Raw genomic sequence first — 55,654 nt, 5'->3', positions numbered from 1 at the left:
TGCGCTGACCAGCAGCAGGCCGACGGTTCGCATCGCCACCGTCACGGTCACCGCGGCCATCACCGCGATCAGCAGGTTGAGCAGTTGGACGCGCAGCCCGGTGACTCGCGCGAACTCCTCGTCCTGGCAGACCGCGAACAGTTGCGGGCCGAGGCCGATGGCGATGACCAGGACGGTCACGGCCAGCCCGACCACGACGTACAGGTCACTGGGGGAGACGGTGGTGAGCGAGCCGAACAGATAGGTATTCAGTGTGGCGGCGCCTTGACCGGCTAGGCCGATCAGCAACACGCCACCCGCGATTCCGCCATAAAAGAGAAGGGCGAGCGCGACATCGCCGGACGCCTTCCCGCGGGCCCGGACGAACTCGATCGCGGTCGCGCCGATGATCGACACGATGATCGCGGTCAGCACCGGCGCGGTCCCGGTGAGCAGACCGAGCGCGACCCCGGTGATCGCGATGTGCCCGATACCGTCGCCCATCAGCGACAACCGCCGCTGCACCAGGTACGTACCGATCGCCGGCGCGGACAGCCCGGTCAGCAGCCCCGCGATCAACGCGCGCTGCATGAACTCCAGCTGAAACAGGGTCATGAGGTGAGCCAGCCTGAGTCGTCAGAAGGATCGTGGGAATGGTGGACGTGCGCGTGGGTCTGCGAGGCGTGCGGAGGACCGTCGTACACGATGCGGCCGCGGCGCAGAATGATCGAGCGATCGATCAGCGCGTCCATCGGGCCGAGGTCATGGCTGACCATCACCACGGTGGTGCCGCGCTCCACCCGCTCGCGGATCGCGTCCGCGAAGATCTGCTGACTGGCCAGGTCGACCCCGGCGGTCGGCTCGTCGAGGATCAGCAGGTCCGGATCCGAGACCAGAGCGCGCGCGATCAGCACCCGCTGCTGCTGCCCGCCGGACAGCTCGGCGACGGCGTCCTTGCGCCGGTCCGACATGTCCACGACCCGCAGTGCGTCCTCGATCGCCGCCTTGCCGGCTGCGCCCAGCGGCGCGAACAACCGCCGCCGCGACAGCAGCCCCGATGACACCACTTCATACACAGTCGCCGGTACGCCGCCCGCCGCGGTGATCCGCTGCGGCACGTAACCGATCCGCTTCCAGGCCCGGAACCGGGGAACCGGCGTACCGAACAACCGCACCTCGCCGCGGGCCGCGGGAAGCAGCCCGACGACGGTCTTGATCAGGGTGGACTTGCCGGAGCCGTTGGTCCCCAGTACGGCGACCACCTCGCCTTGACGGATCTGCAGATCGACGCCGCGCAGCACCAGACGACCGCCCAGGTCGACCGAGAGATCGGTGACCTGGACGGCCTTCGCGGCGGTGTCTGGTTCCGCGTTCTTGCCTGACCGGGGCGGTGGGGTGGGGTCGTTATTGAACAGTGTCACGCGCAGCTGTTCGCCTTCCGGAGCTCCTGGAGGTTCTCCCGCATCAGGCTCAGGTAGGTCTCGTGGGAGTTGGCGTCCGACAGGCCCTCGATCGGGCTCAGGACGGCGGTCTTGACGCCGACGTCGCGCGCGATCGTCTCGGCCACCTTCGGGCTGACCAGGTCCTCGTAGAAGATCGTGGTGACGTGTTGCGACTTCACGATCTTCTGCACCTCCTCGATGCGGGCCGGGGTCGGCTCGGCGTCCGGGGTGAACCCGGCGATGCCGACCATCGTCAGACCGTACCGCTTCGCGAGGTACGCGAAGGCCTCGTGGCTCGTCACGAACGTCTTCAGTTTGCAGTTCGCCAGACCGGACTTGTACTCGGAGTCGAGTTTGCCGACCTCGTCGAGCAGCGTTTTCGCGCGGGCCTTGTAACCGTCCGCATTGGCGCTGTCGGCCGCGGCCAGCTTGTCGGTGACCGCGGTGACGACAGCGGCGTACCGGACCGGGTCGAGCCAGAAGTGCGGGTCGAGGGCCTCGTCGTCGTGCGCGGCCGGCTTGACCTCGCCCTCCTCGTGCTCCTCGAAGTCCGCTCCGGTGGCCTCGAGTGTCGCGGCCGGCGCGACGTCGAAGCCGGCATCCTTGGCGTTCTGCGCGACGGCCTCGTCGACGGCCGGCTGCAGGCTCTTCTCGTAGACGACCAGCTTCGCGCTCGCGATCTGGCCGACCTGCTTCGGCGTCAGTTCGAGGTCGTGCGGTTCGACGCCGGGCGCGGTCAGTGTGGTGACATTGACCGCGTCACCCCCCACTGTGCGGGCGATGAACTCGAGCGGGTAGAACGAAGCAACGACGTCGAGCTTGCCGCCGGAGCCACCAGCGGCGGGTGACCCTCCGCATCCGGCCAGGGTGACGGCCGCCAGGACGGCGGCACCGGCGACGACAGCGCGAAGACAAGATCTCATGACAATCATTTTCATTTAAGTGGAGATGATTGTCAAAACAGGGAGTTCAACCGATGAACAGCCGACCTGCGGGGCGCCGCCGCGCCGACCGCAAGGGAACCCGTCGCCGCACCCTCGACGTACCCGCCGGGCACGGTCATGGTCACGGTCACGGGCACAGCGGCGATCACGTGGTCGACACCTCGGTGGTGGATCAGGACGCGATCGTGGCCCGCCGGGTCCGGATCGTGGTCGCGGCGGTGCTGGCGCCGCTGATCACGGCCGCGGTGATCGCGATGATCGTGATGTGGCCGGGCGGCGGGGTGTCGGTGGCGTCGTACCAGACCGCCACGGCGCGCGGCGAGGTCACCAAGCTCGCGCCCTGCCCGGACAAACGGGACCAATGTGATCTGGCCTCGATCAAGCTGTCCACCGGCGCGGACAAGGGCAAGGTGGTGCCGGTCCAGGTGCCGCAGGCGGGCAAGGTTCCGATCTCGATCGAGGTCGGTCAGTCGTTGATGCTCGGCGTCCAGACCGACGCGAAGGACATCGCCGATCGCTACCAGTACGTCGATCACGACCGCTCCAAGCCGCTGTTGATCCTGGCGGCGGTCTTCGCGCTGGCCGTGGTCGCGCTGTCGCGCTGGCGTGGTTTCGCCGCGCTGATCGCGCTCGCGGTGACCGCGGTGATGCTGACGCAGTTCATCCTGCCGGCGATCCTCAAGGGCTCGAATCCACTCGTGGTCGCGGTGGTCGGCGGCACGGTGATCATGGCGATAGCGCTGTTCTTGACCCATGGGATCAACGCGGAGAGTTCGATCGCGTTGTCGGGAACCATTGCTGCGCTGGGGATGACCGTCGTACTGGGGTGGTTCTTCACCAAGTTCTGTCAGCTGACCGGTCTCGCATCGGATGGAGCGTCGGCAGCGAAGCAGTTCGCGCCGAATCTCAGTCTGACCGGTCTGCTGGTGGCCGGCATGGTGATCGGCGCGCTCGGCGTACTCGATGATGTGACGGTCACGCAGGCCGCTGCCGTGTGGGAGTTGTCGGCCGCCAATCCGTCCGCGTCGCGCGCCGAGCTGATCAGCGCCGGGCTGCGGATCGGTCGCACTCACGTCGCGTCGGTGGTGAACACGCTGGTTCTCGCGTACGCCGGCGCTGCGTTGCCGGTGCTGATCACGTTCGCGATCCAGGGGTTGCCCGGGCAGTACGTGATCTCGACCGAACTGGTCGCGATGGAGGTGGTCCGGGGTCTTGTCGGCAGCCTCGGAATTATCGCCGCCGTACCGCTGACGACGACGCTCGCGGCCCTCGCGGTCGCCGACCGCAGCCGGGACCTGGTCGCCGCGCCGCAACCGTGACAACAACAACTGACAACAACTGAAAATCAGCCCTTCCCCGGGGGGCCTCAGGCTCCTAGAGTGCAATTAAGTCACGGAGAGTCCGCCAATGACTACCTTCTGTGGCTGATACGGGGTGAGGAGTGCTGATGAGATTTCGCCATCGGGACGGCTCTGTCGTCCACCTGGGGTATTCCGCGACAGTTCTGCCTGCCACCGACCTGGACGAACTGCTCAAGTGGCTGGACGCCTGCGCGGGCGCCGCGCGGGCTGAGCTCGGCGTACCGACGCTGGGAATCGGCCTGTGGCTGGTGAGCCCGCTCGCCGACCGGCTGGCCAACTCACCGGTCGCGCTGCGCAGACTGCAGCGCGCGTTGACGCGGCACCAGCTCGAAGTTGTTTCGCTGAACGGCGTCGCCCACTCGGCGTTCGCCGACAAGGTTGTTGGCTCCAAGGTCTACTGCCCGGACTGGACCGACACCGAACGACTGCGTTACACGGTCGACCTGGTCGACATCCTCGCCGAGTTGTTGCCAGCAGACGCGGAGTACGGCTCAATCTCGACCCTGCCGCTGGCTTGGCGCGAGCCTTGGTCCAAACAGCGCAACGAGGCCACGCGGGTCGCCTTCGACCGGCTGGAATTCCATCTGGATCGGACCGAACGGCGTACGGGTCGGAGGATCCGGATCGCCGTCGAGCCCGAGCCCGGCTGCGTGCTGGAGATGGTCGGCCAAGCCGCCGGCTGGCTGAGCACCTACGTCAGCCCTGACGCCGGCAAGTCCCGCATCGGCCTCGGCCTCGACACCTGTCACCTGGCCGTGCAGTTCGAGGAGCCAGGCCCCGCCTTCGAAACCCTCTGGCGTGCCGGCGTGGACATCGTCAAAGGCCAACTCTCAGTTGCCCCCCAACTCGTCGATCCCTCCGACGGCGCCGGCCGCCAAGCCCTCAACGACCTCAGCGACCCCAAGTACCTCCGCCAGGTCCGCGAGTGGTGCGGCCCCGGCGTCGACGACATCGACCTCGCCTACCAACTCTCCGGCCACGCCTGCTGGCGCATGCACGCCCACATCGCCGCCCACGAACCACCCCCGGCGCCCCTCACCGCCACCACCGCCGTACTCGACGAATGCCTCAACCGTCTCGTCGGCGGCGGCCACCCCCTCACGCACCACCTCGAGTCCGAGACCTACACCTGGTCCCGCCCACCCCGGACCCGCCCCCAACTGGCCAAACGCATAGCCGCCGAACTCACCTGGCTCCGCGACCGCCTTACTGCGCTGGGTTTGCAGGAGATCTTGGACTGAGCAGATCGGCGTAGTCGGGCAAGGGTGCCGAGCCGAGCGCCTTGCCGACGGCGTTCTGCGACCAGATGAACCGTTGGATCGGTGTCGGCAGCTTCGGTACGACGGATGCCGCCCAAGGCAGCAGGCGGAGCGCGGCCGGTCCGCCCGGGATGATCGAACCCATCACCTTCGGGCCGATCGCGCGACTCCGATCGACCATCTGGCGAACCTTCGCCTCGTAGCTGCGCAGACCATCGGGACCGTTCGCGGCCAGTTCCCCGGCCAAGATGTACGCCGTCGCGATGGCGAGGCTGGTGCCGCCACCCACCGCGGGCGCGGGGCAGTAGCCGGCGTCGCCGACCAGGCCGATCCGGCCGCGCTGCCAGGTGTCGAGCGTGATCTGGGCGATCGCGTCGAAGTAGAAGTCGTCGGCGGCCTCCAGGTGTTCGAGCAGCTGCGGTACACGCCAGCCGTAGTCGTCGAACTCCCTTGCCAGCAAGCGCTTCTGCTCGTCCTTGTCGCGGTAGTCGTACGCGAGCTCGGTGTCGGTCCGGAACATGAACGCGGCCCGGGCCTGCCCGGTCTGCCGGACGCCGTACGTTGCCGCGAGCCGGTTGATGGACTGATGGGTGAGCATCTCGGTGCCGAGCCCGAACAGATCGGGTGTCGAGTAGACGGCAAGGTAGCCGCCGAGATGCCGACGGACCGGCTCCTCCGGGCCGAAGGCCAGCCGGCGCACGGTGGAGTGCATGCCGTCCGCGCCGATCACCACGTCGTACCGGCGCGGCGCGCTGTGCTCGAAGGTCACATCGACTCCAGCGCCGTCATCGGCGAGCGCGGTGATCGAGTCGCCGAACAGGTACTCGGAGGTGTGAGCGGTCGCGGCCGACAGGATCCGGGTCAGCTCACCACGGAGGATCTCGACGTGGCGGTCGGACATCCCGGCGTACAGGCGGCCGAGGTCGACGTGCACGGGCCGGGCGCCGGTTCGCTCGATGGTCAGCTTCTCGATCATCGTCCGCGCGTCGACGACCTCCGCCCACAACCCCATCTGCCGGACGACGTCGGTCGCGTGCCCGAACAGGTCGACGGCGTGCCCGCCGAGTCCGTGCCGCAGTGCCGGCGTCCGCTCCACGACGGTCGTCTCCACGCCGTACCGGTCCAGCCAGTAGGCCAGCACCGGCCCGGCCACGCTCGCGCCCGAGATCAGGACCTTCATGGCGTTCCTCCCTTGTTTACTTAACGGAAGGTAAGCAGCCTGATGAGGCGCATGTCAATGGCTTACTTAACGGAAGGTCAGTTATTCTCGGCAGATGCCGAGACTGCGCACGGACGACCCCAAGGCCCGGATCCAGCAGGTCGCGCTCGAGCTGTTCGCCGAGCGGGGCGTCCAGCAGACCAGCCTCCGCGACATCGCCGACCGTCTGGGCGTCACCAAACCCGCCCTCTACTACCATTTCGCGTCCCGCGAAGACCTGCTGAACAGCCTCGTCCAGCCCCTCATCGACGACTTCGACGCCTACGTCACCGCGCAGGAAGCCGCGGCTCCGGTCGGCCCCCAGGACCTGCTCACGTCCTACTTCGACCTCGCGCACCGCAACCGCTGGCTGATCCAGATCCTGCTGCGCGATCTCGCCGTTCTCACCGAGCTGAAACTCGCCAGCCGGATGATGGCCTGGCGTGCCCGCCTCACCGAACTTCTCATCGGCCCCACCCCGACGCTCGACGCCAAGGTCCGCGCCATGGTCGCCCTGGGTGGCCTCTCCGACTCCGCCGTCATGTTCGACGACGAGCCCCTGGAAGTTCTCCGCACCGCCGCCGTCGCGGCCGCCACCGACTGCTTGGGAACCTCAGGCTGATTCGCGGATGACTAGCTCGGTGGGGAGGGTGACGGGGTCGGCGGCGCCGTTGGTGAGGAGGGTGAGAAGGAGCTGGACTGTTTGGACTGCTTGGGCGGTCATGGGGGAGCGGATGGTGGTGAGGGCGGGGGCGGTGTAGAGGGCGGCTTCGATGTCGTCGAAGCCGATGACGGCTACGTCGTCGGGGACTCGGCGGCCGGCTTCGCGCAGCGTGCGGAGGGCGCCGATGGCCATCAGGTCGTTGGCGGCGAAGACCGCGTCGAGGGTGGGGTCGTCGTCGAGGAGCTGGCGCATGGCGTCAGCGCCGGAGATGCGGGTGAAGTCGCCGAGGGCGATGATCGAGCGGCGGCCGGTGTCGTGGAGGGTGTCCCGGTACGCCGCCAGGCGCTCTTGGGCGGCGGTCATGTCGAGGGGGCCGGAGATGGTGGCGATTCGGCGACGATCCTGGTCGAGGAGGTGCCGGACGGCTTGGGTGGCGCCGCCGTGGTTGTCGTTGTCGACCCAGGGCATCAGGCCGGGGGTGGCGAGACGGCCGTGCGAGACGATCGGGAGACCGGTCCGCGACAGTACGGCGGGGAGCGGGTCGGCGCCGTCCATCGAGACCAGGATCGCGCCGTCGACGTGGCCGGCGGCCAGGTACTGCTCGACGCGCAGGCGGCTCTCGTCGGAACCGGCCAGGACGAGTGAGACCTGTTTGCCGGCGCGCTCGAGTTCGCGGCTGGCGGCGCGGACGACCATCGCGAACATCGGGTCGTCGGAGACAAGGCCGGCCGGGGGATCGGAGACGATGATCGCGATCGTGTTGGTCCGCTGGGTGACGAGGTTGCGGGCCGCGCCGTTCGGCACGTAGCCGAGCTCGGCGACCGCGGCCATCACGGTCTCCCGGATCGCGGGCGCGACGGTCGGCTCCCCGTTGATCACGCGGGACACGCTCGACTTCGACACCCCGGCCCGGGCCGCCACCGCATGCAAGGTCGGCCGTCTCATGTCTCCGAGCATCCCATGGTTCCGGAACCTGTCAACTCTTGACACCGTTCCCCGAGAGGCAGAGTCTCGCTCTCAGGGAACGTTCCCTGAGTGTGCATTGTCCGACTGCCCCGGAGACGCCCATGCCACCCCGCACCCGCCCCAAGACCAGATCTGTCGCGGCCCTCGCCGCGCTCTCCCTCCTGCTCGGCCTGCTCGTCGCATTGCCCGCGCGCGCCGCCGACGTACTGCTCTCGCAAGGCAAGACCGCCACCGCGTCATCCTCGGAGAACGCCGTCTTCGGCCCCGCGGCCGCGGTCGACGGCGACCCCGGCACTCGCTGGTCGAGTGCGTTCGGCGATCCGCAGTGGATCCGGGTCGACCTCGGCGCGACCGCGACCATCTCCCAGGTCCAGCTTGCCTGGGAGGCGGCGTACGCGACCGCCTTCCAGATCCAGACCTCCGCCGACGGCAACACCTGGACCACCGTCAACAGCATCACGAATGGTGCCGGAGGCAACCAAACGATCAACGTCAGCGGGACCGGACGCTACGTCCGCCTGCTCGGCACCCAGCGCGCCACCCAGTGGGGCTACTCGCTGTGGGAGTTCAAGGTCTTCGGCAGCACCAGCGGCCCGGGCCCGAGCTCGGGTCTGCTGTCCTACAACAAGCCTGGCTTCGCCTCCACGCAGCAGAGCGACGGCAACTGCTGGGAGTGCACGCCGGCCCGCGCGTTCGACCTCGACCCGGCCAGCCGCTGGGCGACCGCGACCGACTCCGGCTGGGTCGACCCGGGCTGGATCTACGTCGACCTCGGTGCGACCGCACAGATCACCAAGGTCGTCCTGCAGTGGGATCCGGCCTCGGCGAAGTCCTACCAGTTGCAGGTTTCCAACGACGCCAGCAACTGGACCACGATCTACTCGACCACCAACGGTCCCGGCTTCAAGGAGACGCTGACCGTCTCGGGCACCGGCCGCTATGTCCGGATGTATGGCACGCAGCGCAACACGCCGTACGGGTATTCGCTGTGGGAGTTCCAGGTCTACGGCACCGGCGGCGCGCCCAACACGCCTCCGACCCCGCCGGCCGATCCGGCGAACCCGCCGCAATTGGTGTTCCAGGACAACTTCGACACCCCGGCCGGCACCAAGCCCGACGCGACCAAGTGGCGCGCCGACCCCGGCACCGGCCAGAACAACGAGCTGCAGGTCTACACCAACAACGACAACATCCAGACCGACGGCCAAGGCCACCTGGTGATCGAGGCCCGTCGCCAGGAAACCCCCGGTACGACGTGTCCCATCGACCCGGTCAGCGGCAAGGGCACCTGTCAGTACACGTCCGGCCGGATCAACACCGGCACCAAGTTCGACACGACGTACGGCAAGGTCGAGGCGCGGATCAAGGTGCCGAAGGGCAATGGTCTGTGGCCGGCGTTCTGGATGATGGGGAGCGACTTCCTCACCGGCCGCCCGTGGCCGTACAACGGCGAGATCGACATCATGGAGATCCTCGGTCGCGAGACCACCAAGGGCTATTCGACCCTGCACGCACCGGCCTACAACGGCGCCGGCGGGTACGGCGGTTCGTACGGCCTGCCCGGTGGCGCGGACTTTGCGAACGACTTCCACACCTGGACGATGCTGTGGAACTCCACCGGCATCACCTACCAGGTCGACGGCACCACGGTCTTCACCGTCGACAAGGCCCAGCTGGAGGCGACCCGCGGCCCGTGGATCTACGACCACCCGTTCTACCTGATCCTCAACCTCGCCGTGGGCGGCGACTTCCCCGGCCCGCCGAACGCGCAGACGCCGTTCCCGGCCCGGATGCTCGTCGACTACGTCCGCGTCTACCACTGAGGGGAGACCGACCATGCGCAAAGCTCTACTGACAGTGCTCGCGGTGCTCGCCGCCTACCTGGTGACGTCGGGCCCCGCCCAAGCAGCCGAAACCCTGCTGTCCCAGAACCGCCCGGCCCTCGCGTCGTCGACCGAAAACGCCGGTACGCCGGCCGCCGCGGCCGTCGACGGGAACAACGGCACTCGCTGGGCCAGCGGCTTCGCCGACAACCAGTGGCTGCGGATCGACCTCGGATCGACCCAGTCGTTCAACCGCGTGCTGCTGCGCTGGGAGGCGGCGTACGCTCGCGGGTTCCAGATTCAGACCTCCAACGACGGCAACGGGTGGACAACTGTCCACACGACCACCAACGGCACCGGCGGCGAGCAGAACCTCAACGTCGCCGGCTCCGGCCGGTACGTGCGCGTCCTGGTCACCGAGCGCGCGACCCAATGGGGAGCATCGCTCTGGGAGTTCCAGGTGTACGGCGGGACCGGCGGACCGATCGTCCGGGTCGCCGAGTTCCTGGCGGACTGCGCGTACACCCACCGCCTGCCGGACGACCCGATCGTGTTCCCGAACATGCCCGGGGCGTCACACATGCACAGCTTTTTCGGTGCGACCGTGACGAACGCCAACACCACGGTCGACGACCTCGCCAACTCGCCGACCAGCTGCAATCCGGCGGTCGACAGGTCGTCGTACTGGGTGCCGACGTTCTACTCGAACAACCAGCCGGTGGAGCCGACCGGTACGACGTTCTACTACCTCGGCGAAGGTGTTCGGGACGACGTGATCGCGCGGACGCAACCGCTGCCGTACGGGCTGCGGATCGTGGCCGGCAACGCCAAAGCGACCGGGCCGAACGACAACACGATCTCGCGCTGGTCGTGTCTGCACGCCGGTGACGCGGGAGCCGGGCACGACTTCATCACCTGCCCGGCCGGCTCGATGCTCGAGTCCTACCTGGACTTCCCGCAGTGCTGGAACGGTCGTGACCTCGACTCACCGGATCACAAGAGCCACATGGCGTACCCGGTGAACGGCGACTGCCCGGCGACCCACCCGGTCCCGGTGCCGAAGCTGCGCCAGGTCCTGCGCTATCCGGTGAACGGCTCCACGGCCGGCTTCCGGTTGGCCAGCGGAGGCGGGTTCACGATGCACGGCGACTTCTTCAACGCGTGGCCGGTCGACGAGATGGCTCGCCGGGTCAACGACTGCATCCGCCCGATCATCAAGTGCGGGGCGGACGGCCATCCGTGAGGAAGTACCTCGTACTGGCGTTGGCCGCCGGACTGCTCGGAGGATGTGGCGCACAGCCCCAGCCGCAACCTCCGGCGCCGGCGGCCTCCGTCGCCTCGGCCTTCAACGGGACCGACGCCGCCTGGCTCGGGCTGATGATCCCGATGGACGAGCAGTTCCTCCGGATCCTGAGCTTCGCGCCGACCAACTCCACCGATCCCGCCGTACGGCGGTTGGCCGCGGAGCTGACCGTTGGTCACCAGGCCGAGCTCAAGCAGCTGATCGCCTTGCGCGACCGGGCGAAGCTGCCGACCGCGAATGCCCATGCCGGGCACGACATGCCCGGCATGATGACCGACGAGGAGGTGGCCGCGCTGCAGAAGCTGCGCGGCCCCGCCTTCGACAAGGTGCTGCGGGCAGAGGTGAAGGACCATCTGGCCCAGTCGGCGCTCGTCAGCCGCAGCGTGCAGGCGGCCGGTCAGGAGCCCGCAGTGAAGAAGCTCGCGACCGCTATCGAGAAGAACCGAACCGTGCGATCGGCTGCGCTCGGCTAGGCGCCGGCGATGCGGGAGACGGCGAACAGCAGGATCACCAGGATCGAGAAGATCCGCAGCATCTTCGGCCCGGTCGTCACGGCCGGCCAGGACAGGAACGCGAGCCAGCCGAGCAGCAGCGCGAGCAGGATCAGGGCCGGGACCGCGACCGGAACCGGAGCGAAAACTCCGGCCAGTGCGAGCACTCCGGTGATCGCGGGCAGGGTCAGCTTCGGCATCCCGTGCAGCCGCGCGACGTACGGGTAGCTGATCTTCGTGATCCGCTGCCGCAGCGGGCTCACGGGCTGACTGCTGGGGGAACTCATGCGCCCATTGTTCCAGGTCATAGAGTGTGCTCCGTGTTCGTGGTGATCAGGTTCCGGGTTCCCGAGGCCGAGCAGGCGGAGTTCGCCGTCCGGCTGCGGGCCGCTGTCGACGTGCTCGGGAAGCAGAAGGGGTTCGTCGCGGCCCAGGTCGGGCGGAACGTCGACGACCCCGAGTTGCTGGCGCTGAACCTCGAGTTCCTGAACATCGGCAGCTACCGGCGCGCGCTGTCGCCGTACGAGGTGAAGCTGACCGCCGTACCGCTGCTGTCGCAGGCAATCGATGAGCCCACCGCCTACGAGGACCTGGCCGAGTTCGCGCTGTAGTACCGAATGCGACTCTGACCACCCCGGACCGTTAGCCTGGTGTTTTCCGTTCCCGACCTGTGCCCCGTTTCTGGAGTTCAAAAGTGCCCGTCGAAACCGTCGATGCCGTCGTCAGCCTCAGCAAGCGCAGAGGCTTCGTGTACCCCTGCGGCGAGATCTACGGTGGCACCAAGTCGGCCTGGGACTACGGGCCGCTCGGGGTGGAGCTGAAGAACAACGTCCGCACCCAGTGGTGGCGGTCGATGGTGACGAGCCGTGACGACGTCGTCGGCCTGGACTCCTCAGTGATCCTGCCGACCAAGGTCTGGGAGGCGTCCGGGCACCTGTCGGAGTTCGTCGACCCGCTGACCGAGTGCCAGTCCTGTCACAAGCGGTTCCGCGACGACCACCTGCGCGAGGACTACGCCCGGCGCAAGAACAAGGACGCCGACACCGTCGAGCTGTCCGAGATCGCGTGCCCGAACTGCGGCAACAAGGGCACGTTCACGCCGCCGCGGATGTTCAACGGCCTGCTGAAGACCTACCTCGGCCCGGTCGAGTCCGAGGAGGGCCTGCACTACCTGCGCCCGGAGACCGCCCAGGGCATCTTCGTGAACTTCGCGAACGTGATGGGGACGGCGCGGAAGAAGCCGCCGTTCGGGATCGCCCAGATCGGCAAGAGCTTCCGCAATGAGATCACCCCGGGCAACTTCATCTTCCGGACCCGCGAGTTCGAGCAGATGGAGATGGAGTTCTTCGTCGCGCCGGGCGCCGACGAGGAGTGGCACGAGTACTGGCTGAAGGCGCGCTGGGACTGGTACGTCGGCCTCGGGCTGAACCCGGAGAACATGCGGTTCTACGAGCACCCGAAGGAGAAGCTGAGCCACTACTCGAAGCGCACCGTCGACATCGAGTACAAGTTCAACTTCGGCGGCAAGGAGTTCGACGAGCTCGAGGGCATCGCGAACCGCACCGACTTCGACCTGTCCACGCACTCCAAGCACTCCGGCGCCGACCTGTCGTACTTCGACCAGGAGAAAGGCGAGCGCTGGACGCCGTACGTGATCGAGCCGGCGGCCGGCCTGACCCGCAACGTGCTGGCCTTCCTGCTCGACGCGTACACCGAGGACGAGGCGCCGAACGCCAAGGGCGGCGTCGACAAGCGGACCGTGCTGCGCTTCGACCCGCGGATCGCCCCGGTCAAGGCCGCCGTACTGCCGCTGTCGCGGAACGCGGACCTGTCGCCGAAGGCTCGCGATCTGGCCGCTGAGCTGCGCAAGAACTGGAACGTCGACTTCGACGACGCCGGCGCGATCGGCCGCCGCTACCGCCGCCAGGACGAGATCGGTACGCCGTTCTGCATCACCGTCGACTTCGACACGCTCGAGGACCACGCGGTCACGATCCGCGAGCGCGACTCGATGAAGCAGGAGCGCGTCGCCCTGACCGAGGTCACCGGCTACCTCGCCCAGGCGCTGGTGGGCTGCTGACATGAAGCTGCTGACTGGGGACCGCCTGCGGTTCGGGCTGGCCGTGTTCGGGGTGTCGGCGCTGGCCGTCTTCCTGCTGGCCGCCTGCTCGGACACCGACCCGAAGTCGGGTAGCACCCCGTCAGCACCTGGTAGCAGCTCCGGTCCGACGAGCGCGCCGATTCCGACCGCGTCGACGCCGACGCTGAAGCCGCTGCCGACGCCGGCCAAGCCGTTCCCGGCACCGGTCGTCACGGGTGCGCCGGAGTCGGATGCGCCGCTGGCTCAGCGCATCCGGTTCGCGATCGCCAAGCAGACCCAGCTCACCGCGGGCAAGGCCGCCAAGACGACGGTCAGCTGCCCCGGTATCGACGACGCCGACAAGCCCGGCAACCACACGCTCAAGTGCACGGTCACGTACGCCGGGAAGCCGTTCACCGGCACGTTGACCGTCGACGCCGAGCCGTACAACGCGTCGTACAAGTTCACCTCGGCGCAGGTGGCGGTCGTCAAGGAGAAGGTCGTCGACGCCGTCCTCCGGGCGGTGCCGGACGCTTCCAAGATCACCTGCACGATGGACCCGGTCGCCGTCGTACCGACGGCCGGTGAAGGCATCCGCTGTGATGTCACGACGACCGCGAACGCCGTCGTCCCGCACAACGCCCGCGTCTCCGGCGACGGCAAGATCCTCGTCGCGAAAGCCTGATCATGTTGAAGCTCGGCAATCTCACCATCGACACTCCCGTGGTGCTCGCGCCCATGGCCGGCATCACCAACGCGGCGTACCGGCGGTTGTGTGCCGAGCAGGGCGCGGGACTGTACGTCTGCGAGATGATCACGTCGCGCGGGATCGTTGAGGGCGATCAGAAGTCGCTCGACATGCTGACCTTCGACGAGCGCGAGACCGTCCGGTCCGTGCAGTTGTACGGCGTGGATCCGGTCTACATCGGCAAGGCCGTCCAACTCCTCTGCGACCAGTACGGCGTCGCCCACGTCGACCTGAATTTCGGCTGCCCGGTCCCGAAGGTGACGCGCAAGGGCGGCGGCGGGGCGCTGCCGTGGAAGCGCAATCTGCTCGGCGCGATCCTGAAGTCGGCCGTGCAGGCGGCGGCGCCGTACGGGGTGCCGGTGACGATGAAGACCCGGATCGGGATCGACAACGACCACCAGACCTATCTCGACGCCGGCCGGATCGCCGAGGAGTCAGGCGCGGCGGCGATCGGGCTGCACGGGCGGACGGTGGCGCAGGCCTACTCCGGTCAGGCGGACTGGACCAAGATCGCCGAGCTGGTCGAGCACGTGAACATCCCGGTGCTCGGCAACGGTGACATCTGGGAAGCCGGCGACGCACTCCGGATGGTCGCCGAAACCGGCAGTGCCGGTGTGATCGTCGGCCGCGGCTGCCTCGGGCGGCCGTGGTTGTTCCGCGATCTCGCGGTGGCGTTCGCGGGCGGCGAGGCGCTCAACCTGCCGAACCTCGGCGAGGTCGCGACCGTGATGCGTCGGCACGGCGAGCTGCTCGCCGACCTGATGGGGGAGCAGCGCGGCCTGCGTGACTTCCGCAAGCACGTGCCCTGGTACCTCAAGGGATTCCCGGCCGGCGGCGAGCTCCGCGCGGCCCTCGGCATGGTCGACACCCTCGCCCACCTGGACGAGCTGCTCGCTCAGCTCGACCCGACTGTCCCGTTCCCGACCGCCGAGCTCGGCGCACCCCGCGGCCGCCAAGGCAGTCCGCGGGAGCGCGTCATCCTCCCGCACGGTTGGCTCGACAACACCGACGGCCTCACGGATGACCTGGCCGACGCCGAGATCGGCGTCTCAGGCGGCTAGATCGCGCTCAACTCGGCCCGTAGTTGCGCAGTCCATTCCGCACCACGAGCGCGTCCGTCCGGGAGTTGATCGCCGATCTCCCAGCGCCAGGCGATGATGATCGCCAGCATGAGCAGTCGGCACTGGCGCAGCAGCTCCTGGTCGATCCCTGGATAGTGCGCGGCGATCTCCTCCGGCGCGTGCGCGATGTCGAACTCGACCGGGCCTCGGCAGACCGTCTCGAAGTCGATGAACAGCGGTCCGTCTTCCGTGCTGAGCAGGTTGCCCGGGTGCGGTTCGCCGTGCAGCAATTGCTCGGGGGCACCCGCGGCGATGACAGCACGGCTGGCCGCAGTCAGTGTCCTGAGCACCAGCTCACGGTCAGCCTCGGGTGCCTCCGGTGAGAGGGCCGGCTCTGCCAGCACCCGCGTCGCCTCCACCACCCGATCCATGAAGTGCGGCACCTCCACCGCGACCTCGCGCAGTCCAGCGTGGAGCCGGTGCAGCGCCGCGGCGTACACGTCCGCCGGGATCGGCTCCTGCGGTTCGTAGTACCGCCAGAGACTGACCGAGATCCCGTCCTGCTCGTGAACCTTCAGGTCCGCCGGCGGAACCACCGGATACCCGGCCTCGGACAAACGTCGACTGAGCTCCACCTCCCGCTCGAACCCGTGCTCATCCGCCAACGACACCCGCGCGACGACGTCGTTCGGCAACAGCCGCAGGATGACCTTGTTCGATGCGTTGAGCACGATCGCGTCGTCCGCCGACGTGATCGCCTTGGCCACAGCTACCGCCGGTTCAACATCCACTCGCCGACCGTATCCGCCGCCCACCGACCGTGCGACTGCTTTAAATGGTGTACCGACGGACTGTTGAAGGTGTACCGCCCAGCCGGTCGGCGAGGATCGGCGAGCGTGCGGACCGCCGCCGATGGCGACTACTAACAGTCGGTCGGTACGCAATCAGCGGGGGTTGGCTATGCGCCAAGCGACGTAGTCGGCGACGGCTTTGGGGATGTCGTAGGCAGGGGTGAAGCCGGTTTCGGCGGTTAGGCGAGAGATGTCTAGGTACGGATCCTCGCCGGGGCCGGATTGGCGGCCGGGGATCAGGTCTAGGTGCAGGTTGGGGGTGATGGCCTCTAGAGCTTCGGCGATTTGGCGGTTGGTGGATCGGGTGCCGCTGGAGACGTTGTAGACGCGGTGCTGGAGAGATTCGGCGGTGGTGAGCAGTGCGATTGCACGGCCGGCGTCGGCTGCGTAGCAGAAGTCGCCGCCGTCGTCGGCGTAGCGCGCTTCCGGCGTCTCGCCGCGCAGGATCGCGCTCACGTACGGCGCGATCGTGATGATCGGCGATTCCGGGTCCATCAGCGGTCCCCAGATGCTGCCGATCCGCAGCAGGACCGGTTCGATCACGGTGCCTTGCAGGCTGTGCACGGTGATCGGCTCGACGGCCTTCTTGAACGCGATGATCGCCAGCGGTACGTCGACCTCCGGCAGCGCGAGCTCTTCGTGCCAAGGGATCTCGGGCCGGCCGATGTAGTTGCCGAGACTGCTCGCGACGGCGAACCGGCGGACGCCCCAGGCCCGGGCCGCGTCCAGTGCGTTGAGCAGGCCGGCCAGGTCGTGGCGGAAGTAGTCGACCGGGTCATCGCCGGGGATGCTCCCGGCCAGGTGGACGATCTCGGTGATGCCGTACTGCTTGCCCAAGGCAAGGAAGGCGTCCCGATCGGTGACGTCGAGGTTCTCGACCGTGACCCGGCCGGCCAGGAACGACGGGACATCGCTCTGACGGTGTGAGGTCACGATCACCTCGTGGCCGAGGTCGACGAGTGCGCGGGCAGTGGCGGCACCGATCATGCCGAGCCCGCCGGTGACGAGGATCATCGGACGACCTCGTAGTGCAGGTGTGTGACGCCGGGCGCCGGGACGGCCTCGACCAGCCGGAGCTCGATGTGCTGGGGGACTTCCTGGAAGAACCGGTAGCCGCCGCCGAGCAGAATCGGTACCTGGTGCAGCACGATCTCGTCGACCAGCCCGGCCGCGAGCGCGGAGGTCGCCGCGCCGCCGCCCATGATCCCGACATCCTTGCCATCGGCCAGCTTCCGGGCCACCTCGACCGCCTCTTCGATGCTTGAGGCAAGCGTCTGCTTCGGGCCGACCTCGAGCGGCTGGTGACTCAGCACCACCAGCGGCGCGTTCGGATGCGGGCTTCCGCCGCCGAAGTCGCTGGAGTGCTCAAAGGTCCGGCGTCCGCAGATGACCGCACCGTCCCGGGTCGCCAGCTCGTCGAAGATGCGCGCACTCGGCGCACTCAGCTTGAACCCGTCGCCGAAGACCTGACTCGGGGTGTCGCCGTTGAAGTACCAGTCGAACAGCATCCCGGCGTCGCCGAGCCCGCGCCCGAACTCCTCGGCGCCGTCCGGTGTCCGGCCGCTGATATAGCCGTCGGCCGAGACGGCGAGCGCAACGATGACCTTGCTCATGATGTCCTTTCAGACTGCTTGGGGGAAGGCGAAGAATCGCTCGGGGTCGTAGGCCTGTTTCACTGCGCGCAGCCGGGCGAGGTTCTCGCCGTGGTACGCCGCGGGACCGTCGGCCAGCGAGAGATTGGGGAAGTTCGGGTAGACGCGGCCGCTGCCGTCCGCGTGGGCGAGAGACCAGGACCGGTCGTTCGCGGTCTCCAGCAGGAACCGTTGGTTGCGGTGGGCAAACGCTGTCGCGGCGGCGGCGATCCTGTTGTACGCGCCACCCATCGCGGTGAACGCCAACCGCCCGGTGCCGACCAGCTCATGCAGTACGTCGTCGGACAGCGACTGCTCGAAGAACTCCGAACGGATCCGCGGCGGCTCTTCCCTCGTCGCCTCGGCGAAGCTCGCCTTGACTGTGGACAGGGGCACTCCGGCGCGCAGTTCGAACGGCACCGGCGTACCGATCAGGTCAGCGAACTCGGCCAGCAGCGCGCGAGTCGGCTCGGCGGTGAGCAGGCTCGCGCCGATCAGCACTGCCCGCGGTCCGTCGATGGTGAGATTCAGCGTGAGGTCGTCCGGTGCGTCCGGCGCCCAGGCTTGCCAGGCCGCGATGACGGTCTCCGGTTCGTCAGCAGGCCAGTCGGCCGCGATCCGGGTCAGCATCGGCTCCGCGACAGTGTCGAAGCGGAACTCCGTCACCACGCCGAACTGGCCACCACCCGCACCACGCAAGGCCCAGAACAGGTCCGGCTCACGCTCGTCGTCACACTCGACGACGCTGCCGTCGGCGAGGACCACCCGCGCACCGATCAGCCGATCGCAGGTCAGCCCGTACTTGCGGCCGACCAGTCCGATTCCACCGCCCAATGTCAGTCCGGCGATCCCGACCGTCGTACCGCAGCCGGCCGGCAACGCGCGACCCGCCGCGTGCAGTTCGCGATACACCTCACCGAGCAGCGCGCCGGCGCCGATCGTCGCGACCCCGTCGGAGCGCACGTCGATGCTTTTGAGGCCGCTCAGATCCAGTACGACGTCGGCCGGCCGGTCCACGAAGCAATGGCCGCCGCCGCGCGGTACCACGCGACCGCCACGCTTGATCGCGTCGACGACGTCTGCCACGGATCGGCACTGCACGGTTTCCATGGCTCGAGGCTACGAGCGACGTGCCGCCTCGTTCTTGAACAAAACGTGCATCCTCACCGCCGGGCGAGGAAGGGCGCGTACGACGCCGAATGGTCGTGACCGCACGCACAGCGATCAAGACTTCCGCCGAGCAACTGCGTCGGCGTGAGCCCGGTCAGCCGAAGGCACTCACGACTGAGATGCGCTTGATCGGCGTAGCCCGCATCGATCGCGAGACTCGCCGTACCGTCGGAACCGCGGCGGCCGGACGGCACCACCCCCGCCTGTGCCAACGCCAAGAAACCCTGGAACCTCAGTGTCCGCTGGAGCACCTTCGGCGTCGTACCGACAGCTTGCAGACAACGGCGGCGGAGCTGGCTCGAAGACAACGCGAGCTGCGACGCGAGACCATCGATCGACGTCGCCCGCCACGGCATCAGCGCCACAACGGCCTCCTGGACGAGCGCATCTCGGTCGGTACTGCGGAACTCGTTGAGCAGATGAGCCTGCAGATACAGGAGTGCTCGCTCCGGAGTCGCCGCCTTCGCCATTGCCTCGACCAACCGGTCCGCCGTGTGTCCCCACAGGTCGACGAGGCTGAGGTGCTGATCGATCAAATCATCCAGTACGGCGGGCAGCGGCGGAGCCGTACCTGGATGGAACCGCACGCCGACCAGCGTGGTGTGGGCGGGGATGACCTCGATCGCCGGACCGGTCAACGGGCCGAGCAGCCGCGGCCGTCCGCCGAGCGGGAAGTGGATCTCCACTCCACCGGTCGGGAGGTGTCGGTGGACGTGCTCGGCCGCGCCGGTGCGTTGGATCCAGACCGTGCGAACCACGCCTGACAGACCAGGCACCGGCAGCTGTTCGACGTACTCCACGGGAGCACTGAAGCTGCTGGGCTAGACCGGTGTCAAGAAGCTAGGGTCGGGGGATGGCGAGCAAGGTGGACGAGACGCGGGACGGCGTTGATCTGACCAACCTGGATCAGCCGCTGTTCGACGGGGCGGACGCGACCAAGCGCGAGCTGGTCGACTATCTGGATGCGGTGCACGAGCGGATGCTGCCGGAGCTTCGGGAGCGGCCGCTGTCGGTGATGCGGATCCGGCCGGGGCAGCCGGCGTTCATGCAGAAGAACGTCCCGAAGTACACGCCCGAGTGGGTCAAGACCACTTCGGTGTGGGCCGAAGCGTCGAAGCGCGAGGTGTCGTACGCGCTGTGCGACGACCGGCGGACGCTGCTGTGGTTCGCGAACCAGCGAGCGGTCGAGTACCACCCGACGTTGATGCGGGCCGACCGCTGGGACCGGGTGACGCATCTCGTGCTGGACCTGGATCCGCCGGAGGGTGACGACACGTTCGGTAAGGCGGTTCAGGCAGCCTTCCTGGTGCGGCAGGCGCTGACCGATGCCGGGCTCACCGGCGCGGTGAAGACGAGTGGCGCCAAGGGTGTGCATGTGATCGTGCCGATCGACGACTCGATACCGATCGACGATGCCGCGGCGGCGACTCGGGCGATCGCGGCGCGGGCTGAACGGATCGATCCTTCGGTGGCGACGACGGCGTACATCAAGGAGGACCGGCACGGGAAGGTCTTCGTGGACTCGACGCGTTCCGGCGGCGCGACCGTGGTGGCGGCGTACAGCCCACGGATCCGGCCCGGTACGCCGGTCTCGTTCCCGGTCGGGTGGGACGACCTCGACCGGGTGACGCCGCGCGACTTCACCGTCCGGACTGCTGTTGACCTGCTGGGTGGCGCGGATCGCTGGGCCGACCAGTTGCCGGCACCGCAGTCGCTGCCCGAAGACCTGCTGGAGGAGGGCCGGGCGATCCCGATCGCTCGCGTCGTCGCCATGCACGAGGGTAAGCGCCGCAAACGCGCGCAGCGCGAGGCTGAGCAGGACGGATGACTCTCCTGCAGCGGTGACGGTCGAGCAGGACGGTTAGCTTTCTGCGGCGGTGAAGGTTTCGAGCGCGACCTGCCGGACGTCGGCCAGCGGATGCTTGCGCAGGGCAACCAGTAGGTCGCGCCAGGCCGGCGCCCAGCCGGTCCGGCGGCCGGCGGCTCCGATGATCGAACTGGCCAGCAGGCCGGCCATCAAGGTCTCGGAGCGCAGCAGCCCGCGGGCTGTCGGCTCGAGCTGGTCCGCCGCCCACTGCTGGTGGGACTGGCTGAGCCGCGCTCCGAGCCGGAACGCGGTGTTGTAGGCAACGAGTGGGCGGTCGGCAACTGCTTCGATCAGTGCCGGCAGCTCCTCGGGAAGCCGGTCCCAGTCGATGCCTTGGGTGCTGAGGTCGAGGCGGAGGTCCAGCAGTTCGGGGCTGTCCAGCTCGGCGGCGATCACCTTGAGCGTCTGCCGCACCTCGGCGGGCTTCCGCTGCAGGGCTCCGACCAGGCGTTTGCCCAGCTCGACCAGGCGTTGCCGCGCCGGGTGGTCGCGATCAGCCGTGGCGTTCGGCAGGTTCGGGTCGTTCTCGGCGCGGACCAGCAGCCGGACGGCCGACTGCAGTTCGTCGAGGCCGAGCGCCGGGTCGGTGGCGACGATCGAGACGAGTGCGGAGGTCGCCTCACTCCACACGGTCGAGTCGAGGTCGCTGATGAAGCCGGCACAGACCGGCGCGACCGACGGACTCCATCGCGCCCACCGCGGCATCGCCTGCAGCGCAGCCCGCACGACCTCGGGCTCGGGCCGGTTGACGACCGCCACCAGCAGCTCGGCGTACCGGGCTCGGTACTGCGTCGCCAACCCGTACGACGGCCGTTGCGTGAGCACGATCGCGGTGGCCGCGCTGTCGTGCACGGCCTCCTGCAGCAGCGCCCAGCTGGCAGGTTCGTGAAGCAGGTAAAGCGAGGCCGCGCTGGTGATCGCCGCGCGCACATCCCGATGCGCATCGGCCCACGCATCAGCTAGTACGGCGCTCGCCCCAGGTGCACGTAGTGAGCCGAGCAGCCGCGCGGCCTCCTTCCGCGACGTCACCTTGACGCCGTCGCCGGTGAGGACCGGATGCAGCAACCCCGGCAGCACACTCGGCCGAATGAACCGCGCTGCGCGGCTCGCGGCGTACATCGCTACGCGCGCGCGATCGTCGCCGGCGTGGGCCAGCAGGACCGGCAACACGTCCTGCGGCGAATCGGTCCAGGCCAGCGCGGCGAGCGCTGCTTCCTGAAGCAGGACGTTCTCGTGCTGAAGGAACGGTTCGAGGGCGGCGCGACCGACCTCCGGGATGCCGCCGAGGGTGGCGACCGCCTTCGCGCGCGCCCACTCGGGCATGCGTTCGTCGGCCGCCGCCTTCGCGACGAGTTCGGCGTACCGGGCTCGCTGCCGGGGGGCCCAGGCGCGGAGCGCTCGGGCAGGGACCTCCCAGTCCGGGTGGTTGCGGTCGAAGCGGTGGATGCGCTTCGGCTTGGCGAGTACGACGTCGAGCAGGTCTGTGCGCAGCTCGGTCACGCCACCCCAGACGTGCGGCCACTGAGCCATGCCGACATCGCGCTTGATGATCCGCTCAACGCGCTCGGCACGCGTGTCACGGCGCCACAGCCAGAGCTCGCAGGCCTCGCCGACGGTGTTCTCCTGGTTGGACCAGACGCCTTTCTCGAGGGCGTCCTGCAGATGATCGATCGTCCAGCCGCGCTTGTCGAAGGCGCGCGCGATCGCGAACGGCAGCCGGAACTCGTTGCGGGCCACGGCAGCGTCGACGTGATGACGGAGTACGTCGTACACGGCGAGCTCCTGACCGCGGGGGAGACCGTCGATCACGCCGTAGAGCATGAACGTGCCCTGGTTCTCGGTGATTCGTGCGTGTGCCTGCAAACCCCAGTCCAGTAAGGCGGTTTGGTTGCGCGCGGCCCCTTGTTTGATCGCGGTCAGTGCGATCTCGGCGAGCCAGTGCCGCGTACTCCAACTCGTGTCGCGGGCTTCCAGAGTGTCGGTCAACAAGGTCTGGAGTGAGTCGACCACTTGATCGCTCAGGGTGGAGGGCGGGAGGTGTCCGACGGCCTCGTTCACGGCTTGCCGGACCGAGTCGCGGTCGTTGCGGACGCGGGTCGCCCAGGCGAGTGCGCTCTCGATCGCCGCCGGGGTGCGCGTGCGGCCGGCTGACTCGATCACCGCGCTGTAGATCGCTGCTCGGTCGTTGGCGTCGGGGCGGTTGAGCTCCGGTTCGAGCAGCGCGAAGGCTTCGTCGTACGGGAGGAACGCGGTGGTGTGCCAGCGCCGGCGGTCGTCGTTGGCGATTGGGGCGAGGGTGAGCATCCGGCGTGCCTGCTGGAAGCGCACTTGGTGAGGGAGGACGTGCAGGAGCCAGTGCGGGAGGACTGCTTGGCTCAGGTCGACGCTCTTGGTGACGCCGGTGAAGACGGCTGCGCGACGGCGCGGTGGGAGGTCGGCCAGAACCGCGGAGGGGTCCGGCCAGAGGAGTTCGCCGAGGGCGATCAGGTCGTCGTCGGCGTACCGATTGAGGCGGCGGCGGACCGCGGGGGTCAGGGCTTCGCGGAGCACGTGGGCTCGCTCGGGCTCCAGCAGCAGTTCGAGGACCAGTGGGTCGACATCGAGCAGCCGGCCGAGCACGTCGATGATTGCTACGGGCAACTGATCCGGCGGGAGGGCGCGGACCAACAAGTTGGTGGCGCGCTCGGGATCGTGGTCGAGCAGCCCGGTGACACCGAAGGCCGGGCCTTGCCACCACTCGGCGCGGTCCGGGCCGGTCGGCAGCGTGCTGAGCGCGTAGTCGTGCACGGGCTTGGGGTGCTTGGCGCCGAGGCGACGCCACTCGCCGCTGCCGAGGCAGTACGCGAGCTCGGGCAGGAGGCGCTCGACCGTCTCGTCGTCGGTGGCGATGAGCAGCGCTGCGGCGGCCGGGTCGCCCCAGCGTTCACGGTGCTCGTCGATCAGGCGGGCGGCGAGCCGCGCTCGGCCGGTCGTGCGGATCACTCGGAGGAGGCTCCTGCGCAGGCTCGCCGGGGCGTCGTCGTACAGGATGCGCAGTTCGTCGTCCGAGACCGGTACGCCGTTGCCGACCGCCGCGAGGGCTCGGGACTGGACAGTCGGAAGTGGGTCGCTGAGCAGGCGGGTCACGTAGGCGGTATCGCGGGTCGCTTCGGCGATCGACAGGCCGATGGTGCGTTCGTACGGCGTGCCGTCGGCGAGCTCGGTGAGGAGCGACTGCAGGTCGGCCGCGGTCAGCGCGCGGGCCTCGGTCGTGACGCGGCGCAGGCGGTCGCCGTACGGGAGGGGGTCGATCGACCGGAGCAGATCCTGGGCACGCATGACCCCATCCTGCCGAATGACGGAGTCAGGCGGGCCGACTGGCCTGCTCGAGTTCGGCGAACACGGCTGCAAGCTTGGGCAGGGTGTAGTGCGCGTTGAGCCCGCTGGGGTTGGGCAGGATCCAGACCTTGGTCGACCCGATCACTCGCTCCTGGCGACCCATCTTGGCCTTCGGCTCAGCGAACGCATCCCGATACGCGGTCACGCCGACGACCGCGAGCCACTCCGGCTGGTACTTCAGGACCTTGGCGACCAACTGCTCGCCACCCGCCACCAACTCGGTCCGGGTCAACTCGTCGGCCTTCGCCGAGGGCCGAGGCACTACGTTGGTGATCCCCAGCCGGTAGTCGAGCAGCTCTTCTTGTTCTGCCGGCTTGAGCTGCCGGGGCGTGAACCCGCCCTGATGCAGCGCCGGCCAGAACCGGTTGCCGGGCCGCGCGAAGTGATGCCCGGTCGCCTCGGACATCAACCCCGGGTTGATCCCGCAGAAGAGCACCCGCAGATCGGGGGCGATGACATCGGGAATCATGAGAGCACGGTAGCCAACGACACGTAGTAGTCGGGCGTCGGCCGGATCCGCCCGTGGGGCGGTGGCGTGCGGAGCGGCCTGGAGCCCACTACTACGTGTCGTTACCGACACCTTCAGTCGTTGTCGTTGTTGAGGGTGGCGGGGAGCTGGGCGGCGATACAGCTGCGCGCGACGAAGAGCCAGATGGTCTCGCCGAGGGCGTCGACGCGAATCATCGCGGCGTCGCGGTCGTTGGTGGAATAGCGGTACCCGCCGGTGGACGGCAGGGCGAAGCCGACCGGGTCGTGCAGGCGGCCGGCGGCGTAGGTGCTGTCGACGAAATAGTTGTAGTAGCCGGTGCAGGCGGCAGGATTGATCCGGACGATGATCGCGCCGTTGCCGGTGTGCGGTGCGGCGTCGAAGTCGCGGCCGAAGCTGCGGCGATGGGACAACCGTTCGCTGGTGTCATCGCTGCAGCTCGCGGCGACCGGTACGGAGCTCGAGGTGTCGAGGGCGCCGGGGACCAGGAAGGCACAGAAGTTGGAGCCGTCACCGGCGCGCCAGCGACCGAAGTGGAAGTTGTTCGGGGTGGTCGTGTGGACGTCGAACCGGGTACCGGCGATCGCCGTCCCCATGACGTATCCGCACGACTTGTTGGCCAGCCATCCACCGGCCGGGATGGTGCCGAAGTTGTTGCAGGCGGCGGGTTTTGTGACATTGCCCTTGGTGACGTACTGGTTGACGGCATAGGCAGGGGACGCCAGGACACAGAGGGTGGCGACGATCAGGGCGGCGAGGAGACGTCTCATCAGCAGAACCAGCCGTCCTGGACCCAGCCGTCGTGGTTGATGTCGCCGTAGGCGAATCCGAAGACCCACTCGCCGCTGACCTGCTTGACCAGGAAGGTCTGCGGTTTGTGCAGCGTGCCCATCCGGGCGCCGCCGGGCTTCACCCGCAGCTCCAGGTCTTGTGCGCAGACGGTCTCGCGGACGCCGACGGTGCCGTTGGCGGCATGAGCCGGTACGGCGGTCAGTGCCGCGCCGGCGATCAGCAGCGCAGCGGCCAGCGCGGTGGTGCGCAGCGCGTTCACCACGAACCCCAGCCGCCGAGGCACTCGTACCGGACGAAGCCCCAGTCGTTCGGGCCGAAGTCCTGGATCGAGGCCCAGCCGTTGTACACCGGGTGCTTACCGCGGGTGTGGCCGACCTTGTTGCCGTAGTACAGCGTGCGCAACGGGTGCACCGGGCCGGGGATCGAGAAGTCGTAGTTCTCGTACATCGTCGCGTCCTGGCACACGATGATCGCGTGCTCGGGCGGCTCGACCGCGACCGCGGCCTGGGTGCCGGCCAGCAGCACGGCGCCGGTCACGGCGGCCGCGGTCAGGAGGAAGGGGGCGGACTTCCTTGTCATCTGAACCTCCATGAAGTTGTTATCTGAGATGACGGTAAAGCGCGTCGCTCAAGATGGCAATGCCTGTCATCACTGGATACAGTGAGCCGATGGGCGCTCGGGTGGAACGCAAGGCCTTCTACGGCATCGCCGAGATCGCGGACGCTCTCGGGCTGAACCGGCAGCTGGTCACCGCCTGGCGCCGCCGCCGCAGTCACGGCATCCCCGAACCCGATGGCGAGCTCTCGTCCGGACCGATCTGGCGCGGTACGACGATCGAGCCCTGGATCGACGTGGTCCGCGCACAGCGGGACTCGCCGGCGCAGCCGATCAGTCCCGAGCTCGCGCTGAAAGCCGGTCGGCGGATGCTGCGAGTCGCCGCGCTGTTGCTGGAGGAGCCGATCCGGCTGAAGCTGCTCAGCCAGTCGCTGGCCGAAGCCCGCGAGCTACTGCCGATCGCCGAGGACGCGGCCGACGATCAGCTGGGCCGCGCCGTACGGCAACTGTTGTCGCCGCTGCGCGCAGAGCCCGGCAATCTGCCGCGCTTCCGCCGCAAGGTGCTCGCCGAACTGGCCCAGCTGGAGCCCCTCGTAGACCTGGCAGCAGAATCCCTTCCGGAAGCAGACAGTGCGGGTTAGTGTGCGTGCCGTGATCGTCGAAGTACCTGGCTACCGCCTGGCGGAGCCGTTGGGTGCGGGTGCGACAGGGGTGGTGTACGCGGGGGTCCGGCTGGCCGATGGGGGGTCTGTCGCGGTCAAAGTCGTGCATCCGGAGCTGGTCGACCCGCAGTACCGAGACCGGCTGCGCCGCGAGGCCCAGCTGGCCGAGGCCGTCATCCACCCGGGCGTGGTCCGCGTGCACGAGGTCGGCGGTGAGCGCGATCAGGCGTGGCTGGTGATGGACCGGCTGAGCGGTCCGGATCTCCAGCAATTGCTGGAGGCTGAGGGTGCTTTGCCGGCGGATCGTGCCGTCGCATTGCTCGCTGAGGTGGCCGATGGGGTCGACGCTGTTCATCGGGCCGGCGTCATCCACCGCGATCTCAAGCCGGCGAACATCATCCTGCACGACGGCCGGCCGATGGTCGGCGACTTCGGAGTTGCTCGCCAGTTGGCCAGCGTCGAGTCGACGACGGGTCTCGATCTGAGTGGTGACGCCTGGCTGCACAGCGGTACGCCGTCGGGTCCGTCCCTTGGCTCGATGGCCGGCACGGTCGCCTATATGGCGCCCGAACAATGGCGCGGTGACCCGGTCACTCCCGCCACCGATGTCTATGCCCTCGGCGGGACTCTCTATGCCCTCCTCACGGCTCGCCGTCCGTACGAGCGCCGTACGCTGCCTGAGCTTGCGTACGCCGTAGCCATGCTTCCGCCGCCGGTCACCGACACGGCGTACGACGAAGTCATTCGCGTCGCGATGGCGAAGGATCCCGGCGACCGCTACCCGACCGCTGCCGCCTTCGCCACCGCCCTCCGTGCTGTCTCGTCGGGCCGACCAATCCAACGTGCGCGGTGGACGAGGCGCCGACTGACGGCTGTTGCCGCGATCGCGGTACCTGTAGTCACGCTCACCGCAGTCGGTGCAGCCCTCCTTGCCCAGGGCCGTGAACACTCCACGGAGCAGCTGACGGTTTGTGCGCAGGATGCGACGGTTCGGGACGCGCCGCGGAGCCGGACAGTGGTGGCGACTGTGTACCGCGGGGATCGGTTGACGCCGATCGCGCAGCGGGACGGGGAGTCTTGGGTGCATGTGCGGCTGCCGGACGGGCGGACTGGCTGGTCGCTGACGGACTATGTGCGGCACAGCTGCTGATCGTCAACCTGGGGTTGACGCGGTCCGGCTGTCAACCTAGGGTTGACGTATGACTCCTGGACCGGATCTGCAGCAACTCATCACCACCATCAAGGACGACACCGGCAGCGACGACGAGCTGCAGCAGCTCGCGACCGCGGCGTCGACCATCAGCGAACTGACCAGCACCGGCGACGCGGCGCTCGGGTTCTTCGTGGACCGGGCGCGGGGCGCCGGCAAGTCGTGGGTCGAGATCAGCGCGGTGCTCGGGGTGAGCAAGCAGGCCGCGCACAAGCGGTTCGCGGACTCGTGGAGTACGACGCCGCAGTTCGACCGGTACACGCAGCGTGCGACCAACGTCGTACGGGCTGCTGCGGCAGTGGCTCGCGAGCGGAACCACAATTTCGTCGGTACCGAGCACCTGCTGCTCGGCTTGTTCGCCGAGCCGGACTCGATCGCGACCAAGGTGCTCACCGGGCGTGGCATCACCGAACAGTCGGTGCGCGAGGCGGTCGACGTACTCAGTCCGGCGGCCGAGACGACCGATCCGTCGACCCCAGCCGAGACGCCGTACACGCGGCGCGCCCTGCACGTCCTGCACGGCGCCGTCGCAGAGGCGCTCACGCTCGGGCACAACTACGTCGGCACCGAGCATCTCCTGCTCGCGTTCTACCGTGACGTGGAGACTGTCGCCGCCAAGGTGCTGCTGGAGCAGGGCCTGAACGAGCAGGCTGCCTGGAAGGACGCGCGCGACCTGCTGGACCAGTACTCGAAGTAGGTTGGGGCGCATGCCTGATTGGTCTGCGCGGTTGAGTGAGTTGGCGACAGCTGCCGAGGTGCCGGGCGCTGTGCTCGGGATCTGGGCCGGCGGTGAAACGACGATCACCCCGTACGGCGTCCTGAATGTCGAGACCGGTGTCGAGACCACCGCCGACTCGATCTTCCACCTCGGATCGATCAGCAAAGCGTGGACCGCGACACTGATCTTCCAGCTGATCGAGGAGGGCCGGCTCGGTCTCGACGATCCGGTGGTCAAGGTGTTGCCCGAGGCACCGATCGATCCGCGGATCACCGTCCGGCAATTGCTCACTCACACCAGCGGTATCGACGGCGACGTCTTCACCGACACCGGCCGCGGCGACGAGTGCGTCGAGCGGTACGTCGCCCTGCTCGCCGACGTCGAGCTCCTCTTCGAACCAGGTACGGCGTACTCGTATTGCAACGCGGGTTTCGTCCTGCTCGGCCGCATCATCGAGGTCCTGGACAACCGCACCTGGGACGAGTGTCTCCGGGCGCGCCTGATCGAGCCGCTCGGCCTGACCAAGACCGTCACGCTTCCCGAGGAAGCGATCCTGCACCGCGCCGCGGTCGGCCACCGCGATGTCGACGGCGTACCGGTCGAGACGTGGCAGCTCCCGCGAAGCATCGGCCCGGCCGGCCTGATCGCGTCCACCGCCGACGACCTGCTCACCTTCGCCCGCTCGCATCTGACCGACCGCTATCTGGCAATGCGCGAGCGGCAAGGGATCGACACCGGTGGGTCCGGTGGATTCGACGTCGGTCTGACCTGGCGGCTGTACGACTGGGGCGGCCACCAGCTGTTCGGCCACGACGGCGCCACCATCTCGCAGCTTGCCTATCTTCGCATCGATCCCGTAGCAAACGTCGCTGTCTGTTTGCTGACCAACTCCGGCAACGGCAATGCGCTGTTCGAACCGCTCGCGACCGAGGTCTTCACCCACCTCACCGGCGCCGCCCACCCCGCTGCGCCGCAGCCGATCGACTACCCGATCGACGATCGCCACGTCGGCCGGTACGAACGTGCCTCGGTCCGGCTGGACGTCGTACGGCGTGATGGCCGGCTCTGGGCGCAGTATCAGGCCACCGGAGACCGCCTGGCCTTCGCCGAGAACCCGGTCATGGAGTTCGAGTTGCTGCCCACCGAACCTGCTGACGGCAACCACTTCGTGCTGCGTGACTCACCGAAGCATCCGTGGGTGCCGCTGACGTTCAAGGGGTCTCACGTGCTGACCTCAGGAAGAATTACTCCTCGCTTTTTGGGGTGAGCGAGCTAAGTTCGTGACGTGACCAGTGCACCTGCTGAACTTCCTCGTACGGCTGGTGACCTTCGGGCCGCCGGCTATCTGCCTCGGTCAGTCAAGGCCGAGCTCCGTGACAACCTGCTGAAGGAACTCCGGGCCGGGCGTGATCCCTGGCCCGGCATCGTCGGCTTCACCCGGACGGTGATTCCGCAACTGGAGCGTGCCCTGCTCGCGGGGCACGACGTCGTCCTGCTGGGTGAGCGCGGCCAGGGCAAGACCCGGCTGCTGCGCACCATGGTGGGACTGCTGGACGAGTGGACCCCCGTGATCGAGGGCGCCGAGCTCCCCGAGCACCCGCTGGAGCCGATCACCCCTGCCTCGATCCGCCGCGCGGCCGAGCTGGGCGATGACCTGCCGGTGGCCTGGCTGCACCGCAGCCTCCGGTACGCCGAGAAGCTGGCGACGCCGGACACGTCGGTCGGTGACCTGATCGGCGACGTCGACCCGGTGAAGGTCGCCGAAGGCCGCAGTCTCGGCGACCCGGAGACCATTCACTTCGGCCTGGTACCGCGGGCGCACCGCGGGATCGTGGCGATCAACGAGCTGCCGGACCTTGCCGAGCGCATCCAGGTCGCGTTGCTGAACGTGATGGAGGAGCGCGACATCCAGGTCCGCGGGTACACGCTGCGGCTGCCGCTCGACGTGTTGCTGGTGGCAACCGCGAACCCCGAGGACTACACCAACCGCGGCCGCATCATCACGCCGCTGAAGGACCGGTTCGGTGCGGAGGTGCGGACGCACTATCCGCTCGACATCGACGCCGAGGTGGACGTGATCCGGCAGGAGGCCGAGTTCACCGCCGAGGTCGGGGAGCCGTTGCTCGAGGTGCTGGCGCGGTTCGTCCGGCACCTGCGGGAGTCGCCGGCCATCGACCAGCGATCGGGGGTTTCGGCCCGGTTCGCGGTGGCTGCGGCGGAGACGATCGCCGCGGCTGCGCTGCGGCGTTCGGCGATCACCGGTGAGGAGCCGGCGGTGGCTCGTCCGGTCGACCTCGACGCGGTCCCCGCCGTACTGCGGGGGAAGCTGGAGTTCGAGCCGGGGGAGGAGGGGCGCGAGATCGAACTGCTCGAGTACCTGCTGCGCCGCTCGGTCGCCGACACCGCGCGGGAGCGGTTCGCCGGTCTCGACCTGACACCGCTCGCCAACGCTGTTGCCGAGGGCAACCTTGTGGTCACGGGCGAGCGGGTGCCCGGCAAGGACGTACTCGCCGCGCTTCCCGAGCTGCCGGTGCTGCACGATGTCGCGGCTCGGGCCGGCGTCGAGGCGGACGAGTCGCCGGGCCGGATCGCCGCCGCGGTCGAGCTCGCGCTGGAGGCGCTCTACCTGTCCAAGCGGGTGGCCAAGGACGCCGACGACGACACGACCGTCTACGGAGCCTGATGACCGCATCGATCCCAGAAGGCTGGTCCTACGGGCCGTGGCACGACGGGCCGGATCCACTGGCGCCGCCGGTGGATCTGCGTGACGCGCTCGACGAGATCGGCCGCGACGTGATGAACGGGTCGTCGCCGCGCTCCGCGCTGGAGGAGTTGCTCCGGCGCGGCACGCAGCGGACCCAAGGTCTGGACGATCTGACCCGGCGGCTGTGGGAGCGCCGCCGGGAGATCCAGCGACGGCACAACTTGGACGGCACGCTGCGTGATGTCCAGCGGCTGCTGAACGAAGCCTTGGAGGCGGAGCGGCGAGAGCTGTTCCCGAATCCGTCTGACGATGCGCGGTTCGCCGAGGCGCAGCTGGACGCACTGCCTTCTGGTACGGCGGCCGCCGTACGGGAGCTGGCGTCGTACGAGTGGCAGTCGTCGGAAGGGCGTGCGAAGTACGAGGAGATCCGTGAGTTGCTCGGGCGCGAGTTGCTCGGGTCGCGGTTCGAGGGGCTGAAGGACGCGTTGCAGCAGACGACGCCGGAGGACGTCGAGCGGATCAACGAGATGCTCGGCGATCTGAACGCGTTGCTGGCCGCGCATGCGCAAGGCCGGCCGGATGTGCCTTCGTTGTTCTCGGAATTCATGGCCAAGCACGGGGAGTTCTTTCCGGAGAATCCGCGGACTGTCGAGGAGCTGATCGACGTACTGGCTGCTCGGGCGGCTGCGGCGCAACGGATGATGAACTCGATGACGCCGGAGCAGCGCGCCGAGCTTGCCGAGTTGTCCCAGCAGGCGTTCGGGAGTCCGCAGTTGGCGCAGCAGCTTGCGCAGTTGGACGCACAGTTGCAGTCGCTGCGGCCGGGCGAGGACTGGTCCGGGTCGGCGCAGATGAGTGGCGACGATCCGCTCGGCCTCGCGGAAGGCGCGCGGGCGATGTCGGATCTGGCCGAGCTGGACGCGTTGGCCGAGCAGCTGTCGCAGTCCTATCCCGGCGCTCGGTTGGAGGACATCGACCTGGATGCTCTGACCCGGCAGTTGGGTGACGAGGCGACGGTCGACGCTCGGCGGTTGAGCGAGCTCGAGCGTCAGCTCCGCGACCAGGGGTTGCTCGAGCGGGCGCCCGACGGCTCACTGCAGTTGTCGCCGAAGGCGCTGCGGCAATTGGGTCAGACGGCATTGGCCGACGTACTGCGTTCGGCGCGTGGATCGGGCGAGCGGGATGCCGCCAATGCCGGTGCCGCGGGTGAGTTGAGTGGGTCGACGCGGCCGTGGCAGTTCGGCGACACCCAGGCTTGGGACGTCTCGCGGACGGTGCGGAACGCCGTACTGCGGACTGCTGGTCGTGGTCGTTCAGTGCGGCTCGACGTGGCTGATGTGGAGATCGCGGAGACCGAGCACCGCGCCCGGGCCGCCGTCGCGCTGCTCGTCGACACTTCGTGGTCGATGGTGCAGGAAAACCGCTGGCTCCCGATGAAGCGCACCGCCCTCGCCCTGCACCAACTCATCTCCACCCGCTACCGCAACGACGCCCTCCAGCTGATCACCTTCGGCCGCTACGCCGGCGTCGTCGAACTCCCGCAACTGATCGGCCTGGAAGGCACCTGGGAACAAGGCACCAACGCCCACCACGCCCTCCTACTCGCCGGCCGCCACCTCCGCCGCCACCCCGACGCCCAACCCGTCGTCCTGATGGTCACCGACGGCGAACCCACCGCCCACCTCGAACCCGACGGCACCGCCGAGTTCTCCTACCCACCCGAACCAGCCACCCTCCGCAAAACCATCTTCGAAGTAGACCGCCTGGCCAAACTAGGCGCCACCCTCACCGTCTTCCGCCTAGGCGACGACCCCCGCCTCAACGCCTTCGTAGACCTCCTCGCCCGCCGCTCCGGCGGCCGAGTAGTAGCCCCCACCCCCGACGGCCTAGGCGCCGCCGTAGTAGGCGACTACCTAAAAACCCGCCGCAGTCTCTAGCCCACCCGCCCCCATCCCGTGCCCGCCACCCGGCGGGCACGGACCTCAGCCACTCACCAACCCACCCAGCGCGTGCCCACCCCGCCGCCTTCAAGCGTGCGCCCCTCCCCACCCACCCACGTTGATGAGTGGCGGCGGTCCGGACGCCCACGCCATCACAATCGGTCGCCCGGCGACCGTCCCCGCCTGAACCCGGCGCGCTCAACCACTTGTGATGGCCTGGCGGTCCGGACGTGCATCACCCGCCACCGCTCGTGATGGGTGGTCTCGTAGTGGCCTTGTGCGTGTGGCGATGGTGAGGGGCAGTTGGGTAGGTGGTGGCGGCCGCTTGGGTGGTCGGGGCCTGATGCTCGCCGGAGGGCGGATGCCGGCGGGATCGGTGGAGGTGGCAGGTGTGGACCTCAGCCACTCACCAACCCGCCCGGTGGGTGTCCGCCACGCGGTCTTCAAGCGTGCGTCCTTCCCGCCCGCGCACGTTGGTGAGTGCGGGCGGTCCGGACGCCCACCCGGCGAGCACCCGTCCGGGTCCGTCCCGCGCCCGCCCATCTGGCGGGTGTGGACCTCAGCCACTCACCAATCCCGGCGCTTTCTCGGCGACCATCGAGCCGGTCCCACCCGGCAGGCGCGCACGCCGCGTCTACGCGTGCGCCCCGCACCCGCCGACGTCGATGAGTGGCGGCGGTCCGGACGTCCACGCCATCACAATCGCTCGCTCGACGATCGCGCCCGCCTGAACTCGGTGTGCTCAACCATTTGTGATGGCCTGGCGGTTCGGACGTGCATCACCCACTAACGCTCGTGATCGGGTGGTTTGGCCGTGATGGTGTGGTTTGGCCGGGGTGGTGAGCGTGTGGGGGTGAAGGAGGTGGTTGGTGGCCCGCTGGGCGGGTTAGCGGAGGCGGCGGGCTTGGGTGGGGGCGGGGAGTTGGCCGGTGAGGATTTGGGTTAGGACGTCTATGCCTTCGATCAGGCGGGGGCCGGGGCGGGCGAAGTGGCTGTTGGAGTCGACTGCCCACACCTCGGAGTGCGCTGGGAGTAATGCATGGCGGATGAGGGCTTCGGCTTGCTCGTACGCCGCCGGTACGTCGAAGCCGCAGGGGGCGACGATCACGACCTCGGCGGTGGAGAGGGCGGACCAGTCGACCGGGTGGGAGCGGGTTCCGGCTGTGCCTAGGACGTTGATGCCGCCGGCTAGGGCGACTTGTTCGGGGAGCCAGTGGCCGGGGGCGTACGGCGGGTCGGTCCACTCGAGAAGGGTGACGCGTCGGCCGGTGGGTGGCCGCGGGGTGAGGCGGCGGCGGAGGTCTTCGAGGAGGGGAGCGGCATCGCGGTTGATCGCTTGGGCGACTTGCTCGATGGAGGTTAGGACCTCGGAGAGAGTGTGGGGGTTGGTGGTGACTACCTGCGCGGTGCAGCCGAGGTAGTCGAGGGCGGACTCGACGTCGGTGACGTCGAGCGCGCAGACGGCGCAGAGGTCTTGCGTGATGACGATGTCCGGGTTGAGTTCCCGCAGGGCGCCGGCGTCGAGTTTGTAGAGGTCTTCGCCGGCGGCAACCCGGGAGCGGACGGCAGCGTCGATCTCGGCCGGCGTGAGCCCGGACGGAAGTGCGGTGGTGGAGACGATCCGGCGCGTGCGCGCATCCGCTGGGTAGTCGCATTCGAAGGTGACGCCGACCACAGCATCACCGGCTCCAAGCGCGAAGCAAATCTCGGTTGCCGACGGTAGTAGCGAGACGATGCGCACGAGACGAACTGTAGGGGAATCAACCCTCGTACCCACCCCGGCTGCGATTCATCGATGAAGACGCCGATTGTCTCGCGTTGTCAACCAGGTAAGGGTTTTCCCGCCTTCGGTCTGTGGGGAGCGTCACGTGGCGATTGTGAGACCAGTGTTCAACTGGACTGGTTTTCGGGCTTACTCTGAAGGAACGCCCACGCCAGTGAAGTCGAGGGGCCAGCGGACCACCGCACCGCGTCTTGAGCAGCATCACCCGCACCCCAGGGAGTGACCGTGCCGAAACTCGTCTATGACTTCGCCGAAGGCAACAAGGCCATGAAGGAGCTGCTCGGCGGCAAGGGTGCGAACCTCGCCGAGATGACCAATCTCGGTCTGCCCGTGCCGCCTGGTTTCACCATCAGTACCGAGGCCTGCAAGGCGTATCTGAGCACTGGCTCGGTGCCGGCGGAGCTGGCCGACGAGATCGACCATCACGTCGACGTACTGCAGCAGAAGATGGGCAAGAAGCTAGGCCAGGCTGACGATCCGTTGCTGGTCTCGGTCCGCTCCGGTGCTGCCGTCTCGATGCCCGGCATGATGGAGACGGTCCTCAACGTCGGCCTCAACGACGACTCGGTGAACGGTCTCGCGCACCAATCGGGCGACCCCCGCTTCGCCTGGGACGCGTACCGCCGGCTGATCCAGATGTTCGGCAAGACGGTCCTCGGCATGGAGGGTGATGTCTTCGAGGACGCGATCGAGGCGGCCAAGCAGGCCAAGGGCACTCGCAACGACCTCGACCTGGACGCCGACGACCTGAAGGCGCTCGTCGAGAACTTCAAGCAGGCGGTGCTCGATCACACCGGCCGGGAGTTCCCGCAGGACCCGCGGACCCAGATGGATCTCGCGATCGAGGCCGTCTTCGGGTCGTGGAACTCCGAGCGCGCGATCCTCTACCGCCGCCAGGAGCGCATCGCCACCGACCTCGGTACGGCGGTCAACATCTGCTCGATGGTCTTCGGCAACCTCGGCATGGACTCGGGGACCGGCGTCTGCTTCACCCGCGACCCTTCCACCGGCCAGCCCGGCGTGTACGGCGACTACCTCCAGAACGCACAGGGCGAGGACGTGGTGGCCGGCATCCGCAACACGGTCCCGCTCGCGGATCTCGAGCAGCTGGACAAGACGTCGTACGACGAACTGATGGCGATCATGGCCAAGCTGGAGGGCCACTACCGCGACCTGTGTGACATCGAGTTCACGGTCGAGCGCGGCAAGCTGTGGATGCTGCAGACGCGGGTCGGCAAGCGGACCGCGGCTGCGGCGTTCCGGATCGCGACCAGCCTGATCGACGAGGGTGTGATCGACACCGACGAGGCGCTGAAGCGGGTCAAGGGTGCGCAACTGGCGCAGCTGATGTTCCCGCGCTTCGACGCGGACGCGGAGAAAGAGCTGATCACCAAGGCGATCGGCGCCTCGCCGGGTGCCGCCTCGGGCAAGGTGGTCTTCACATCTGCCGCGGCGGTCGAGGCAGCGGACAAGGGCGAGAAGGTCATCCTGGTACGCCGGGAGACGAACCCGGACGACCTCCACGGCATGATCGCGGCGCAGGGCATCTTGACCAGCCGCGGCGGCAAGACCTCGCACGCGGCCGTGGTCGCACGCGGCATGGGCAAGACCTGTGTCTGCGGCGCCGAGGAGCTCGACGTGAATGTTGCCCAAGGCACCATCACGGTCAACGGCGCCGTGCTCGAGGCCGGCGCGACGATCTCGATCGACGGCACCACCGGCGAGGTCTTCGCCGGTGAGGTCCCGGTGGTCGCGTCGCCGGTCGTCCAGTACTTCGAAGGTTCGCTGGACCCGGAGGCCGGTGACGATCTCGTGGCGTCGGTGCATCGGCTGATGACGCACGCCGACGAGGTACGGCGCCTCGGCGTACGGACGAATGCGGACACCGCCGACGACGCGGCGCGGGCGCGGCGGTTCGGCGCCGAAGGGATCGGGCTGTGCCGGACCGAGCACATGTTCCTCGGCGAACGGCGGGAGGCGGTCGAGCGACTGATCCTGGCCGACCAGGACGGCGATCGCGAGGCAGCGCTGGCCGAGCTGGAGCCGCTGCAGCGTGGTGACTTCCTCGAGCTGCTCACCGCGATGGACGGTCTGCCGGTGACGATCCGGCTGATCGACCCGCCGCTGCACGAGTTCCTGCCGTCGATGGAGGATCTGGCGGTCAAGGTCGCGCTCGCCAACGAACGCGGTGAGGACCCGGGTCGCGACGCGAAGCTGCTGGTCGCGGTTCAGCGGTTGCACGAACAGAACCCGATGCTCGGGCTGCGCGGCGTACGGCTCGGTCTGATCATCCCCGGCCTGTTCGCGATGCAGGTGCGGGCGATCGCCAGCGCGGCGGTCGAGCTGAAGAGCCAGGGCAAGGACCCGCGGCCGGAGATCATGATTCCGCTCGTCGGCGCGATGCAGGAGCTGCACCTGGCCCGCGACGAGGTGAGCCGCGTGCTCGCCGAGGTCGGCGTCGAGTGGAGCATCCCGATCGGCACGATGATCGAGCTGCCGCGGGCCGCGGTGATCGCGGACCAGATCGCGGAGGCGGCCGACTTCTTCTCGTTCGGCACCAACGACCTGACCCAGACCACCTGGGGCTTCAGCCGTGACGACGTCGAGGGCTCGTTCTTCTCGCGGTACCTGGAGAAGGGCATCTTCGCGGTCTCGCCGTTCGAGTCGATCGACGTCGAAGGCGTCGGCGCGCTGGTCCGGACCGGCGTCGATCGCGGTCGCGCCACCAAGCCCGACCTCAAGGTCGGCGTCTGCGGCGAGCACGGCGGTGATCCCGACAGCGTGCACTTCTTCCACCAGGTCGGCCTGGACTACGTCTCCTGCTCGCCGTTCCGGATCCCGATCGCCCGGCTCGAAGCCGGTCGCGCCGCCCTCGACTGAAAACCCGGCTGCGCTCCCGGTTCGTCCCGTACTACGGTGCGTGGGTGAGCCGGGAGCAGCTACGCCAGACCTTCACCGAAGACGCCGAGCTGTACGACCGAGTCCGGCCGAGCTACCCGCCGGACCTGTACGACGACCTCGCGGATCTCGTGAGTGTCGCCAAGCCGAACGTGTTGGAGATCGGCCCGGGCACCGGCCAAGCCACACGCCCCATGGTCGAGCGCGGGTGGTCCGTCAGCGCGGTTGAGCTCGGCCAGGAGCTCGCGGAAGTCGCACGACGGAACCTCCCGACCGTCGACGTGACCGTCGCGGACTTCGACACCTGGGAGCTGCCGCCACCGACGTACGACCTCGTCCTGTCGGCGACCGCCTTCCACTGGCTCGACCCAGCAACAAGAGTCCAGCGCTGTGCGCAAGTACTGCGACCTGGCGGCGTTCTGGCCGTGGTCTCGACGCACCACATCGCCGGCGGGAGCGAGCAGCTCTTCGTCGAGATGCAGCGGTGCTACGACCGGTTCACCGACGATCCCGAGAAGGGCGGGCTGCCGCCGGCGAGCGCCGTACCGGAGGACTCGTCGGAGGTCGACCGGAGCGGGCTGTTCGGGCCGGTGACGTTCCGGCGGTACGAGTGGGAAGTGGCCTACTCCGCCGCCGATTACCTCGAACTTCTGTCGTCGTATTCGGGGCATCGGGCCTTGACATCGGAGCGGCGTGACGGTCTGTACGACTGTCTCCGCGCTCTCATCGAGGGCAACGGCGGAACCGTCACCAAGCGTTATCTCACTCAACTTTCTGCTGCAGTTTCTCTTAACCAACCCCTTGCGTAGCGGGTCCCGGACTGGGCACTATAGCCGGGCGGGAAGGGAGTTCACTGTCGACTTTCGGGTCTGACCTGAACTAGCCGCTGTGGCGGCTTGTGGCTCCCTCTCCCGCACCAAAAACTTGTTGTGTGCAAGGCCGTATCCGCCCTCGTTGTAGGGTTCGGGGTATGGCCTTTTTCGTGGTGCAGTTGCAGTTCGACCTCGCCGAGACCGATGAGCGGCTGGCGGTCCGCCCGGCCCACCGGGAGTACCTGAACGAGCTGAAGGCGGCCGGCAAGCTGGTCGCCGCCGGACCGTTCACCGACCAGACCGGCGCGCTGCTGGTCTACAACGTGGCCGACGAGGCCGAGCTCCGCGACATCCTCGCGAAGGACCCCTACACCCCGGCCGACGTCTACCAGCTCGCGCTCCTCACCGAGTGGCAGCCGCTGTTCGCCTTCACTGAATAAACACAGTTAGGGGTTTCTAGACCTCGGCGCCTTCGAGGTTCAGGTGATCGACATAGGCCCAGAGCCAGACCAGCGGGGCGAGGACGAGCTCGGGATCGCCGTCCTCGTCGCCGATGAAGATCATCGAGGCGTCGCCGTTCTGGATGTCCTGGACGACCGCCTCGCAGACCGCGAGCGCGGCCTCGAAGATCAGCACCTCCGGCCCGTTCTCCCAGCGCGGCTGGGGGAGCGGGAGCACCGGCGCCTCGTCGGTCCCGTCGAGGTCGACCGAGACCTGCTGCAACTCCTCGTACAGGTCGAAGGTGATCAGCCCGGCCAGCGGGCGGCCGTCGTACCCGATCAGGTAGGGGTCCTCGACGCCGCTGCGGAAGTTGTCGCGGAGCTCCGGCAGCGCGGCCTGCAGATCGGTCGCCTCCAGGTACGGCGCCTCGTCCGGCTCGCTGTCGTCGCCGACGTCAGCCTGGCCGCTGCGCATCTCGTCGAACTGGTGCAGTAGATCGTTGAGCTCTTCGTAGGCGTCGCTGTCCGGCGACTTCTGGGCCGCGGCCTCGAGATCGCGCAGATGGTCGACCAGGTCGTCCTCGAAGTGCAGCTCGTACCGCGGCAGTCCGGGCTCACGACCGGCGTTGATCTGCGCGACCAGCTGCGTCGAGACCGGACCGAGCCGCTCGGCCAGCACCTCGAGCGGGGTGGTCGGCTTCTCCTCGTCGTCGTGCGCGCAGGAGTCGTCCTCGACCGTGCCGCCGCCATCCAGCGCGAGCAGCACCTGGAACGCGGGGAAGGCGAGCAGCGCCGCGGTCGCCATCATCCCGTCGCCGATCAGCATCAGCGGGTTGCCACCGGCTTCGGTACGGCGCAGGTGGTCCGGCATCAGCACCGCTGCCTGCTCGACGTTCACCTGGCTGGCCAGCGAGGACAGGCCGTGGTCGGTGTCGACACCGAGCAGCTCGACCAGCCGCTCCGAGCTCATGTCGAAGTTCGAGCGCAGGTAGTAGCGCAGCCAGCCGGCGTCGACCGGGTTGCTGAGCAGTTCGGCGATCCGGGACCGGAAGTCGGCCAGGTCGGCGATCGCGAGCACGACCAGCACCGGCTGGTCGCCGTCGCCGATCACCAGCGGCCGGGTGTCGCCGTTCTGGAAGCCGTCGATGACCTGGTGCAGACTGTCGGCCGCCGCGTCCAGCGGCCAGGCCTCCGCCTCGAACTCGTTCACCACCGCGGAGGTGTCGTCCTGCATGTGTCGTTCCTCTCCGGATGGCGGCGGGAGTTGGGTAAGTGTAGGCGGCGGGCAGGGCAGTGCGGGCCTGGGGGCGGTGCGCCGGGACGGACGTGACCTTGGCTACCCTGGCACCGGCGGGTCGGTGAATCGGTATCTCACATGTGAGATATGGTCCGGCGCATGAGTGATGACTACTTGAGCCGGATCGGCAATCTCATCCGGGACGCCCGTAAGCACCGCGGCTGGACCCAGTCGCAGCTCGCGGAAGTACTGAACACCAGCCAGAGCGCGGTGAACAGGATCGAAAAGGGTCATCAGAACCTCACCCTCGAGATGCTCGCCCGGATCGGCGAGGCCCTCGACTCCGAGATTGTCTCTCTCGGTGGCGGTCCGGTCCACCTCCGTGTCGTCGGTGGTTTGAGATTGTCCGGTTCGATCGACGTGAAGTCGTCCAAGAACGCCGGCGTCGCACTGTTGTGCGCGAGTCTGCTCAACAAGGGCCGGACCACGCTGCGCAAGGTGGCCCGGATCGAAGAGGTCAACCGGCTGCTCGAGGTGCTGAACTCGATCGGCGTGAAGACCACCTGGCTGAACGACGCCGGTGATCTGGAGATCGTGCCGCCGGCCCAGCTCGACCTCGCCGGCATGGACGCCGCCGCGGCCCGCCGTACGCGCTCCATCATCATGTTCCTCGGCCCGCTGCTGCACCGCGAGGACACCTTCCAGCTCCCGTACGCCGGCGGCTGCGACCTGGGCACGCGCACCGTCGAACCGCACATGACCGCGCTGCGGCCGTTCGGTCTCGAGGTGAAGGCGACCGCCGGCGAGTACCACGCGATGGTGAACCGGGCGATCACGCCCGGCAAGCCGATCGTGCTGACCGAGCGCGGCGACACCGTCACCGAGAACGCCCTGATGGCCGCGGCCCGGATCGACGGCGTCACCGTGATCCGCAACGCCAGCTCGAACTACATGGTCCAGGACCTCTGCTTCTACCTCGAGCTGCTCGGCGTGCAGGTCGACGGCGTCGGCTCCACCACCTTGACCGTGCACGGCCGGTCCGAGATCGACGTGGACGTGGACTACGCGCCGTCCGAGGACCCGATCGAGGCAATGAGCCTGCTCACCGCCGCGATCGTCACCGGCTCGGAGATCACCATCCGCCGGGCGCCGGTCGAGTTCCTCGAGATCGAGCTCGCGCTGCTCGAGGAGATGGGCCTGGACTACAGCCGCAGCGACGAGTACCTGGCCGAGAACGGCCGGACCCGGCTGGTCGACCTGACCACCCGCCCGTCGCAGCTGCACGCGCCGATCGACAAGATCCACCCGATGCCGTTCCCGGGCCTGAACATCGACAACCTGCCGTTCTTCGCGGTGATCGCGGCCTCGGCGACCGGCCAGACCCTGATCCACGACTGGGTCTACGAGAACCGCGCGATCTACCTGACCGACCTGAACAAGCTCGGCGGCCGGGTCAAGCTGCTCGACCCGCACCGGGTGATGGTCGAAGGACCGACGCACTGGTCCGGCGCCGAGATCATGTGCCCGCCGGCACTTCGCCCCGCCGTCGTCACGCTGATCGCGATGATGGCCGCGAAGGGGACGTCGGTCCTGCGCAGCGTCTACGTGATCAACCGCGGCTACGAGGAGCTCGCGGCCCGGCTCAACTCGCTAGGCGCTCAGATCGAGACCTTCCGGGACATCTGACAGGAACGTCACGGCTTCGGTGATCACGGCCGGGTCCGACAGGATCCGGCCGTGGCCGAGCCCGGTCTTCGCCGAGTACCGGGCGCGCGGCCCGTACGACGTCAGCAGTACGTCGACCTGTGCCGGGTCGACGACCTTGTCCACGTCGTTGTGGATGACCAGCAGGTCGACGTCGCCCGGACCGACCGAGAACTTGGTCCAGATGTCCGGATCGCCGTCGAACAACCGCGCCTCGATCTCGCGGCGCAGCCGGTCCTTCACCGCGGTGCGCAGGCCCAGCTCGGCACTGAACTTCTCGATCAGATAGCCGAAGTCGGCGAAGCCGCTGATCGACACGAACCGTCCGGCCGGCGCGCCCTGGCGGACGGCGTACAGGGCGAACGGGACGCCGAGTGAGTGCGCGATGATGCCTTCGAAGGCGCCGTGCTTCGCCGCGAGCGCGTTGATGATCCGCTGGTGGTCGAGGATCGTGCCCATCCCGATGGTCGTGTCGCCGTGCCCGGGGCCGTCGTACGAGACCGGGCTGTAGCCGAGCTCGAGCAGTGCCGTGATGAAACCGGCGTACCGCGAGGCGCGGGAGCGCCAGCCGTGGACGAGCAGGACCGGCCGGCGGCCGTCACCCCAGGCGTACGTGACGATTCCGTCGACGACCTCGACCCGGGCGGCCTCGTGGACGTTGCGCTCGGCGTCGCGCACCCGGCCGCGCGCCAACGGCCGGCGCCACAGCTCGAAGGCGATCCGGCCGGCCAGCCGGGGCGAGAACAGTCCGAGGGCGGTCAATCCGCCGCGGGCCAGCTTCTTCATGGTTCTCCTTCGAGCAGTAAACTATACGAACGGTCGTATTATTAGTTTGGCGAGGCCGCGCGGTCAAGCGGAATAGGATCGGGGCGTGGAGAAGGTCGACGGACGGTTGCGGCGCGGTGACGAGACCCGCCGCGCGGTGCTGCGGCGCGCGGTCGACATCGCCTCGATCGACGGGCTGGAAGGGCTGTCGATCGGACGGCTGGCCACCGAGCTCGGGATCAGCAAGAGCGGGCTGTTCGCGCACTTCGGCTCGAAGGAGGAGCTGCAGCTAGCGACGATCCGGGCCGCGCGCCGGATCTACGCCGACGCCGTGGTGATGCCGGCGTTGGACGTCGAGCCAGGGCTGGAGCGGGTGCGGAAGCTGAGCGAGTGCTGGATCGACTACTCACGTCGTCGCGTCTTCCCCGGTGGCTGTTTTTTCCAGAAGGTCTCCCACGAGTACGCCGCTCGCGGGGGAGCCGTCCATGAGGCGCTGGCCGACGTCCACCGGGAGTGGATGGAGCTCATGGAGAAGGTCGTGCGCGAGGCGGTCGAGCGAGGTGAGCTCGATGCGGATCCGGCGCAGCTGGCGTTCGACCTGAACGCCTACTACGAGGCCGCGAATCTCGCCTCGATCCTGCACGGCAACGAAGCCGGCTACGACACGGCGAGCCGGTCGATCGCGGCGCGGCTGGACTCCGCCCGCCGCTGATCGGGCAGGTCACGCCGGCCGCGGATCGGTGAGAACAGCAAGACCAGACTGGCCAGCGGAACACCGGCGGTGGTGATCCAGAGTGCGGCTTCGAGGCCGAGCCGCGAGGCGAGACTGCCGCCGAGCAGTGCGCCGAGCGGAATCGTCCCGTAGTTCACGAACGCCGACGTCGCGCTCAGGCGGCCGCGGAGGTCCGGTGGGCAATAGGACTGCAGGAAGGTCGACTTGATGACGTTGCCGCCGACGATGCCCGCGCCGACACCGAAGCCGCCGATCACGTAGAGCGCCGGGCTGAGCTGGGCCAGTGGGATGAGGAGGGCGAGCGTCGGCAGTCCGAGTTCGCACAGCAGCATGGCGCGCGCGGTACCGAACCGGTCGGCGAGGCGGCGGCCGATGAACGCGCCGACGACTCCGCCGCTCGCGGCGGCCGCGACCAGGACGCCGACGGTGCCGGGAGTCAGGCCGACGGAGCGAACCAGGAAGACCACGACGATCGCCTGATAGCCCATCAGGGCCAGGTTCGAGGTGGCGCCGAAGATCGTGAGCGTGCGCAACCAGACGTCCTGCGCGACCAGCCGGATCCCCTCGCGAATCGCGCCGGGCTGCCGGGCGGTCGCCGGATGGTGCTCACGGAACCGGATCGCGGTCAGGCAGCAGGCGGCGACCGCGAAGGTCGCTGCATCGACGTACAGGGCGTTGGTCGCGCCGAAGAACTGAACGATCAGGCCGCCGCACCCCAGGCCGACGATCTGCGCGGCGGACGCGCTGCCGTGCAGCTTGGCGTTGCCCTCGGCGTGATCGGCCGGGTCGAGCAAGGTGGGGAGATAGGCGCCGTAAGCCGTTTGAAAGACGACGCCTGCGGCGCCGGTCAGCAGGGCGACCGTGAGCAGCAACTTCACCGACAGCAAGCCGGCGGCGGCCGCGACCGGTACGGCGGCCAGCAGTAGCAGCGAGATCACCGACGTACCGATCATGAGCGGACGGCGGTGCCGCCGGTCGATCCAGGCGCCGACCGGCAGTCCGATCAACAGCCACGGCGCCCAGCTCGCCGCGGTCAGCACTCCGACCTCGAACGTGCTCGCACTCAGCTCGGAGATCGCGATCAACGGGATCGCCACTCCGGAGATCGCGGTCCCGAACCGGTTGACCGTCTCTCCGGTCCAGAAGAGCCGGAAGTCCCGATGGGTGCGCAGCAGGCTCATGATTCCTCCGGGCGTTGGGGGAAGGACTGGAACTGGACGACGACCCGTTCGGCGTCCGGGCCGGGGTCCATGGCTTCGTAGCGGTTGATGACTTCGCAGAGCTCGGCGTTGAGGGCGTGGAGCTGGTCGGGGGAGAGGCGGAGGTTGCGCCAGTCCGACAGGGAGGCCGCGGACCGCCACTCGATGGACCAGGATTCGCCGAGGTAGTTCCGGACTCGGCTGAAGTAGCGCTCGGCGAGGTAGCTCAGGTACGCGCGCAGGGCGCCGCTCGTCTCCGGGTCGTCGTCGAGGTCGGCCGGATCCAGCGTGGTCGTGCCCTTGGGGATCCGCCACCAGCGCTCGCGCTTGCTGCCGCGCTCGGTGTCCTCCTCGAGGTAGCCGTGCTCGGCGAGCAGTCGCAGATGCCAGCTAATCGTGCCGGTGTTCTCTCCCAGCCGGGTGGCCAGCGTGGTGGAGGTGGCCGGTCCGCTCACCTCGATGGCCTCCAGAATCTTCATCCGCAGGGGATGGGCGACTCCGCGGAGGCTTCGAGCGTCGATCCGTCTCATAGATGCAGAGTAGCCTCTGCAGAGAAGCCTCTGCAATCCCGAAAACTGTCGGTGGCGGGTTCTAGCGTTCAGGTATGCGGCCTCATGTAGTGGCACAGGTGGCGGTCTCGCTGGACGGGCGGACCGCCGGTTTCAACGCGGATCTGGCCCGCTACTACGCGATGGCGACGCTGTGGCAGGAGGACGTCACGCTCGTCGGCGCGGACACGATCCTGGCTCAGGAGAGTGTCGTGCGGGCCGGGCCGCGGCCAGGGGCGCGCGAGGTCGGGCCAGTGCTGGCAGTGGTGGACAGTCGAGCACGAGTTCGGGAGTGGGAGGCGTTGCGGCAGCTCGGGCATTGGTCCCAGGTGCTCGCGTTGTACGCCGATCAGACGCCGGCGCGACCGCCGGATGCGACCACGCCGGAGCTGGTCACCGGGTATGAGCAGGTGGACCTGGAGGAGGTGCTCGATCGCCTCGGCAGGCGCGGTGTGCGGGTGGTGCGGGTCGAGTCCGGTGGCTCGCTGATCGCCGTGATGCTGGAGCAGGGGTTGGTGGACGAGCTCGCGCTGCTCGTTCATCCGGTGATCGTCGGGGAGGGCGAGCCCTGGTGCGGGACGGCGGGGGTTCGGCTGGAGCACGCGGGGACGGAGGTGTTCAAGGGTGGAGTCGTCTGGTCGCGGTACTGCGTTCTACTGTGAGCGGTGATGAGGAAGCAGCATGAGTGGTACGACGAGCACGACGCGGAGCGGTGGGTCGCGGAGCCGGTGAAGCGGCCGGGGCGGACGGCGTTCGCGCGCGATCGGGCCCGGGTGCTGCACAGTGCTGCGTTGCGGCGGTTGGCGGCCAAGACACAGGTGGCCACCGCCGGTAGTGACGACTTCGTCCGCAACCGGCTGACGCACAGTCTCGAGGTCGCGCAGATCGGGCGCGAGCTCGCGTCGACGCTGGGCTGTGATCCGGACATCGTGGATGCGGCTTGTCTGGCGCACGATCTCGGGCATCCGCCGTTCGGGCACAACGGTGAGCGGGCGCTGGATCAGCTCGCGGCGGACATCGGCGGTTTCGAGGGCAATGCGCAAACGCTGCGGTTGCTGACCCGTTTGGAGTCGAAGACCTTCGACCCGGCCGGGCGCAGTGTCGGGCTCAACCTCAGCCGCGCGACGCTCGACGCCGCCACGAAGTATCCGTGGCCGCGCCGCGCGGGCGTGCGCAAGTTCGGGGTGTACGACGACGATCTCGCCGTCTTCGAGTGGTTGCGGCCGGGCGTCGGGGAGCGGCAGTGCCTCGAGGCGCAGGTGATGGACTTCGCCGACGACGTGGCGTACTCGGTGCACGACGTCGAGGACGGGATCGTCGCGCACCACATCGACCTGGCCGCGGTCGACGCCGATCGAGCGCCGTACTGGGAGACCGTCCGGCGACTGTACTTGCCGGAGGCAACTGATGCCGAGCTCGACGAGGGCTGGCGGCGACTGACCCGGCTGAACTACTGGCCGGGCGGCTCCTTCGACGACAGCCGGCGGGCGCTCGGCGGGCTGAAGGACCTGACCAGCCAGCTGATCGGCCGGTTCGTGACGACGGCCGAGCAGGCGACGCACGCGGCCTTCGGCCGGTCCCGGCTGATTCGGTACGAGGCGGATCTCGTCGTACCGGATGGGATCCGGGTGGAGATCGGCTTGCTCAAGGGCGTCGGCATGTTCCACGTGCTGAACTCCCCGGAGCGGCAGGCGCGGCGTGCCGTCCAGCGCGAGCTGCTCACCGAGCTGGTCGAGGCGCTGTGGAAGACCGGGCCGACCCACCTGGACGCACCGCTGCGCGCGGACTGGGAGGAGGCCGCGGACGATCAGGCCAGGCTGCGCGTGATCGTCGACCAGGTGGCCTCGTTGACCGACCCGTCGGCACTTGCCTGGCACGCGGATCTGGTGCGCCCCACCTGACCGCGACACTGCGGTGACGCAGGGCTAAGGTCGGTGACATGACTGCTGCAGAGCCCATCGTCATCATTGGTGCGAGCCTCGCGGGAGCGACCGCGGCCCAGACCCTGCGAGAGGAGGGCTGGACCGGCGGCATCGTCCTGGTCGGCAGCGAGACCGAGTTGCCTTACGAGCGGCCGCCGCTGTCCAAGGACGTCCTGCTCGCCAAGAAGGGACCGGAGTCAGCGCAACTGCACGACCAGCAGTGGTACGACGACAACTCCATCGAGCTGCGGCTCGGGACGACCGCGACCGCGATCGACAGCGCCGCGCACACGGTCACGCTCGACGACGGATCGACGCAGTCGTACAGCAAGCTGCTGATCGCGACCGGCAGCCGGGTCCGGCGACTCGACGTACCGGGTGGGGACCTGGACGGGATCCACTACCTGCGGACCGCCGCCGAGTCGCAGGCGCTGACGGATGCGTATCGCGCGACGCCGCGCGTGGTCGTGGTCGGCGCCGGCTGGATCGGTCTCGAGGCTGCTTCGGCCGCGAAGGAGCGCGGCTGCGAGGTGACCGTGGTCGAGCCGCAGTCGACCGCACTCGCCGCAGTGATGGGGGAGAAGGTCGGCGAGCTGTACGCCGAGTTCCACCGCCAGCACGGTGTCGAGTTCCGCTTCGGTGCGACCGTCGAAGGCTTCGAGGGCACCGGCGCGGTGACCGGCGTCCGGATCTCCGGCGGCGAGGTGCTCCCGGCCGACCTGGTGGTGGTCGGCGTCGGCGTCCAGCCGAACACGGAGCTCGCGGCGGAGGCGGGCATCGAGGTCGCGACCCGTGAGGCCGGCTCCGGGATCGTCGCCGGTCCCGATCTGCGAACCTCGGCCGAGGATGTCTACGCCGCCGGTGACGTGGTCCGCTGGGACCACCCGCTGTACGGCCGCCCGGTTCGCGTCGAGCACTGGCAGAACGCGAAGGACAGCGGTGCGACCGCGGCCAAGGCGATGCTCGGCCAGGAAGTCGCGCACGACGGCATCCCGTACTTCTTCACCGACCAGTTCGACCTCGGTATGGAGTATGTCGGCGATATCCCGCACGGCACGTCGTACGAGGTGGTTCTGCGCGGTGACCCGTCGACTGGCGCCTACCTGGCCTTCTGGCTCGACGGCGAGCACCACGTTCTCGCGGGGATGCACGTCAACCTTTGGGACGACGGCATCGGTGGCGTGCGCGACCTGATCAAGTCCGGCAAGCAGGTCGATCCGACCCGCCTGGCCGACCCGTCGATCCCGCTGGCCGACGTCTAAGCGAGGTACTCCAGGGCGTAGCTGTCCCCGGCGGGCGTCACGCGAGCGACGCCGGGGAAGTCCAGGTGCGCGCCGGCCACGAAAACGCCTGGCTCACTGAGCTGTTCGAGCAGGTCGGCTCGCGCCGTACGCGCTTGGGATTGGTTGCCGTCGTACTCCCATGCGATGTTCGGCTGGTCGAACTGCAGTGAGGGGACGTGCACTGTGTCGCCCCAGGCGAGGAGCCGACCCGCGCGGCTCCGGATGTCGTAGATGGTGTGACCGGGCGTGTGGCCCGGAGTCGGGATCGCCGTGACCCAGTCGTTGACGGCGACCTCGCCGTCGACCAGTACGGCGCGGTCGCGGACCGGCTCGAGCCGGCCGGTGAAGACGGCGCTGTCCCCGGTTCCGATCCACACCTTTCGAAGCTCGGGGAATGCCTCGGAGCCATCTGGGGTGATCAGCCCGTGAACGTGGTCGCCATGGCGATGGGTGATGGCGACGTCGGTGATGTCGCCGCGCTCGATCCCGGCCTCGGCCAAGGCGTCGGACAGCAAACCCATCGTCGGTCCCAAGGCGTCGGAGGCGCCGGTGTCGATGAGCACCGACCGCGTGCCGTCAGCGACGTAGAAGGCATTGACCGGCAGGCGCAGATTGCCCTCGATCAGCGGAACGGTCTCCGGGACGTTCGCCAGCGGGCGTCCGCTCTCGTCGCGCAGCCGCGTCGGCGGCATGTCGATATAGCCGTCGTACAGGGAGACCACCTGTAGGTCACCGAACTCGAAGCGGGCATGGTGCTCACCGCGCGAGATGAACCGCATCCTCAGCGTCCGATCGGGTAGGCGACGTACGCGAAGGCTGTGCTGTCCGGTGACCAGCTCGGCACGTTCATCGTGCCCTGGCCGCCGAAGAGCGTTGCGAGCTCGCGGATGCCGTCCGGAGTGAGCAGGCGGATGCGGACGTCCTCGATATCCGCCGGGTGGCCTTCGGTGCCGGGCGGGAAGCTGACATACGCGATCGAGGACCCGTCCGGCGCGGGGTGCGGGAACCAGTTGACCCGCTCGTCGAACGTCAACTGCTCGACCTCGCCCCCGGCGATCCGGAACAGCTGCGCATGCCCGGCCCGCTCGGAGTTGAAGTAGATCCACTTCCCGTCCGGCCCGTACTCCGACCCGTCGTCGGCGTACTCGTCGTTCGTCACCTGTACGTCGGTCCCGCCGGCCGCCGGAAGCGTCCACACGTTGGTGATCCCGGGCTCCAGCCCGATGTAGGCGAGCGTCGTACCGTCGGGCGAGATCCCGTGCAGGTAATGGTGAAAACCCGCGCCACGGTCGTTGCTGACCCGGCGACCACGCCCGCCCGCCAGCGGTACGGCGTACAGGTGTCCGTCGTCGGCGGAGACGTAGACGGTGTGGCCGTCCGGGCTCACGACGTGGTCGTTGTTGATCGCCGGCACACCGCCGAGCTCGATCTCGACGAGCCCGCCGTCGACGCGGAACAGTTTGCCGTCACCGTTGACGATCAGATCGCCGCCGGGCGTCCAGTTGGGCGCCTCGAAGAGGACCTCGTCCGAGGTGAACACCAGCGAGTGCTCGCCGGTGCGAATGTCGACGGTGTAGAGCTCGGAACGTTGGCCGGGGCGCAGGGTTCGGGGCACGCAACCAACCTAACCGACGCGAGTTGTCCACAGATCGTCGTCCGGTGGCGGGGATGACTTGCCGATGATCGTAGACTCGCGGGGTGGCAGGCAGGATCAAGGACGAGGACATCGCGCTGGTGCGCGAGCGAGCCCGTATCGACGACATCGTCGGTTCGTACGTGACCTTGAAGAACGCAGGCGGCGGCTCGCTCAAGGGATTGTGCCCGTTCCACGACGAGAAGTCGCCGTCGTTCAACGTGACGCCGGCCCGCGGGTTCTTCTACTGCTTCGGCTGCCAAGAGGGCGGCGACGTCATCGACTTCATCCAGAAGATCGATCAGATCACCTTCCACGAGGCGGTCGAGACGCTGGCCGCCAAGGTCGGCATCCAGCTCCGCTACGAGGAGTCCGGCGCCCCGATCCAGCGCGGCCCGGCGAACCAGCGGCCGCGGCTGGTCGAGGTGCACAAGGTCGCCGCGGAGTACTTCGTCGAGCAGCTCTTCGGTGCTCCGGAGGCCGCGCTCGGGCGGCAGTTCCTGGACAAGCGCGGCTTCGACCGGGACGCGGCGGTGCACTTCGGCGTCGGGTTCTCACCGCGCGGCGGCGAGGCGCTGACCAACCACCTGCGCGGCCGCGGCTTCACCAACGCCGAGTTGGTCGCTTCTGGCGTCTCCGCCGAGGGCCAGCGCGGGCTGTACGACCGGTTCCGCGGCCGGCTGATGTGGCCGATCCGGGACGCGTCCTCCGACGTCATCGGCTTCGGCGCGCGGCGGCTCTTCGACGACGACAAGATCGAAGCGAAGTACCTGAACACCCCCGAGACCCCTATCTACAAGAAGTCCAAGGTCCTGTACGGCGTGGATCTGGCCCGCCGCGAGATCGCGAAGGGCCACCAGGCGGTGGTCGTCGAGGGATACACCGACGTGATGGCCTGTCACCTCGCCGGTGTGCAGACCGCGGTCGCGACCTGTGGCACGTCGTTCGGCGAGGATCACGCCCGGGTGCTGCGGCAGCTGCTGCTGGACCACGACCAGTTCCGCGGCGAGGTGATCTTCACCTTCGACGGTGACGAGGCCGGGCAGCGAGCGGCGCTCAAGGCGTTCGCGGGCGACCAGGCCTTCGCCGCGCAGACCTATGTCGCGGTCGAGCCCGATGGGCTGGACCCGTGTGACGTGCGGCTGCAGAAGGGCGACGCGGCGGTTCGCGAGCTGATCGGCCGGCGCGTCCCGCTGTACCGGTTCGTCCTCGGGAACGTGCTGTCGAAGTACGACCTGGACCGGGCCGACACCCGGATCGACGCGCTGCGCGACGCGGCGAAGCTCGTGATCAGCATCCGGGACCGCTCGAAGGTCGACGCGTTCACCCGTGAGCTGGCCGGGCTGCTCGGCATGGAGGTCGACCAGGTCCGCTCCGAGGTGCATCGCGCCGCGTCGCGACCGGCCACGCCCCCGCAGACGCCGCAAGGGCGGACGCCGGTCACGACCACCACCGAGGCTCCGGCGCCACCGCCGCGGGCCGACCTGCCGTCGCCGCGCGACCAGCGGTTCGTGATCGAGTGGGACGTGCTGAAGATCGCGATGCAGCACCCGCATCTGCTCGGCGTCGCCTTCGACGAGCTGGACGACCACGACTTCACGCACCCGTGGCTGGCCGCTGTCCGCGCTGGGATGGAGAAGATCGGTGGGCCCTCGACGGCGGCCCCCGGTGAGGCGTGGGTGGTCGCCGTACGGGAGGCGATCGGGAACGATCCGGCCGCCGCGGTGGTCGGCGCGCTCGCGGTCGACCCGCTCCGGCTGGGCCGGGATCCCGACGAGCAGTATGCGTTGGCCCTGGTCGCGCGGGTGCAGGAGCTGACCTGCGCGCGCCGGATCATGGACCTGAAGTCGAAGCTGCAGCGGACCAACCCGATCGACAAGGCCGACGACTACAACCGGATGTTCGGTGAGCTGATCGCGCTCGAGGCCTACCGCGCCGACCTGCGCAAGAAGGCGATCACGGGCGCGATCTGAGCTGCTCCACCAATCGGGCGGCCTGCTCGGCGTACTGGCCGGCATCGTCCGGATCGATGCCGAGTGCGCGCGCGATCTGCGGGAAGACGACGGGTGCCGCGGAGATGCCGAACAGGGCAAGAGCGGCGTACGCCGGGTCCACGTCGTCGGGAAGTTCGCCCTCGGACTGACGGCGGCGGAAGTCGGCGAGCATGCCCTGGAAGCGCCGGTACTGCGCTTCCTCGTCGCCGGCTGCGGTGTCGCGATCGAGGCCTTCGCGCACCAGCAGCCGGAGCAGATCGGGCTGCTCGATCGTGACCTGGGCGTACGCGCCGACCAGGTCCGCGAGCGTGCCGGGATCCTCGGCGACGGCCGGCTCTTCGGCGCGCCAACGGTCGGCGACGGCTCGGTAGAGGCCCTCTTTGCCGCCGAAGTAATACGAGATCAACTGCTTGTTGACCCCGGCTCGGTCGGCGATCGCACCCACCCGGGCGCCGCTGAACCCATGCGCGCCGAACTCGACCACGGCCGCGTCCAGCAGTTGCTGCCGGCTGCGCTCGGCGTCGCGCTGCCGCTCGTCAGGTCCCGGTGATCTCCGCACAGCAGTCACTCTAGCGGACCTTCTATCCACCGTGCTAACTTAATCAACCAAGCGGATGACAAAGTTTGCTGAAGGGTTGATTGAGATGAAGGTTGCGATCGTCGGAGCGGGGATCGGCGGGCTGGCGCTGGCGCAGGGATTGCTCGCGGCGGGTGTCGAGGTTCGGGTGTACGAACGGGATCCGTCGCCGGTGTTCCGACGGCAGGGCTACCGGATCCACATCGGTCCGGTGGGGGAGGAGGCGCTTGCGGCGGTGCTGCCGGAAGCGGTCCGACGGCGGGTGATCGAGACCGCGACGCATCCGGGGGATCTGGTGGCTGGGTTCTCGCCGCAGCTGGACCAGCTGTTCGAGCAGATCTATCCGGTCGGCGGTCCGGACTCGGTGACGTCGATCGATCGGTACGCGTTTCGCCGGGCGGTGATGACCGGGCTCGACGAGGTGATTGCCTTTGGCAAGGAATTCGCGTCGTACGAGGTGGTTGGCGCCGGCGTTGAGGTCCGGTTCGCCGACGGTACGACAGAGGTGGCCGACGTACTGGTGGGTGCGGACGGGGTCGGGTCGCGGGTGCGGGCGCAGTTGCTGCCGGCCTTTAAGGTGCATGACAGTGGGGTCCGGTGTATCTACGGCAAGATCCCGATGGCGGAGGCTGTCCGGGCGATGGCGCCGGCGGCGTTCCTGCGCGGCCTCTGCTTCGTGAATGAGGGTGTTGGGGTCGGTGTCGCATTTGCGCCGGTGCTGTTCCGGACGCCGCCGGCGGAGTATGGCGACTACCTGATGGCCGTGATGACCGGGACAGCTTCGCAGCTGGGGCTGAGCGATGCCGAGCTGTTCGCTTCGTCGGCCTCGGAGCTGTGGAGCCTTGTGCGCAAGCAGGTTGCGGACTGGCATCCGGTGGTCGGCGAACTCGTGGATGCCGCCGACGCGTCGGCCGCGTTCCCGATCGCGCTGCGGACCTGTACGTCGGTGAAGCCGTGGCCGGACGGTCCCGTCGTACTGCTGGGTGACGCCGTACATCCGATGCTGCCGTCCGCCGGCGCCGGCGCGAATACCGCGCTGTGGGATGCGGCACGGTTGACGTCGGCACTCACGGGCGCGACCACGCTGGCGTCGTACCGGGATGAGATGCTCGCCCACGGGATGGCGGCGGTGACGGAGTCGCTGGAGAATGGCAGGCGGATGTTCGACCTGCGGATTGAGTAGTTCAGCGCATCCCATCGGGCTGTTGCGTGGCGAAGATCGTGCCATGACCAAGCCCATTCAGCCGTCTCAGACCAACGCGTACTACGTCCAGGCCGTCGTCTCCTTCGGCCTGTCTCTCACCGCGATGACCGTCGCCGTCATCTACCTCCCCGCTCCCGGCTGGGTCCGCGCCTTCCTCGGTCTCGGCCTGCTCTACCTCGTCACCTCGACGGTCACGCTGTCCAAGGTCGTCCGCGACCGGCAGGAGCTGTCCGTCGTGACCACACGCGTCGACCAGGCTCGGCTGGACAAGCTGCTCGCCGAGCACGACCCGTTCCGCGTCGACAGCTAACATATTCCTTGACAAGAATATTCCTCGTGAGGAATACTTCTGGTCATGGAGCAGATCGCGGCAGTACTGGGTGACGGAGCGCGGTGGCGGCTGGTCGAGTTGCTGGCCGAGCGTCCGCGCTCCGTGGGCGAGCTCGCGGAGCTCACTGGACTGCGTCAGCCGCAGACCACCAAGCATTTGCAGGCGCTCAGCCGAGCGGGGCTCGTCACGGTGTTCCCGCTCGGCCAGCGCCGGGTGTACGCACTCGAGTCCGAGCCGCTGACGGCTTTGGCGCGCAGGTTGCAGCAGTTGGCCTCGGCCGCCGAAGCGCAGGATCGCGACGTCCTCGCGCGGTATCGCGACTCGATCTCGCGAGAGACTGCGCTCGCCACGACGGACAGCTGGGCCGATGGTCGTGCGTTCTCCTTCGAGCGCACGCTACCGGCCTCGCCCGAGGTCGTTTGGCAGCACTGGGTCGAGCCGGAACTGCTCGCCTCATGGTGGGCGCCGCCGTCGATGACGGTGAGCGAGGGTGTGCTCGAGCCGCGAGCCGGCGGGCGGGCGATCCTCGAGTACCGCGATGCCGACGGCCGGTACCGGTCCGAGGGCACGGTGCGCGAGGCGACGCCGTACGAGCGGCTGGTCTTTGACCTCACGGTCCTCGATGCGCCGTTCAGTGCGACGTACGAGCTCACGCTGGCCGCCGCGCCGGCGGGCACTCAGCTGCGCATCGACCTGCGCCTCGCCGACACAACCGTCGAGGCTGCTCCCTTCATTGCCGGCATCGAAACCGGCTGGCCTCAAGTACTCGACAACCTCAACCGCGTTCTGCAAGGAGCACAGTCATGACTCGTCTAGTTACCGCCAACATCGCCCTCAGCCTCGACGGGCATTACCACGGCGCAGGTGGCCCGCCCGACTTCGGCCAGTTCATTCCCTACGTCTCGACCGACGTCGCCCGCGCTCAACTCACCCGCATCCACGAGAACGCCACCACCGCCGTACTGGGCCGCTCCAGTGCTGAAGGCTTCCTCGGCTACTGGTCAACCGTTGCCGAGGACAACAATGCCGATCCGCACGACCGCGGCTACGCCCAATGGCTCGTCGACGTCGAAAAGGTCATCTTCTCCACGACCCTGACCGAGGCCCCGGGACAGAACTCCCGCGTCGCCAGCGGCTCGATCCCCGATGTCCTTGCTGACCTCAAGGCCACCGGTGAAGGCGACATCCTCGTCAACACCTCACCCTCGATCATCAAGCCCCTGCTCGCCGCCGACGCCATCGACCGCCTCTACCTGATGATCTTCCCCGAGCTCACCGGCGGCGGCGAACGCCTCTTCGACGACGGC

At 68.4% G+C, this 55,654-nt stretch carries 54 protein-coding genes (2 of these 54 running past the window's edge); 30 read left to right on the top strand and 24 right to left on the bottom strand.

Features of this window, described 5'->3' with window-relative positions:
• The 3 genes in view from ABZS29_RS25065 to ABZS29_RS25055 are tightly spaced (each overlapping or abutting the next) and all read right to left on the bottom strand, a layout consistent with a single transcriptional unit that may run on beyond the window.
• Window positions 1-594 carry the 5' portion of a metal ABC transporter permease gene (locus ABZS29_RS25065; protein WP_355465073.1) on the bottom strand. It extends 411 nt beyond the left edge of the window, so only the first 594 of its 1,005 coding nucleotides appear in the window; the start codon lies at window positions 592-594; the stop codon falls past the left edge of the window.
• Complete coding sequence (locus ABZS29_RS25060; protein ID WP_355465071.1) at window positions 591-1,400, bottom strand: metal ABC transporter ATP-binding protein; 810 nt, start codon at window positions 1,398-1,400, stop codon at window positions 591-593. The genes ABZS29_RS25065 and ABZS29_RS25060 overlap by 4 nt, the downstream gene beginning before the upstream one ends.
• Window positions 1,397-2,344 carry a metal ABC transporter substrate-binding protein gene (locus ABZS29_RS25055; protein WP_355465069.1) on the bottom strand — a complete coding sequence of 316 codons (948 nt, stop codon included), beginning with the start codon at window positions 2,342-2,344 and terminating at the stop codon, window positions 1,397-1,399. The genes ABZS29_RS25060 and ABZS29_RS25055 overlap by 4 nt, the downstream gene beginning before the upstream one ends.
• Before the next feature lie 53 nt (window positions 2,345-2,397).
• Between ABZS29_RS25055 and ABZS29_RS25050 the strand changes: the two genes are divergently transcribed.
• The gene (locus tag ABZS29_RS25050; RefSeq protein ID WP_355465067.1) at window positions 2,398-3,684 is read left to right on the top strand and encodes a YibE/F family protein; all 1,287 of its coding nucleotides are present in this window, start codon (window positions 2,398-2,400) and stop codon (window positions 3,682-3,684) included.
• A gap of 128 nt (window positions 3,685-3,812) precedes the next feature.
• Window positions 3,813-4,967, top strand: coding sequence for a metabolite traffic protein EboE (eboE, locus tag ABZS29_RS25045; RefSeq protein ID WP_355465065.1), 1,155 nt, complete (start codon window positions 3,813-3,815; stop codon window positions 4,965-4,967).
• Here the strand turns inward: eboE and ABZS29_RS25040 are convergent.
• Entirely contained in the window at window positions 4,933-6,165 is a 1,233-nt protein-coding gene (locus ABZS29_RS25040; protein ID WP_355465063.1) for an FAD-dependent monooxygenase, read from the bottom strand. The two genes, eboE and ABZS29_RS25040, sit on opposite strands and share 35 nt — an antisense overlap.
• Before the next feature lie 94 nt (window positions 6,166-6,259).
• Between ABZS29_RS25040 and ABZS29_RS25035 the strand changes: the two genes are divergently transcribed.
• Entirely contained in the window at window positions 6,260-6,805 is a 546-nt protein-coding gene (locus tag ABZS29_RS25035; RefSeq protein WP_355465061.1) for a helix-turn-helix domain-containing protein, read from the top strand.
• Here the strand turns inward: ABZS29_RS25035 and ABZS29_RS25030 are convergent.
• On the bottom strand, window positions 6,797-7,792 hold the full coding sequence (locus tag ABZS29_RS25030; protein ID WP_355465059.1) for a LacI family DNA-binding transcriptional regulator: 996 nt from the start codon (window positions 7,790-7,792) through the stop codon (window positions 6,797-6,799). The genes ABZS29_RS25035 and ABZS29_RS25030 overlap by 9 nt on opposite strands.
• 122 nt (window positions 7,793-7,914) lie before the next feature.
• Here ABZS29_RS25030 and ABZS29_RS25025 point away from each other — a divergent pair, with 122 nt between their 5' ends.
• Genes ABZS29_RS25025 through ABZS29_RS25015 form a run of 3 tightly spaced genes read left to right on the top strand, consistent with a single transcriptional unit; the run spans window position 7,915 to window position 11,412 of the window.
• Window positions 7,915-9,636, top strand: a complete 1,722-nt coding sequence (locus ABZS29_RS25025; protein WP_355465057.1) for a discoidin domain-containing protein — start codon at window positions 7,915-7,917, stop codon at window positions 9,634-9,636.
• Window positions 9,637-9,649: 13 nt separating this feature from the next.
• Window positions 9,650-10,879: a DUF1996 domain-containing protein gene (locus ABZS29_RS25020; RefSeq protein WP_355465055.1), complete on the top strand. Its 1,230-nt coding sequence runs from the start codon at window positions 9,650-9,652 to the stop codon at window positions 10,877-10,879.
• A complete protein-coding gene (locus ABZS29_RS25015; RefSeq protein WP_355465053.1) occupies window positions 10,876-11,412 on the top strand; it encodes a DUF305 domain-containing protein in 537 nt (178 codons plus the stop codon). The genes ABZS29_RS25020 and ABZS29_RS25015 overlap by 4 nt, the downstream gene beginning before the upstream one ends.
• On the opposite strand, the gene ABZS29_RS25010 is transcribed toward ABZS29_RS25015, so the two are convergent.
• Window positions 11,409-11,717 (bottom strand): DUF6703 family protein, encoded by a 309-nt coding sequence (locus tag ABZS29_RS25010; protein ID WP_355465051.1) that lies wholly within the window; start codon window positions 11,715-11,717, stop codon window positions 11,409-11,411. The genes ABZS29_RS25015 and ABZS29_RS25010 overlap by 4 nt on opposite strands.
• A gap of 33 nt (window positions 11,718-11,750) precedes the next feature.
• Between ABZS29_RS25010 and ABZS29_RS25005 the strand changes: the two genes are divergently transcribed.
• The 4 genes from ABZS29_RS25005 (at window position 11,751) to dusB (ending at window position 15,319) form a co-directional block, all read left to right on the top strand.
• The gene (locus ABZS29_RS25005; protein WP_355465049.1) at window positions 11,751-12,041 is read left to right on the top strand and encodes an antibiotic biosynthesis monooxygenase; all 291 of its coding nucleotides are present in this window, start codon (window positions 11,751-11,753) and stop codon (window positions 12,039-12,041) included.
• Between the two features lie 83 nt (window positions 12,042-12,124).
• A complete protein-coding gene (locus tag ABZS29_RS25000; protein ID WP_355465048.1) occupies window positions 12,125-13,510 on the top strand; it encodes a glycine--tRNA ligase in 1,386 nt (461 codons plus the stop codon).
• Window position 13,511: 1 nt separating this feature from the next.
• Entirely contained in the window at window positions 13,512-14,195 is a 684-nt protein-coding gene (locus ABZS29_RS24995) for a hypothetical protein (RefSeq protein WP_355465046.1), read from the top strand.
• Window positions 14,196-14,197: 2 nt separating this feature from the next.
• Complete coding sequence (gene dusB / locus ABZS29_RS24990; protein WP_355465044.1) at window positions 14,198-15,319, top strand: tRNA dihydrouridine synthase DusB; 1,122 nt, start codon at window positions 14,198-14,200, stop codon at window positions 15,317-15,319.
• Here dusB and ABZS29_RS24985 read toward each other — a convergent pair.
• The 5 genes from ABZS29_RS24985 to ABZS29_RS24965 form a co-directional block, all read right to left on the bottom strand.
• A complete protein-coding gene (locus tag ABZS29_RS24985) occupies window positions 15,316-16,110 on the bottom strand; it encodes an aminoglycoside phosphotransferase family protein (protein ID WP_355465043.1) in 795 nt (264 codons plus the stop codon). The genes dusB and ABZS29_RS24985 overlap by 4 nt on opposite strands.
• 153 nt (window positions 16,111-16,263) lie before the next feature.
• Entirely contained in the window at window positions 16,264-17,184 is a 921-nt protein-coding gene (locus tag ABZS29_RS24980; RefSeq protein WP_355465041.1) for an NAD(P)-dependent oxidoreductase, read from the bottom strand.
• Window positions 17,181-17,783 (bottom strand): dihydrofolate reductase family protein, encoded by a 603-nt coding sequence (locus ABZS29_RS24975; RefSeq protein ID WP_355465039.1) that lies wholly within the window; start codon window positions 17,781-17,783, stop codon window positions 17,181-17,183. The genes ABZS29_RS24980 and ABZS29_RS24975 overlap by 4 nt, the downstream gene beginning before the upstream one ends.
• Before the next feature lie 9 nt (window positions 17,784-17,792).
• Window positions 17,793-18,911: an FAD-binding oxidoreductase gene (locus tag ABZS29_RS24970; protein ID WP_355465037.1), complete on the bottom strand. Its 1,119-nt coding sequence runs from the start codon at window positions 18,909-18,911 to the stop codon at window positions 17,793-17,795.
• 53 nt (window positions 18,912-18,964) lie between these two features.
• The gene (locus tag ABZS29_RS24965) at window positions 18,965-19,771 is read right to left on the bottom strand and encodes a DUF6597 domain-containing transcriptional factor (protein WP_355465035.1); all 807 of its coding nucleotides are present in this window, start codon (window positions 19,769-19,771) and stop codon (window positions 18,965-18,967) included.
• Between the two features lie 53 nt (window positions 19,772-19,824).
• Between ABZS29_RS24965 and ligD the strand changes: the two genes are divergently transcribed.
• Window positions 19,825-20,799, top strand: a complete 975-nt coding sequence (ligD, locus tag ABZS29_RS24960) for a non-homologous end-joining DNA ligase (protein ID WP_355465033.1) — start codon at window positions 19,825-19,827, stop codon at window positions 20,797-20,799.
• Between the two features lie 33 nt (window positions 20,800-20,832).
• Here the strand turns inward: ligD and ABZS29_RS24955 are convergent, their stop codons facing one another.
• The 5 genes from ABZS29_RS24955 to ABZS29_RS24935 form a co-directional block, all read right to left on the bottom strand.
• A complete protein-coding gene (locus ABZS29_RS24955; RefSeq protein ID WP_355465031.1) occupies window positions 20,833-24,156 on the bottom strand; it encodes a hypothetical protein in 3,324 nt (1,107 codons plus the stop codon).
• 25 nt (window positions 24,157-24,181) lie between these two features.
• Entirely contained in the window at window positions 24,182-24,685 is a 504-nt protein-coding gene (gene mug, locus ABZS29_RS24950; RefSeq protein WP_355465029.1) for a G/U mismatch-specific DNA glycosylase, read from the bottom strand.
• A gap of 113 nt (window positions 24,686-24,798) precedes the next feature.
• Window positions 24,799-25,473, bottom strand: coding sequence for a hypothetical protein (locus tag ABZS29_RS24945; RefSeq protein ID WP_355465027.1), 675 nt, complete (start codon window positions 25,471-25,473; stop codon window positions 24,799-24,801).
• A complete protein-coding gene (locus ABZS29_RS24940; protein ID WP_355465025.1) occupies window positions 25,473-25,757 on the bottom strand; it encodes a hypothetical protein in 285 nt (94 codons plus the stop codon). Before ABZS29_RS24940 ends, ABZS29_RS24945 begins: the two co-directional genes overlap by 1 nt.
• Window positions 25,751-26,074 (bottom strand): hypothetical protein, encoded by a 324-nt coding sequence (locus ABZS29_RS24935; protein WP_355465023.1) that lies wholly within the window; start codon window positions 26,072-26,074, stop codon window positions 25,751-25,753. Before ABZS29_RS24935 ends, ABZS29_RS24940 begins: the two co-directional genes overlap by 7 nt.
• An 89-nt stretch (window positions 26,075-26,163) precedes the next feature.
• On the opposite strand from ABZS29_RS24935, the gene ABZS29_RS24930 reads away from it, so the two are divergent.
• Genes ABZS29_RS24930 through ABZS29_RS24905 form a run of 6 tightly spaced genes read left to right on the top strand, consistent with a single transcriptional unit; the run spans window position 26,164 to window position 33,281 of the window.
• The gene (locus tag ABZS29_RS24930) at window positions 26,164-26,691 is read left to right on the top strand and encodes a hypothetical protein (protein WP_355465021.1); all 528 of its coding nucleotides are present in this window, start codon (window positions 26,164-26,166) and stop codon (window positions 26,689-26,691) included.
• Between the two features lie 10 nt (window positions 26,692-26,701).
• Complete coding sequence (locus tag ABZS29_RS24925; RefSeq protein WP_355465019.1) at window positions 26,702-27,862, top strand: serine/threonine protein kinase; 1,161 nt, start codon at window positions 26,702-26,704, stop codon at window positions 27,860-27,862.
• Window positions 27,863-27,911: 49 nt separating this feature from the next.
• On the top strand, window positions 27,912-28,619 hold the full coding sequence (locus ABZS29_RS24920) for a Clp protease N-terminal domain-containing protein (protein ID WP_355465018.1): 708 nt from the start codon (window positions 27,912-27,914) through the stop codon (window positions 28,617-28,619).
• A gap of 10 nt (window positions 28,620-28,629) precedes the next feature.
• On the top strand, window positions 28,630-29,907 hold the full coding sequence (locus ABZS29_RS24915; protein ID WP_355465016.1) for a serine hydrolase: 1,278 nt from the start codon (window positions 28,630-28,632) through the stop codon (window positions 29,905-29,907).
• An 18-nt stretch (window positions 29,908-29,925) separates the two neighbouring features.
• Window positions 29,926-31,323, top strand: a complete 1,398-nt coding sequence (locus ABZS29_RS24910; protein ID WP_355465014.1) for an ATP-binding protein — start codon at window positions 29,926-29,928, stop codon at window positions 31,321-31,323.
• A complete protein-coding gene (locus tag ABZS29_RS24905) occupies window positions 31,323-33,281 on the top strand; it encodes a VWA domain-containing protein (RefSeq protein WP_355465012.1) in 1,959 nt (652 codons plus the stop codon). Before ABZS29_RS24910 ends, ABZS29_RS24905 begins: the two co-directional genes overlap by 1 nt.
• 889 nt (window positions 33,282-34,170) lie before the next feature.
• Here ABZS29_RS24905 and ABZS29_RS24900 read toward each other — a convergent pair.
• A complete protein-coding gene (locus ABZS29_RS24900; protein WP_355465010.1) occupies window positions 34,171-35,025 on the bottom strand; it encodes a cobalamin-binding protein in 855 nt (284 codons plus the stop codon).
• Window positions 35,026-35,292: 267 nt separating this feature from the next.
• Here ABZS29_RS24900 and ppdK point away from each other — a divergent pair, with 267 nt between their 5' ends.
• The 3 genes from ppdK (at window position 35,293) to ABZS29_RS24885 (ending at window position 39,217) form a co-directional block, all read left to right on the top strand.
• The gene (gene ppdK, locus ABZS29_RS24895) at window positions 35,293-37,947 is read left to right on the top strand and encodes a pyruvate, phosphate dikinase (RefSeq protein WP_355465008.1); all 2,655 of its coding nucleotides are present in this window, start codon (window positions 35,293-35,295) and stop codon (window positions 37,945-37,947) included.
• A 44-nt stretch (window positions 37,948-37,991) separates the two neighbouring features.
• Window positions 37,992-38,774 (top strand): class I SAM-dependent methyltransferase, encoded by a 783-nt coding sequence (locus tag ABZS29_RS24890; protein ID WP_355465006.1) that lies wholly within the window; start codon window positions 37,992-37,994, stop codon window positions 38,772-38,774.
• A 161-nt stretch (window positions 38,775-38,935) separates the two neighbouring features.
• Window positions 38,936-39,217, top strand: a complete 282-nt coding sequence (locus ABZS29_RS24885) for a muconolactone Delta-isomerase family protein (protein ID WP_355465005.1) — start codon at window positions 38,936-38,938, stop codon at window positions 39,215-39,217.
• Between the two features lie 16 nt (window positions 39,218-39,233).
• Here the strand turns inward: ABZS29_RS24885 and ABZS29_RS24880 are convergent, their stop codons facing one another.
• Window positions 39,234-40,451: a hypothetical protein gene (locus tag ABZS29_RS24880; protein ID WP_355465003.1), complete on the bottom strand. Its 1,218-nt coding sequence runs from the start codon at window positions 40,449-40,451 to the stop codon at window positions 39,234-39,236.
• A 162-nt stretch (window positions 40,452-40,613) separates the two neighbouring features.
• Here ABZS29_RS24880 and ABZS29_RS24875 point away from each other — a divergent pair, with 162 nt between their 5' ends.
• Window positions 40,614-42,140 carry a UDP-N-acetylglucosamine 1-carboxyvinyltransferase gene (locus ABZS29_RS24875; protein ID WP_355465001.1) on the top strand — a complete coding sequence of 509 codons (1,527 nt, stop codon included), beginning with the start codon at window positions 40,614-40,616 and terminating at the stop codon, window positions 42,138-42,140.
• Here the strand turns inward: ABZS29_RS24875 and ABZS29_RS24870 are convergent.
• Window positions 42,105-42,944 carry an alpha/beta hydrolase gene (locus tag ABZS29_RS24870; RefSeq protein ID WP_355464999.1) on the bottom strand — a complete coding sequence of 280 codons (840 nt, stop codon included), beginning with the start codon at window positions 42,942-42,944 and terminating at the stop codon, window positions 42,105-42,107. The genes ABZS29_RS24875 and ABZS29_RS24870 overlap by 36 nt on opposite strands.
• 85 nt (window positions 42,945-43,029) lie before the next feature.
• Here ABZS29_RS24870 and ABZS29_RS24865 point away from each other — a divergent pair, with 85 nt between their 5' ends.
• Window positions 43,030-43,635: a TetR/AcrR family transcriptional regulator gene (locus tag ABZS29_RS24865; protein WP_355464997.1), complete on the top strand. Its 606-nt coding sequence runs from the start codon at window positions 43,030-43,032 to the stop codon at window positions 43,633-43,635.
• Here ABZS29_RS24865 and ABZS29_RS24860 read toward each other — a convergent pair.
• Window positions 43,581-44,837, bottom strand: coding sequence for an MFS transporter (locus ABZS29_RS24860; protein ID WP_355464995.1), 1,257 nt, complete (start codon window positions 44,835-44,837; stop codon window positions 43,581-43,583). The genes ABZS29_RS24865 and ABZS29_RS24860 overlap by 55 nt on opposite strands.
• Window positions 44,834-45,385: a helix-turn-helix domain-containing protein gene (locus ABZS29_RS24855; protein WP_355464993.1), complete on the bottom strand. Its 552-nt coding sequence runs from the start codon at window positions 45,383-45,385 to the stop codon at window positions 44,834-44,836. Before ABZS29_RS24855 ends, ABZS29_RS24860 begins: the two co-directional genes overlap by 4 nt.
• 74 nt (window positions 45,386-45,459) lie before the next feature.
• On the opposite strand from ABZS29_RS24855, the gene ABZS29_RS24850 reads away from it, so the two are divergent.
• Genes ABZS29_RS24850 through ABZS29_RS24840 form a run of 3 tightly spaced genes read left to right on the top strand, consistent with a single transcriptional unit; the run spans window position 45,460 to window position 48,587 of the window.
• Window positions 45,460-46,065 (top strand): dihydrofolate reductase family protein, encoded by a 606-nt coding sequence (locus ABZS29_RS24850; protein ID WP_355464991.1) that lies wholly within the window; start codon window positions 45,460-45,462, stop codon window positions 46,063-46,065.
• 6 nt (window positions 46,066-46,071) lie between these two features.
• On the top strand, window positions 46,072-47,304 hold the full coding sequence (locus tag ABZS29_RS24845) for a deoxyguanosinetriphosphate triphosphohydrolase (protein WP_355464989.1): 1,233 nt from the start codon (window positions 46,072-46,074) through the stop codon (window positions 47,302-47,304).
• 38 nt (window positions 47,305-47,342) lie between these two features.
• Window positions 47,343-48,587, top strand: coding sequence for an FAD-dependent oxidoreductase (locus ABZS29_RS24840; protein ID WP_355464987.1), 1,245 nt, complete (start codon window positions 47,343-47,345; stop codon window positions 48,585-48,587).
• Here the strand turns inward: ABZS29_RS24840 and ABZS29_RS24835 are convergent.
• Window positions 48,584-49,387, bottom strand: coding sequence for an MBL fold metallo-hydrolase (locus tag ABZS29_RS24835; RefSeq protein ID WP_355464985.1), 804 nt, complete (start codon window positions 49,385-49,387; stop codon window positions 48,584-48,586). The two genes, ABZS29_RS24840 and ABZS29_RS24835, sit on opposite strands and share 4 nt — an antisense overlap.
• A 2-nt stretch (window positions 49,388-49,389) precedes the next feature.
• Entirely contained in the window at window positions 49,390-50,223 is an 834-nt protein-coding gene (locus tag ABZS29_RS24830; RefSeq protein ID WP_355464983.1) for a biopolymer transporter Tol, read from the bottom strand.
• A gap of 83 nt (window positions 50,224-50,306) precedes the next feature.
• Here ABZS29_RS24830 and dnaG point away from each other — a divergent pair, with 83 nt between their 5' ends.
• The gene (gene dnaG / locus ABZS29_RS24825; protein WP_355464981.1) at window positions 50,307-52,214 is read left to right on the top strand and encodes a DNA primase; all 1,908 of its coding nucleotides are present in this window, start codon (window positions 50,307-50,309) and stop codon (window positions 52,212-52,214) included.
• Here dnaG and ABZS29_RS24820 read toward each other — a convergent pair.
• Window positions 52,198-52,794 (bottom strand): TetR family transcriptional regulator, encoded by a 597-nt coding sequence (locus ABZS29_RS24820; protein ID WP_355464979.1) that lies wholly within the window; start codon window positions 52,792-52,794, stop codon window positions 52,198-52,200. The two genes, dnaG and ABZS29_RS24820, sit on opposite strands and share 17 nt — an antisense overlap.
• An 85-nt stretch (window positions 52,795-52,879) precedes the next feature.
• On the opposite strand from ABZS29_RS24820, the gene ABZS29_RS24815 reads away from it, so the two are divergent.
• The 4 genes in view from ABZS29_RS24815 to ABZS29_RS24800 are tightly spaced (at most 45 nt apart) and all read left to right on the top strand, a layout consistent with a single transcriptional unit that may run on beyond the window.
• Window positions 52,880-53,995: an FAD-dependent monooxygenase gene (locus ABZS29_RS24815; protein WP_355464977.1), complete on the top strand. Its 1,116-nt coding sequence runs from the start codon at window positions 52,880-52,882 to the stop codon at window positions 53,993-53,995.
• A gap of 43 nt (window positions 53,996-54,038) precedes the next feature.
• The gene (locus ABZS29_RS24810; RefSeq protein WP_355464976.1) at window positions 54,039-54,326 is read left to right on the top strand and encodes a YiaA/YiaB family inner membrane protein; all 288 of its coding nucleotides are present in this window, start codon (window positions 54,039-54,041) and stop codon (window positions 54,324-54,326) included.
• 45 nt (window positions 54,327-54,371) lie between these two features.
• Window positions 54,372-55,154: a metalloregulator ArsR/SmtB family transcription factor gene (locus tag ABZS29_RS24805; RefSeq protein WP_355464974.1), complete on the top strand. Its 783-nt coding sequence runs from the start codon at window positions 54,372-54,374 to the stop codon at window positions 55,152-55,154.
• Window positions 55,151-55,654: the 5' portion of a dihydrofolate reductase family protein gene (locus ABZS29_RS24800; protein WP_355464972.1), read on the top strand. It continues 84 nt past the right edge of the window; 504 of the gene's 588 nt are visible here — the first part of the coding sequence; it begins with the start codon at window positions 55,151-55,153; its stop codon lies beyond the right edge, outside the window. Before ABZS29_RS24805 ends, ABZS29_RS24800 begins: the two co-directional genes overlap by 4 nt.

This window comes from Kribbella sp. NPDC005582, from assembly GCF_040605415.1.
In the GTDB taxonomy this organism is placed as follows: domain Bacteria; phylum Actinomycetota; class Actinomycetes; order Propionibacteriales; family Kribbellaceae; genus Kribbella.
This window is presented reverse-complemented; position numbering and strand designations above follow the sequence as displayed.

Bases quoted from the DNA above. Each gene is read 5' to 3' on its own strand.
- eboE (WP_355465065.1), top strand. From the start codon at position 3,813: ATGAGATTTCGCCATCGGGACGGCTCTGTCGTCCACCTGGGGTATTCC.
- ABZS29_RS25020 (WP_355465055.1), top strand. From the start codon at position 9,650: ATGCGCAAAGCTCTACTGACAGTGCTCGCGGTGCTCGCCGCCTACCTG.
- ABZS29_RS24930 (WP_355465021.1), top strand. From the start codon at position 26,164: ATGGGCGCTCGGGTGGAACGCAAGGCCTTCTACGGCATCGCCGAGATC.
- ABZS29_RS25010 (WP_355465051.1), bottom strand. From the start codon at position 11,717: ATGAGTTCCCCCAGCAGTCAGCCCGTGAGCCCGCTGCGGCAGCGGATC.
- ABZS29_RS24970 (WP_355465037.1), bottom strand. From the start codon at position 18,911: ATGGAAACCGTGCAGTGCCGATCCGTGGCAGACGTCGTCGACGCGATC.
- ABZS29_RS24975 (WP_355465039.1), bottom strand. From the start codon at position 17,783: ATGAGCAAGGTCATCGTTGCGCTCGCCGTCTCGGCCGACGGCTATATC.
- ABZS29_RS24870 (WP_355464999.1), bottom strand. From the start codon at position 42,944: ATGAAGAAGCTGGCCCGCGGCGGATTGACCGCCCTCGGACTGTTCTCG.
- ABZS29_RS24860 (WP_355464995.1), bottom strand. From the start codon at position 44,837: ATGAGCCTGCTGCGCACCCATCGGGACTTCCGGCTCTTCTGGACCGGA.
- ligD (WP_355465033.1), top strand. From the start codon at position 19,825: ATGGCGAGCAAGGTGGACGAGACGCGGGACGGCGTTGATCTGACCAAC.
- ABZS29_RS25030 (WP_355465059.1), bottom strand. From the start codon at position 7,792: ATGAGACGGCCGACCTTGCATGCGGTGGCGGCCCGGGCCGGGGTGTCG.
- ABZS29_RS24885 (WP_355465005.1), top strand. From the start codon at position 38,936: ATGGCCTTTTTCGTGGTGCAGTTGCAGTTCGACCTCGCCGAGACCGAT.
- ABZS29_RS25035 (WP_355465061.1), top strand. From the start codon at position 6,260: ATGCCGAGACTGCGCACGGACGACCCCAAGGCCCGGATCCAGCAGGTC.
- ABZS29_RS25025 (WP_355465057.1), top strand. From the start codon at position 7,915: ATGCCACCCCGCACCCGCCCCAAGACCAGATCTGTCGCGGCCCTCGCC.
- ABZS29_RS24935 (WP_355465023.1), bottom strand. From the start codon at position 26,074: ATGACAAGGAAGTCCGCCCCCTTCCTCCTGACCGCGGCCGCCGTGACC.
- ABZS29_RS24880 (WP_355465003.1), bottom strand. From the start codon at position 40,451: ATGCAGGACGACACCTCCGCGGTGGTGAACGAGTTCGAGGCGGAGGCC.
- ABZS29_RS24920 (WP_355465018.1), top strand. From the start codon at position 27,912: ATGACTCCTGGACCGGATCTGCAGCAACTCATCACCACCATCAAGGAC.
- ABZS29_RS24805 (WP_355464974.1), top strand. From the start codon at position 54,372: ATGGAGCAGATCGCGGCAGTACTGGGTGACGGAGCGCGGTGGCGGCTG.
- ABZS29_RS24945 (WP_355465027.1), bottom strand. From the start codon at position 25,473: ATGAGACGTCTCCTCGCCGCCCTGATCGTCGCCACCCTCTGTGTCCTG.
- ABZS29_RS24835 (WP_355464985.1), bottom strand. From the start codon at position 49,387: ATGCGGTTCATCTCGCGCGGTGAGCACCATGCCCGCTTCGAGTTCGGT.
- ABZS29_RS24815 (WP_355464977.1), top strand. From the start codon at position 52,880: ATGAAGGTTGCGATCGTCGGAGCGGGGATCGGCGGGCTGGCGCTGGCG.
- ABZS29_RS24875 (WP_355465001.1), top strand. From the start codon at position 40,614: ATGAGTGATGACTACTTGAGCCGGATCGGCAATCTCATCCGGGACGCC.
- dusB (WP_355465044.1), top strand. From the start codon at position 14,198: ATGTTGAAGCTCGGCAATCTCACCATCGACACTCCCGTGGTGCTCGCG.
- ABZS29_RS24905 (WP_355465012.1), top strand. From the start codon at position 31,323: ATGACCGCATCGATCCCAGAAGGCTGGTCCTACGGGCCGTGGCACGAC.
- ABZS29_RS24915 (WP_355465016.1), top strand. From the start codon at position 28,630: ATGCCTGATTGGTCTGCGCGGTTGAGTGAGTTGGCGACAGCTGCCGAG.
- mug (WP_355465029.1), bottom strand. From the start codon at position 24,685: ATGATTCCCGATGTCATCGCCCCCGATCTGCGGGTGCTCTTCTGCGGG.
- ABZS29_RS24840 (WP_355464987.1), top strand. From the start codon at position 47,343: ATGACTGCTGCAGAGCCCATCGTCATCATTGGTGCGAGCCTCGCGGGA.
- ABZS29_RS24855 (WP_355464993.1), bottom strand. From the start codon at position 45,385: ATGAGACGGATCGACGCTCGAAGCCTCCGCGGAGTCGCCCATCCCCTG.
- ABZS29_RS24810 (WP_355464976.1), top strand. From the start codon at position 54,039: ATGACCAAGCCCATTCAGCCGTCTCAGACCAACGCGTACTACGTCCAG.
- ABZS29_RS25055 (WP_355465069.1), bottom strand. From the start codon at position 2,344: ATGAGATCTTGTCTTCGCGCTGTCGTCGCCGGTGCCGCCGTCCTGGCG.
- ABZS29_RS25050 (WP_355465067.1), top strand. From the start codon at position 2,398: ATGAACAGCCGACCTGCGGGGCGCCGCCGCGCCGACCGCAAGGGAACC.
- ABZS29_RS24850 (WP_355464991.1), top strand. From the start codon at position 45,460: ATGCGGCCTCATGTAGTGGCACAGGTGGCGGTCTCGCTGGACGGGCGG.
- ABZS29_RS24845 (WP_355464989.1), top strand. From the start codon at position 46,072: ATGAGGAAGCAGCATGAGTGGTACGACGAGCACGACGCGGAGCGGTGG.
- ABZS29_RS24995 (WP_355465046.1), top strand. From the start codon at position 13,512: ATGAAGCTGCTGACTGGGGACCGCCTGCGGTTCGGGCTGGCCGTGTTC.
- ABZS29_RS25040 (WP_355465063.1), bottom strand. From the start codon at position 6,165: ATGAAGGTCCTGATCTCGGGCGCGAGCGTGGCCGGGCCGGTGCTGGCC.
- ABZS29_RS24980 (WP_355465041.1), bottom strand. From the start codon at position 17,184: ATGATCCTCGTCACCGGCGGGCTCGGCATGATCGGTGCCGCCACTGCC.
- ABZS29_RS24955 (WP_355465031.1), bottom strand. From the start codon at position 24,156: ATGCGTGCCCAGGATCTGCTCCGGTCGATCGACCCCCTCCCGTACGGC.